Origin of the sequence: Kitasatospora sp. LaBMicrA B282 (assembly GCF_050325825.1) — a bacterium.
GTDB lineage: Bacteria > Actinomycetota > Actinomycetes > Streptomycetales > Streptomycetaceae > Kitasatospora.
This window is the reverse complement of record NZ_JBNQTI010000058.1, coordinates 1-45,880: the sequence shown is the minus strand read 5'-3', so window position 1 is coordinate 45,880 and position 45,880 is coordinate 1. Positions and strand designations below refer to the sequence as shown.

Annotated in this window: 38 protein-coding genes and 1 tRNA gene; 21 read left to right on the top strand and 18 right to left on the bottom strand. The window is 74.2% G+C overall.

Annotated elements, in window-relative coordinates; genetic code table 11:
• Both ACQRUO_RS18235 and ACQRUO_RS18230 read left to right on the top strand, forming a co-directional pair.
• Positions 1 to 2,701, top strand: a 2,701-nt coding sequence (locus tag ACQRUO_RS18235) for a BTAD domain-containing putative transcriptional regulator (RefSeq protein ID WP_428317005.1), incomplete at its 5' end; no start/stop codon positions are given.
• Between the two features lie 149 nt (positions 2,702 to 2,850).
• Positions 2,851 to 3,231, top strand: a complete 381-nt coding sequence (locus ACQRUO_RS18230; RefSeq protein WP_428317004.1) for a hypothetical protein — start codon at positions 2,851 to 2,853, stop codon at positions 3,229 to 3,231.
• A gap of 136 nt (positions 3,232 to 3,367) precedes the next feature.
• Here ACQRUO_RS18230 and ACQRUO_RS18225 read toward each other — a convergent pair whose 3' ends face one another.
• Positions 3,368 to 5,743 carry an ATP-binding protein gene (locus tag ACQRUO_RS18225; RefSeq protein ID WP_428317003.1) on the bottom strand — a complete coding sequence of 792 codons (2,376 nt, stop codon included), beginning with the start codon at positions 5,741 to 5,743 and terminating at the stop codon, positions 3,368 to 3,370.
• A 385-nt stretch (positions 5,744 to 6,128) separates the two neighbouring features.
• Between ACQRUO_RS18225 and ACQRUO_RS18220 the strand changes: the two genes are divergently transcribed.
• Positions 6,129 to 6,584: a hypothetical protein gene (locus ACQRUO_RS18220; protein ID WP_428317002.1), complete on the top strand. Its 456-nt coding sequence runs from the start codon at positions 6,129 to 6,131 to the stop codon at positions 6,582 to 6,584.
• A gap of 148 nt (positions 6,585 to 6,732) precedes the next feature.
• A complete protein-coding gene (locus tag ACQRUO_RS18215) occupies positions 6,733 to 7,200 on the top strand; it encodes a nuclear transport factor 2 family protein (protein ID WP_428317001.1) in 468 nt (155 codons plus the stop codon).
• A gap of 43 nt (positions 7,201 to 7,243) precedes the next feature.
• On the opposite strand, the gene ACQRUO_RS18210 is transcribed toward ACQRUO_RS18215, so the two are convergent.
• The 3 genes from ACQRUO_RS18210 to ACQRUO_RS18200 all read right to left on the bottom strand — a co-directional run bounded on the left by ACQRUO_RS18210 (position 7,244) and on the right by ACQRUO_RS18200 (position 10,150).
• On the bottom strand, positions 7,244 to 8,044 hold the full coding sequence (locus ACQRUO_RS18210; protein ID WP_428317000.1) for an AfsR/SARP family transcriptional regulator: 801 nt from the start codon (positions 8,042 to 8,044) through the stop codon (positions 7,244 to 7,246).
• A 209-nt stretch (positions 8,045 to 8,253) separates the two neighbouring features.
• Entirely contained in the window at positions 8,254 to 9,213 is a 960-nt protein-coding gene (locus tag ACQRUO_RS18205) for an AEC family transporter (protein ID WP_428316999.1), read from the bottom strand.
• 145 nt (positions 9,214 to 9,358) lie between these two features.
• Positions 9,359 to 10,150 carry a hypothetical protein gene (locus ACQRUO_RS18200; RefSeq protein ID WP_428316998.1) on the bottom strand — a complete coding sequence of 264 codons (792 nt, stop codon included), beginning with the start codon at positions 10,148 to 10,150 and terminating at the stop codon, positions 9,359 to 9,361.
• A 200-nt stretch (positions 10,151 to 10,350) separates the two neighbouring features.
• On the opposite strand from ACQRUO_RS18200, the gene ACQRUO_RS18195 reads away from it, so the two are divergent.
• Positions 10,351 to 12,612: a hypothetical protein gene (locus tag ACQRUO_RS18195; RefSeq protein ID WP_428316997.1), complete on the top strand. Its 2,262-nt coding sequence runs from the start codon at positions 10,351 to 10,353 to the stop codon at positions 12,610 to 12,612.
• Positions 12,613 to 12,748: 136 nt separating this feature from the next.
• Here the strand turns inward: ACQRUO_RS18195 and ACQRUO_RS18190 are convergent, their stop codons facing one another.
• Positions 12,749 to 14,137, bottom strand: coding sequence for a S53 family peptidase (locus tag ACQRUO_RS18190; RefSeq protein ID WP_428316996.1), 1,389 nt, complete (start codon positions 14,135 to 14,137; stop codon positions 12,749 to 12,751).
• Positions 14,138 to 14,637: 500 nt separating this feature from the next.
• On the opposite strand from ACQRUO_RS18190, the gene ACQRUO_RS18185 reads away from it, so the two are divergent.
• Complete coding sequence (locus ACQRUO_RS18185) at positions 14,638 to 16,722, top strand: hypothetical protein (protein WP_428316995.1); 2,085 nt, start codon at positions 14,638 to 14,640, stop codon at positions 16,720 to 16,722.
• Positions 16,723 to 17,101: 379 nt separating this feature from the next.
• Here ACQRUO_RS18185 and fabG read toward each other — a convergent pair whose 3' ends face one another.
• From fabG to ACQRUO_RS18170, 3 genes are all read right to left on the bottom strand, one after another.
• On the bottom strand, positions 17,102 to 17,860 hold the full coding sequence (gene fabG / locus ACQRUO_RS18180; RefSeq protein ID WP_428316994.1) for a 3-oxoacyl-ACP reductase FabG: 759 nt from the start codon (positions 17,858 to 17,860) through the stop codon (positions 17,102 to 17,104).
• Positions 17,861 to 17,928: 68 nt separating this feature from the next.
• Entirely contained in the window at positions 17,929 to 19,116 is a 1,188-nt protein-coding gene (locus tag ACQRUO_RS18175; RefSeq protein ID WP_428316993.1) for a thiolase family protein, read from the bottom strand.
• 84 nt (positions 19,117 to 19,200) lie between these two features.
• Entirely contained in the window at positions 19,201 to 20,397 is a 1,197-nt protein-coding gene (locus ACQRUO_RS18170) for an acyl-CoA dehydrogenase family protein (RefSeq protein ID WP_428316992.1), read from the bottom strand.
• 155 nt (positions 20,398 to 20,552) lie between these two features.
• On the opposite strand from ACQRUO_RS18170, the gene ACQRUO_RS18165 reads away from it, so the two are divergent.
• Positions 20,553 to 21,203: a TetR/AcrR family transcriptional regulator gene (locus tag ACQRUO_RS18165; protein WP_428316991.1), complete on the top strand. Its 651-nt coding sequence runs from the start codon at positions 20,553 to 20,555 to the stop codon at positions 21,201 to 21,203.
• A gap of 76 nt (positions 21,204 to 21,279) precedes the next feature.
• Here ACQRUO_RS18165 and ACQRUO_RS18160 read toward each other — a convergent pair whose 3' ends face one another.
• Together ACQRUO_RS18160 and ACQRUO_RS18155 are read right to left on the bottom strand one after the other, a co-directional pair.
• A complete protein-coding gene (locus ACQRUO_RS18160; protein WP_428317008.1) occupies positions 21,280 to 22,377 on the bottom strand; it encodes a nitric oxide synthase oxygenase in 1,098 nt (365 codons plus the stop codon).
• Positions 22,378 to 22,713: 336 nt separating this feature from the next.
• The gene (locus ACQRUO_RS18155) at positions 22,714 to 24,204 is read right to left on the bottom strand and encodes an APC family permease (RefSeq protein ID WP_428316990.1); all 1,491 of its coding nucleotides are present in this window, start codon (positions 24,202 to 24,204) and stop codon (positions 22,714 to 22,716) included.
• Between the two features lie 133 nt (positions 24,205 to 24,337).
• On the opposite strand from ACQRUO_RS18155, the gene ACQRUO_RS18150 reads away from it, so the two are divergent.
• On the top strand, positions 24,338 to 24,991 hold the full coding sequence (locus tag ACQRUO_RS18150; RefSeq protein WP_428316989.1) for a TetR/AcrR family transcriptional regulator C-terminal domain-containing protein: 654 nt from the start codon (positions 24,338 to 24,340) through the stop codon (positions 24,989 to 24,991).
• A 71-nt stretch (positions 24,992 to 25,062) separates the two neighbouring features.
• Entirely contained in the window at positions 25,063 to 25,866 is an 804-nt protein-coding gene (locus tag ACQRUO_RS18145) for a heavy metal-binding domain-containing protein (RefSeq protein ID WP_428316988.1), read from the top strand.
• Positions 25,867 to 25,909: 43 nt separating this feature from the next.
• Here the strand turns inward: ACQRUO_RS18145 and ACQRUO_RS18140 are convergent, their stop codons facing one another.
• The 5 genes from ACQRUO_RS18140 to ACQRUO_RS18120 form a co-directional block, all read right to left on the bottom strand.
• The gene (locus ACQRUO_RS18140) at positions 25,910 to 26,728 is read right to left on the bottom strand and encodes a TIGR03084 family metal-binding protein (protein WP_428316987.1); all 819 of its coding nucleotides are present in this window, start codon (positions 26,726 to 26,728) and stop codon (positions 25,910 to 25,912) included.
• A 48-nt stretch (positions 26,729 to 26,776) separates the two neighbouring features.
• The gene (locus ACQRUO_RS18135) at positions 26,777 to 28,309 is read right to left on the bottom strand and encodes an AMP-binding protein (RefSeq protein WP_428316986.1); all 1,533 of its coding nucleotides are present in this window, start codon (positions 28,307 to 28,309) and stop codon (positions 26,777 to 26,779) included.
• 71 nt (positions 28,310 to 28,380) lie between these two features.
• Entirely contained in the window at positions 28,381 to 29,448 is a 1,068-nt protein-coding gene (locus ACQRUO_RS18130) for a hypothetical protein (RefSeq protein ID WP_428316985.1), read from the bottom strand.
• A 161-nt stretch (positions 29,449 to 29,609) separates the two neighbouring features.
• Positions 29,610 to 29,813: a DUF397 domain-containing protein gene (locus ACQRUO_RS18125; RefSeq protein ID WP_428316984.1), complete on the bottom strand. Its 204-nt coding sequence runs from the start codon at positions 29,811 to 29,813 to the stop codon at positions 29,610 to 29,612.
• A complete protein-coding gene (locus tag ACQRUO_RS18120) occupies positions 29,806 to 30,669 on the bottom strand; it encodes a helix-turn-helix domain-containing protein (protein ID WP_428316983.1) in 864 nt (287 codons plus the stop codon). The genes ACQRUO_RS18125 and ACQRUO_RS18120 overlap by 8 nt, the downstream gene beginning before the upstream one ends.
• Before the next feature lie 213 nt (positions 30,670 to 30,882).
• On the opposite strand from ACQRUO_RS18120, the gene ACQRUO_RS18115 reads away from it, so the two are divergent.
• A complete protein-coding gene (locus ACQRUO_RS18115) occupies positions 30,883 to 31,302 on the top strand; it encodes an ATP-binding protein (RefSeq protein ID WP_428316982.1) in 420 nt (139 codons plus the stop codon).
• Positions 31,290 to 31,541 (top strand): hypothetical protein, encoded by a 252-nt coding sequence (locus ACQRUO_RS18110; protein WP_428316981.1) that lies wholly within the window; start codon positions 31,290 to 31,292, stop codon positions 31,539 to 31,541. Before ACQRUO_RS18115 ends, ACQRUO_RS18110 begins: the two co-directional genes overlap by 13 nt.
• 32 nt (positions 31,542 to 31,573) lie before the next feature.
• Here the strand turns inward: ACQRUO_RS18110 and ACQRUO_RS18105 are convergent, their stop codons facing one another.
• A complete protein-coding gene (locus ACQRUO_RS18105) occupies positions 31,574 to 31,942 on the bottom strand; it encodes a hypothetical protein (RefSeq protein WP_428316980.1) in 369 nt (122 codons plus the stop codon).
• Positions 31,943 to 32,171: 229 nt separating this feature from the next.
• Between ACQRUO_RS18105 and ACQRUO_RS18100 the strand changes: the two genes are divergently transcribed.
• From ACQRUO_RS18100 to ACQRUO_RS18090, 3 genes are all read left to right on the top strand, one after another.
• Entirely contained in the window at positions 32,172 to 32,684 is a 513-nt protein-coding gene (locus ACQRUO_RS18100; RefSeq protein WP_428316979.1) for a MarR family transcriptional regulator, read from the top strand.
• Between the two features lie 72 nt (positions 32,685 to 32,756).
• The gene (locus tag ACQRUO_RS18095; RefSeq protein ID WP_428316978.1) at positions 32,757 to 33,575 is read left to right on the top strand and encodes an SDR family oxidoreductase; all 819 of its coding nucleotides are present in this window, start codon (positions 32,757 to 32,759) and stop codon (positions 33,573 to 33,575) included.
• A 4-nt stretch (positions 33,576 to 33,579) separates the two neighbouring features.
• A complete protein-coding gene (locus ACQRUO_RS18090; protein ID WP_428316977.1) occupies positions 33,580 to 34,707 on the top strand; it encodes an S-adenosylmethionine:tRNA ribosyltransferase-isomerase in 1,128 nt (375 codons plus the stop codon).
• A gap of 11 nt (positions 34,708 to 34,718) precedes the next feature.
• Here the strand turns inward: ACQRUO_RS18090 and ACQRUO_RS18085 are convergent, their stop codons facing one another.
• Positions 34,719 to 35,831 carry a serine hydrolase domain-containing protein gene (locus tag ACQRUO_RS18085; protein ID WP_428316976.1) on the bottom strand — a complete coding sequence of 371 codons (1,113 nt, stop codon included), beginning with the start codon at positions 35,829 to 35,831 and terminating at the stop codon, positions 34,719 to 34,721.
• 293 nt (positions 35,832 to 36,124) lie between these two features.
• On the opposite strand from ACQRUO_RS18085, the gene ACQRUO_RS18080 reads away from it, so the two are divergent.
• The 7 genes from ACQRUO_RS18080 (at position 36,125) to ACQRUO_RS18050 (ending at position 44,286) form a co-directional block, all read left to right on the top strand.
• The gene (locus ACQRUO_RS18080) at positions 36,125 to 37,333 is read left to right on the top strand and encodes a methyltransferase (protein ID WP_428316975.1); all 1,209 of its coding nucleotides are present in this window, start codon (positions 36,125 to 36,127) and stop codon (positions 37,331 to 37,333) included.
• 65 nt (positions 37,334 to 37,398) lie between these two features.
• A complete protein-coding gene (locus ACQRUO_RS18075; RefSeq protein ID WP_428316974.1) occupies positions 37,399 to 38,049 on the top strand; it encodes a tetratricopeptide repeat protein in 651 nt (216 codons plus the stop codon).
• Positions 38,050 to 38,136: 87 nt separating this feature from the next.
• A complete protein-coding gene (locus ACQRUO_RS18070) occupies positions 38,137 to 39,300 on the top strand; it encodes an SUKH-4 family immunity protein (protein ID WP_428316973.1) in 1,164 nt (387 codons plus the stop codon).
• A 344-nt stretch (positions 39,301 to 39,644) separates the two neighbouring features.
• Complete coding sequence (locus ACQRUO_RS18065) at positions 39,645 to 40,811, top strand: alanine--tRNA ligase-related protein (protein WP_428317007.1); 1,167 nt, start codon at positions 39,645 to 39,647, stop codon at positions 40,809 to 40,811.
• Positions 40,812 to 40,919: 108 nt separating this feature from the next.
• Positions 40,920 to 40,991 (top strand) — tRNA-Arg (locus ACQRUO_RS18060).
• Between the two features lie 3 nt (positions 40,992 to 40,994).
• Positions 40,995 to 43,361 carry a hypothetical protein gene (locus tag ACQRUO_RS18055; protein WP_428316972.1) on the top strand — a complete coding sequence of 789 codons (2,367 nt, stop codon included), beginning with the start codon at positions 40,995 to 40,997 and terminating at the stop codon, positions 43,359 to 43,361.
• Between the two features lie 205 nt (positions 43,362 to 43,566).
• Positions 43,567 to 44,286, top strand: a complete 720-nt coding sequence (locus ACQRUO_RS18050) for an alpha/beta hydrolase (RefSeq protein ID WP_428317006.1) — start codon at positions 43,567 to 43,569, stop codon at positions 44,284 to 44,286.
• 150 nt (positions 44,287 to 44,436) lie between these two features.
• Here ACQRUO_RS18050 and ACQRUO_RS18045 read toward each other — a convergent pair whose 3' ends face one another.
• Positions 44,437 to 45,462, bottom strand: coding sequence for a hypothetical protein (locus ACQRUO_RS18045; protein WP_428316971.1), 1,026 nt, complete (start codon positions 45,460 to 45,462; stop codon positions 44,437 to 44,439).
• Positions 45,463 to 45,880: the final 418 nt, after the last annotated feature.

Below are 45,880 nucleotides of genomic sequence, written 5' to 3'. Positions count from 1 at the left end.
CCCCTCCGCCAAGCCGTCCGCCGCCCCCGACCCGGCCCCCTCCGCCGACGCCGCGCCGCACCCGGGCGCCGCCGCCGGGGCCGGTCACCAGGACGGCGGCAGCACCGGCCAGGAGAGCGCGCACCAGGCCGACACCGCCGCCGAGGAGCCGGCCGGCGACTACACCGGCGCGCTCGCCGCCGCGGGCGCCGGGGTGCTGCTCGCCGCCGTGCTGATCGGCTCGGTCGCCCACCGGCGCGGCGCCCAGCAGCGGGCCCGCCGCCCCCGGCACCGGATCCCGCTGCCCACCCCGCCGGCCGCCGACTTCGAGGCCGAGCTGCGCACCCGGCAGGACACCTCCGGCCTGGACCTGCTGAACCGCTCGCTGCGCTCGATGGCCCGCAACGTCAGCCGGAGCGGCAAGCGCCTGCCGGCCCTGGCCGCCGTCCGGGTCACCCCGGGCGGCACCGTCGAGCTGCACCTGGCCGCCGCGGCGGTGCCGATCACGCCGTTCCGCGCCGCGCACGCGCCCAACGTCTGGTGGTGCTCGGCCGACTCGCCCGACCTGCTCTCCGCCCAGCAGGCCGCCAAGGTGCCCGCGCCCTACCCCGCACTGGTCACCCTGGGCAGCGCCGGCGACGGCGCCACGGTGCTGGCCGACCTGGAGACGGCCCGGCTGCTGCACCTGTCCGGCCACCCGGACGACGCGCGGGCGGTGCTGCGCACCATCGCCCTGGAGCTGGCGCACAGCCCGCTGGCCGACCGGCTCAGCCTGCACCTGGTCGGCTTCTCCGAGGACCTGCCGGTCTCCGCCACCGTCGCCGACCGGGTGCACCGCTACCCGTCGCTGGAGACCGCGCTGGCCGCCCTGGAACCCCGGCTCGCCAAGGCCCGCACCGCGCTGACCGCGGTCGGCGCGGCCCACCCGCGCGACGCCCGCAGCCGGGCCCACGCGGACGACGCGCTGATCCCGGAGATCGTGCTCTCCGCCCAGCCGCCGATCGGTGACGTGCCCTCGGAGCTCGGCCGGCTGCTGGACGGCCGCCCGCGCACCTGCCTGGCCGTGGTAGCCCGGGCGCCGGAGCGCGGCACCGGCCCGGTGGCCCGTTGGACGCTGCCGAGCACCGGTCAGGTGACCCTGCCCGGCCTGCACCTCTCCTTCGAGCTCCAGCGGCTGACCGACGAGCAGTTCGGCCACTGGAGCGAGCTGCTGACCACCGCCGCCTCCACCGAGCAGCGTCCCGCGCCGTCCTGGACCTTCGACGGCGAGGAGTTGGAACCCGCCGACCTGCCGAAGCCGGTGCCGGTGCTGGCGGGTGTGGCGAACGGCACCGCGCCGTTCGTCGGCGACTCGCTGCCCGAGGGCCCGCCGGAGAGCGGAACGCGGCTGATCGCGCGGGTGATCGGGACCGGCAACAGCCCGTTCGCCAGCGCGGACCCGGCGGGCGCACCGGCGGGCGCGTTGGGCGCGGTGAGTCCGGTCAGTCCCGTGAGCCCGGTGATTCCGGTCGGCCCGGTCAGCCAGGTCGGCCTGGTCAGTCCGGTGGGTCCGGCCATCCCGTCCGGCTCGCGGGTGCTGCCCCGGCACAGCAGCAACGGCCGCGGGCTGCGGGCGAGCAACGGACAGCCGGTCGCGGCGCTCACCCCGGCGGCTGTGCCGCCCCCGGCGATCGAGCCGCCCGCCGTCGAACCCCCGGCCGTCGAGCCCGTGTCCGTCGAGCCGGTCCCCGTCGAGCCCCCCGCGGTCGAGCCCCCCGTCGCCGAGACGCTGACGACCCAGAGCCCCACGACCCAGACCCCCGCCCCCGAACCCCTCCCCACCCACGACGTCGCCCCCGCGACCACCGCGCCCGACCCGCGCACCCCGCTGCGCCCCGACCCGGTGCCGGCCACCCCGCCGGGTGGCACCTCCACCACGTCCGTCAAGGCCCGGACCGACGCCGACGACCTGCTCGCCATCCTCCGCTCGCCCGAGGCGCACGCGATCCGCACCACTCCCCGGGTGCGCCTGCTCGGCCCGGTGGACCTGCTCGGCGCCTGCGGCGAGGCCGACCCCGCCCGGGTGCCCGCCCTCACCGAGCTGGCCGCCTACCTGGCGCTGCACCCGGGGACCGACCCCGAGGCCGCCGACCGGGCCCTGCACCCGGGTGACCACGCCCGCCCCGACCAGCTGCCGCCGGCCGGCTGCGCGGCGCTGGCGGCCTGGGTCGGCGGTGACGCCGACGGTCGCGCCTACCTGCGCCAGGACGCCGGCGCCCACTCCTTCGCCCCGACCGTGACCTGCGACTGGGACGAGTTCCGCAGCCTCTACCGCCGCGGCATGCGCAGCACCAGCACCACCGCCGACGCCGCACTCGCCCACGCGCTGGCCCTGGTCCGCGGCGCCCCGTTCGCGGAGACCCCGAACACCGCCTACGGCTGGGCGGAGGCGCCCCGGCAGGACATGCTGGCGGCGATCGTCGACACGGCCCACGAACTCGCCGCCCGCCGCCTCCAGTACGGCGACCACCGCAGCGCCGAGGCGGCGGTCTTCCGCGGCCTCGCGGTCGCCCCGGACGTGGAGCTGCTGCACCGCGACCTGTTCTACGCCTACGCCTCCGCCGGCGCCCGCGACCAGTTGCTCAAGGCCGTCAACCGCCTGGACGCCCTGAGTCGCCGCACCGGCCGCAGCCTGGACCCGGACACCGTCGCCCTGCTCCGCGACCTGCTCTCCAGCCCCTGACCGTCCAAGGGCGTCCGGAGGGTGTCCGGGAGCGTCCGGGACTGTCCGGGGTGGTGCTCGACCCGTTGTCTTCCGTTCCTCCGGTTGGTGAGCTTCGGGGTGTCCCCGGCGCCAACTCCGGGGCGGAGTCGACTCCTTGGAGGAGCACCATGCGATTCACCAGGACCAGGAAGCGCCTCGCCGCCGCCGCGATCGCCGCGGTGGCGATGGGCGGCATCGGGCTCGGGACCGCGTCCTCGGCCCAGGCCGCCAACGAGGGCGACCATCCGTTCGGCTACGGGCCCTGTGCGGCGATCGAGAAGATCCAGCTCGGGAGCGACGGCCACGACTACATGGCGATCGACCCGACCGCCACCGACGGCAACTGTCTGTTCGGCATCTTCAACCGCAACAGCTGGAGCTGGATCTACGGCGCGACCACCAGCGGGGCCGAGTCACCGTACTACTACGACGGCCCGGGCATGAGCCTGGAGGCGTGTCTGATCGACCAGACCGACAGCAACACCTGGGCGTGCGGCCCGATCAACTGAGCAAGTCGCGGTGCGTGAGGTGGGAGCGGGCCCGTGCGGGTCCGCTTCCACTTGTGGCCCCCGATCCTCCTGGGCCCGAACGTGAGGCTGATCGGCTGCGTCTGGGGCGCGACCTCCCCTCAGGTGTGCGACCCGCTCAACTGAGCGAGTCCAGCAGCGCCCGCGCCTCGGCCGCCTCGGGGATGCCCAGCGCGGTGTGGATCTCGAGGGCCTGTTCGGCGTGCTGCCGGGCGGCGTCGGGTTCGCCCAGGCGCTGGTGCGTGCGCGCCAGCCCGTGGTGGATGCGGCCGAGGTTGTACCGCTCGCCGGTGTGCGGCAGGTACTCGAGCGCGGCCCGGTAGTGCTCGAGGGCGCTCGCCGGCGCGTCCATGGCCAGCAGGGCGTCACCGAGCAGGGTGTGCGCCTCGGCCTGACCGAAGGTGTCGCGGAGGTCCCGGTGCAGGTCCAGCGCCTCCTGGTACAGGTCGAGGGCCTCCGGGTGGCGTTGCAGCTTCTGCTGGTGCTCGCCGAACTGTTGGAGCACGATGGCCTGGCCGAGGCGGTTGCCGCTGCGGCGGTGGAACTCCAGCGCCTCGCGGTGGTAGGCCAGGGCCTCTTCCAGTAGTCCGAGCCTGGTCAGCGTGGGTCCCAGATTGGTCAGGACGATCGCCTCGACCGCCGGCTCGGGGATGTCCCGGCTGAGCCGGAGCGCCCGCCGCTGGTGGGCCAGGGCCTCCGCCGGCCGGCCCATCCGGGTCAGGGTGAGGCCCAGGTTGGCCAGGACGTGGGCCTCACCGTTGCGGTTGCCGGTCCGCTGCTGGATCTCCAGGGACTGGTGGAGGAGGTCGAGCGCCTGCGGGAAGTCGCCGAGCTGGTACTGGACTCCGCCGAGGTGCCGCAGCGCGGCGGCCTCGCCGGCCGGATCGCCGAGCCGGCGGGTGGCCTGCAGGGCGCGGACCCCCAGCACGTGCGCCTCGTGGGCGGGCATGTGGCGCTTGAGGTGGCGCCAGAGGATCGCCGGCAGGTCCGCCGTGTACTGCGGGAGGTCGGCGTCGGCGGCGTGGCGGGTGAGGGCCAGCAGGTTGGCCTGCTCCCGGGTCAGCCAGTGCGTGGCGTCCGCCTGGTCGGCGAAGACCAGGGGGGTACCGCCGGGCGCCGGCGGCTGTGGTCGGTGTCGCCGTTCCAGGGGGAACAGGACGTTCATCGCCGCGGCGGCGGTGTGCCGGTAGTGGTCGAACAGCCGGATCAGCGCGGCTCGTTGGAGGGGCGCGGAGTCCTGCCGGGCGAGCAGTTCACCGGCGAAGGCGCGCAGCAGGTCGTGGAAGGTGTACCGGAAGGCCGTGTGTTCGATCAGCAGGTGGTGGTCGTGCAGCGACTCCAGCAGTTCCTCGGTCTCGTCCACCGGTGCGTCGACCAGGGCGGCGAGGGCGTGCGGCGTGACGTCCTGGCCGGGATGCAGCACGGCCAGCCGGAACGCGCGCTGCTGTGCCGGGGCGAGGGCGTGGTAGGAGTCCACGAAGGCCGCCGCGACGCTCTGGTCGTGGTCGGAGAGCTCGGTGAATAACTTCTGCGGACGCCGGATCCGTTGCAGCAACTCGACCGGCGTCCAGGCGGGATGATGGGCCAGCCGGGCCGCGGCGATCCGCAGCGCCAGCGGCAGCCTGCCGCACAGCGCGACGATCTCGTCCACGGTGCCGGCGTGGCCCGCGACCCGGTCGGGGCCGGCGATCCGGGTGAACAGCTCGACGGCCTCGTCATGGCTCAGCACGTCCAGGGGCACGCTGACCGCCCCCTCCAGCGCGGGCATCCGCTGCCGGGACGTCACCAGCACCAGGCAGCGCGGGCCGCCGGGGATCAACGGGCGGACCTGCTCGGCGTCGAGGGCGTTGTCCAGCACGACCAGGTAGCGACTGCCCGCCGCCCGGCTGCGCCACAACCGGGCGCGCTCCTCGGTGTGCAACGGCAGGGCGGCCTCGCTGACACCGACCGCCCGGAGCAGGCTCGCCAGCGCCGCGCCCGGGTCGAGCGGCTGCTGGCCCGGAGTGAAGCCGCGCAGGTCCACGAAGAGTTGCCCGTCGGGGAACCGGTCGGCGAGGGCGTGCCCGACGTGGACGGCCAACGCGGTCTTGCCGACCCCGGCCATGCCGTCGATGGCCGAGAGCACCAGCGGACGGGACTGGGCGCCGCCCGGTCCGCCGGCCAGGGCCAGCAACCGCTCCACCTCGGCATGCCGGCCGGTGAAGTCCGGGACGGCGTACGGCAGCAGCCGGGGCACCACGCGTTCGACCGGAGCCTCGTCGGGCGGCGGCTCCGAGGCCCCACGGGCCGCGGAGAGCAGCCGGTCGCGGTCGGCCGGGTCCAGCCCCAGGGCGGTGGCCAGCCGCGCCACCGACGACAGGCGAGGCCGCCGCCGCCCTGACTCCAGCACGCTGATCGCGTGCGTCGACATGCCCGACCGTTCCGCGAGCTCCTCCTGCGTCCAGCCGGTCGAGTACCGGTGCTGTCGCAGCAGCGTTCCGAAATCCCTCGGCATGCTCGCCTCCGATGGTGGTCATCCACGGGAACGACGACGGCAGGTATGACGACGGCAGGAACGACCCGGCGCCGGAATCGCGTCCCCCCGTCGGTGACTCCTGGCCTGCGCCCCTGAAGGGCTCCTGACAACAGATCAATCATAGAACGCCAAGCGAACGCCATGGAGTGGTCACCTGGTGTTGGCCAGGATGGTCCACGGCGCACGGCGCACCGTGCACGACGCACCGCGCACGACGCACGTGCTGCGATCGGCCGATCGAGCCGATCACTCGACGGGGGATCAGATGACCGAGCGAGACATGGGCAGGAATCCGGACCGGTTACCGGAGCAGACTCCGGCGACGAGGCCCGACCCGGGTGGAGCGACCACACCACAGGAGTTCGTGTGCCGGCTCCGGGCACTCAAGGCGTGGTCCGGCAACCCGTCGCTGCGCGAACTCGAGCGCCGCACCGGCCTGCCGCGCAGCACCCTCTCGGGGGACCTCAGCCCGCAGCGGAGCAGTCTCCCGCCGCTGGACCGGGTGCTGACGCTCGCCACCGCCTCCGGCGTCCCCGCCGGGGAGCTCGCGTGCTGGCAGTCCGCCTGGCAGCGCATCCAAGTGCGGCAGCAGTCGGCCGAGCCACCGGCTCCGGCACGGGTGCCGGTGCCGGCACCGCACGCCGCCGTCGGGCTTCCCGCGCCCGCGGTGGCACCGCCGGCGTTCCGCGGACCGGACCGGACGGGAGGCCACCGCTCCGCCCGGCGGCGCCTCGGCTGGCCCGTGCTGTCGGTCAGCGGTCTGCTCGCCGCCCTGCTGGCGCTGCGCCGGCAGGCCCATGCGCACGGCGGCCGCGAGTAGAGCCCAGGGGCCCTGACGGCGGGGGCAGCGATCACGATTGCTGATCGCCGCCCCCGCCGATTGCGTCTGGGTCGCCGTCCCGCCCTCCGGTTGACTGGAGCCACGGACGGACGGGCCGCCCGGAACACCGCAGCAGAGGGGACCTCCCATGACCACGGCCACCGCCATGACCGGCACCGGCACCGGCACCAAGACCGCCACCCACCCCAAGGCCGTGGTGCGCCGCTACTTCGCCGCCCTGGCCGCCGGCGACCAGCAGGTGATCCACGACTCCTGGGCCGAGGACGGCAGCTGCTGGTACGCCGGGCGGCTGCCGATCTCCGGCACCTGGCAGGGCCGGGACCAGGTGATCGACGGGTTCCTGGCCACCGCCTTCGCCCACCTCGACCCGGCGGCGGAGATCGGCCTGCGGGTCACCAACCTGTTCGGCGAGGGCGAGCAGGTCTTCGTCGAGTGGGACTCCTGGGCGACCGGCCGCACCGGCCGGGCCTACCGGCAGAAGAACAGCGGCGTCTTCACCGTCCGGGACGGCCGGATCGCCACCATGCGCGAGTACGCCGACACCCAGCACTGGCACGACGCGCTGGTGGCCGACGAGGCGGCTCCCGCCAAGTAGCGCCCTGCGCGGTGACCCCGCCGCCGGCCACCCACCGGGCGGCTCAGCGCCCTACGCGCTGGGCTGCGACCGGGCGGGCGCTGCGAGGGGCCGGGATGCGGGCGCTCAGCGGGCGCTCCGGGCAGAGCAGACGGTGGTGGAGGTCGAGGAGTTCCGGGCCGGGGCGGACGCCGAGTTCCTCGTTCAGCAGCTGCCGGACCCGGGTGTAGGCGTCGAGCGCCTCGGCGCGCCGGCCCTCGCGGGCGAGGGCGGTCATCAGCTGTACCCAGAACCGTTCGCGGCCCGGGTGCGCGGCGGTCAGGGCGCGCAGCTCGGGGACCACCGAGCGGCGGCCGAGCTGGAGCTCGCCGTCGAGCCGGGCCTCGACGGTGTAGAGGCGCTCGTCCGCGAGGCGGTCGGCCTCCTCGCGGTGCAGGGCGTCGGAGGGGACGTCCAGCAGGGCCTCGCCGCGCCAGACCTCGAGGGCCGCGTCGAGCAGCCCGACGGCCAGCTCGGACTCGCCGTCGCGCAGCGCCGCCGTGCCGCGGGAGCGCAGCGCGGCGAACCGGTCGACGTCGAACTCGCCCGGGTGCACGGTGAGCCGGTACCCGCCCGCGCAGGTCTCCAGCCGCTCGCCCGCCGCACCGAGGCAGCGCCGCAGCCGGAGCACCGCGTTCTGCAGGGCGGCCGTGGCGCTGCGGGGCGGGCAGCCGTCCCACAGGTGCTCGGCCAGCAGGCGCGGCGAGCAGACCTGCCCGCGGCGCAGCAGCAGGGTGGCCAGCAGCACCCGCTGCTTGGGTGCCGGCACCGCGTACTCCTGCCCCGCGTCCCGCACCAGCAGTGGCCCGAGGATCCCGAACTCCATCCGTACGCCCTTTCCCGACTTTCTTCGCCGGTTCCGCCGACCGGCTCCTCAGTTCTAGTCGGGCCCCCGGTTGTCCACGACCCGCGCGACCGCCGGTCAATCAACTTCGGACAATGTCCGCAGGCCAGTGGGGGTGCGGACGACCCGGGCGGGGGCCGGGCGGGGCCGTCGCGGAGCCGGCTGCGGGCGCATTCCCCGCCCTCGAGGGCTCAGTGCGGGGAGGGGGCTAGGGTCCAGTCGATCGCCGAGAGGGTGACCATGGACAGCAGCGTGGACCAGAGCACCGAGTCGCGCGGCAGCGCGGTGTTCAGTCCGTACTGGCGGGCGTAGATGAAGACGTTCTGCGCGGTCGGCAGGGCCGAGCAGAGCACCACCGCGAGCAGCTGGTGGGCGGTCAGGTGCAGCAGCAGGCTGCCGACGGCGAACGCGACCAGCGGCTGGACCAGGTTCTTGCTGACCACCGCCAGGCCGACCTCGGCGCGCAGTGCGCTGCCCGCCGCGGCGGGGCGGCCGTGCAGCGACATGCCCAGGGTGACCAGCGCGGTCGGCACCCCGGCGTTGCCGAGCAGCTGGCAGGACTGGCCGAGCGCGGCCGGCGGGTGCCAGCCGATCGCCGAGCAGCAGGCGCCGAGGGCCGAGGCCAGGATGATCGGGTTGCGCAGCGGCAGCCGCAGCAGCCGGCCGAGCCGCGCGGCGCGGGTGTCGTCCGCCCGCCCGCTGCTGCCGGCATCCAGCGCGCCGAGGATCACCGGTGTCACCAGCAGCACCTGGAAGAGCAGCACCGGCCCGACGAAGGAGGCGTCGCCCAGCACCTGCACCGCCACCGGGATGCCCAGGTTGGCCGAGTTCACGTAGCCCGCCGCCATGCCGCTGATCGCCCGGTCGGCCGGGCCGCGGCCGAAGAGCCAGCGGGCGCCGCCCCAGCCCAGCAGCGAGGCCACCAGGGTGCCGGCGGCGAAGGCGAGCATCGAGGGGTTGGCGAAACTGCCCAGGGGGGCCTTGGCCAGCATCATGAAGAGCGCGGCCGGCATCGCGACGTGGAAGACGAAGCGGCCGAGCACCAGCTCGGCCTGGTCGCCGAGCAGGCCGGTGCGGCTCACCAGGTAGCCGACGGCGGTCAGGGCCCAGATCGGTACGAAGCTGGCGAGCAGGGGTTGCAGCGCGTGCATGGTTCCTCGGAGGGTGCGTCAAGCCCCGGTTGCGCGGGGCCCGGAGGGTGTGGGGGACCGCACTCGGCCCGGCTGGTGGCCGGGCCGGGGACAGTCAACCAGCCCGGTGGAAGCGGCCGTTCCGCACCCCCGCCCGAGGGCCCGCTCAGCCGTCGCCGTGGCCCGGGGCGAGCAGCGGTGCCGGCCCCGCCGCGGCGGTCACCGGCAGGCGCAGCTCGGCCGTGCAGTCCGCTGCGCCGCACTCGCAGGCGAAGGCGGCCACGGCCTGCCGCAGTCCGTCCGGGGCCCAGGGGCGGGCGAAGTACCCCCGGTACTGGTCGAGCACGTCGCGGTTGCCCTCGCGCAGCAGCGCGCGCCGCTCCGCTCGGGTGCGGGCGGCGGGCGCGTCCCGCAGCGAGTCGGCGAACACCTCCTCGACCAGGGCCAGGGTGGCCGCCGGGTCCCGCTCGCCGTCCACCGGCAGGGTGCGGGCACCGGCCGCGGCCACCGCGGCGGCGATCTCCTCGGTCAGCGCGAGGTAGAGCCGGCGGGCTCCCTCGGACAGGCCGCGCTCGGCGAGCCGTGCCTGCTGCAGCCGGGCGGTGGGGAGCAGCCAGAGCGCGTGCCCGGCGGACGCGACGGCCGGGGTGATCGGGGTGCCCTCGGCGATGGTGGAGCAGCCGGCCGGCAGCGCCCGCACGTCCGCGGCCACCATCGCGCCGCGCTCGTGGTGCAGCGACATCGCGACCAGCTCGGCGGTCGGCGCGGCCCAGCGCTCGGCCACGGGGAGCGCCTCCCAGCGGATCGCCGCCGGGTGCCCGGCGGCGATCGCCCGGTCACGGTGCACCCAGGTGCGGGTGTCGGCGCCGTACCAGCGGAACCCGTGGCGGCGGGCGAGCAGCCGGGCCACCGTGGTCTTCCCGGCCCCGGGGGCACCGCCGATCCACCAGACCGTCATCCCGGCCGCCCTCCTGCCCTGTCGCACCCGTTCCGTCGGGCGCCCCGGTCTCGGCAACGGTACCGGCGCCGGGGCGGCGGCCCCGTCTGGATGGGTGGGGCGGACAACCCGTAAGGTGGCGCGGGAGGGGGAGTGGCCGAGCCTGCCGCGACCCGCGGACCGAGAACGCCCACGGTGGCGGGGCGGGGTGGTGACCGGCGTTGGCGGACAGTGCATCGATCTCCGGGGCTGCGGTGCCGCCCGGCCAGGGCCCGCACGACGGCGAACGGACCGCGCCGATGCCGCTGCCGGCGGACGCCGTCCCCGACGGGTACTGGCCGGTGCCGCCGCCGGTGGACGCCGTCCCCGACGGGTACTGGCAGGCGCCGGGTCAGCCCGGGATGCCGCCGGCCGGTCCGGGGCGCCCGCCCGGGCTGCCGGCCGAGCTGGTCGAGACCCGGGCGCTGCCGGTGATCGAGGACGGGATCCCCAGGAGCTTCCAGCGCGGTGGCGGTGAAGGCACGGCCGTGCTGCGGGCGGTGACGCCGAGTCCGGCAACCGCGGTGCTGCGCGCCGTGCCGCAACGGCAGGTCGCCGGTGCCGGGGCGGCGGCGGGTGCCGTCGAGCCGGAGCTGCCGCCGGGGCCGGCCGACCAGGGGGGCCAGGCCGTTCCGCCGCGGGTCTCCACCGGCTGGACCGCGACCATCCCGCTGCCCGACCCGCACGCCGGTGCCACGGACGGGGCCGGCCAGGCCCGGGTCTCCACCGGCTGGACCGGGACCGTGCCGCTGCCCGACCCGAACCAGCTCGCCGCGCCCGCCACCGGCGGGGTGTACGTCGGCAGCGGGTTGCGCGGGCGGATCCTGGCGATCGAGGGCGGTTACGGCGCTGCCGGGCGCCGCGGCTGGGGCCGGGGCGGCTCGGGCCAGCCGCAGGTGCTCTCGGCGATGCTCGCCGCGGTGGCGCCGCAGACCCTGCTGGCCGCCGAGTCGGTGGACGCGGTGCACCTGCCCGCGGCCGCCGACCCGCAGACCGTGCTGGCCCACCTGCGCGCGGCCGCCCGGCACCCCGGACCGCTGCTGGTCCACGTCGGCGGCCAGCTGGTCGCCGACAAGCGCGGCGGTGGGCTGCACCTGACGCTGCGTGACTCCAAGGCCGGCACCGTGCGCCAGGACGGGGTGGCCTGGTCGGCGATCGTCGGCGAGCTGCGGGCCCGGCCGGCCGACTGGGACACCCTGGTGATCGCCGACCTCAGCGCCGACCAGGGCGCCTGGCCGATGCTGCAGGGCGGCGGCGGTCCGGCGCTGCAGAGCGAGGAGATCCCGCTCTGGGCGGTGGTCGGGCCCGACGCCGAGCAGATCGGCATCTTCACCCGGGCGCTGATCGAGACGCTGCACCACGGCCGACCCGGCGCCGGGCCGCTGCTGACGCCGGAGGAGCTGCGCGGGCAGGTGCACTCGGTGCTCCGGCCGACCGCGCTGATCTTCAACTCGTACGGGCCGGACCGCGCGGTGTTCCGCAACAACGCGCGCCGGCAGGCCGCCGTGGTGCCGGAGACCCCGGCGGCGCCGCAGGTCGCGGCGGAGCCTGCCGTCGTGCCCGCCGCCGCCCCGGGCGCGGCGCCGGAGCCGGTGCCGGACGGGGCCACCGCGGCCACCGTCCCGCTGCCGCGCCCGCCGGCCGAGCGCGGTCCGGTGTCGCTGCTCAAGCCGGGCGTGCCGTTGACGGTGCGTCCGATCCACCCGGTCTCGCTGGCGAAGGCCGGGGTCGGTGCGGAGCAGGTGGTGGTGGAGCAGGTCGAGGCGGTGGCGGTGGAGCTCGCGGACGTGGTGCCGGCACCGGTGAGCGAGCCAGCTGTCGCAGCGCCCGTGGCTGCGCCGCCCGTCGACGCAGCACCTGTCGACATGTCGCCCGTCGACGCAGTACCCGTCGACACACCGCCCGCCGAGGCAGCACCCGTCGACGCAGTACCCGCCGACACACCACCCGCCCAGGCGGCCCCCGAGCCGGCCGCCCCGACCCCCGTCACCCCGCCCGAGGACTACCGCGAGGCGCTCGGCCTGATCGTCCGCACCGCCGACGCCGGCGAGCACGACGCGGCCGCCGAGCTCGCCCTCGCCCTGGAGGAGCAGGTGGTGGTGGCGCACGGCGCCATCGCCCCGCCGGTCCTGATGGTCCGCCAGGTCCGAGCCCACGTGGCCCGGCTGGCCGGCGACCCCGTCCTGGCCGCCGAGCTCTACCGGCAGGTGGCGCTGGTGCTGCTGGCGGTGGAGGGGCCGGAGGATCCGGAGGCGCAGCGCGTGGCGACCAACGCCGAGGCGTGCTGGCGGGCCATCCCGGATGCCCGCCGGGCCCGCCAGATCGGCCCGCTGATCCTGGAGCTGCGGGCCCAGCTGCCGGGCGAGGACGGCCGCAAGCTCCGCTCGGCCGAGCGCTACCTGGCCAAGCTCACGGCGGCCGTCGGGCAGCCGCCCACCGCCTGACCCGCGCACCGCTGCCCCGAACGCGAACGGGGCACCCGCCACCGGCGAGTGCCCCGTCCTGCGATCAGTCAGCCACGCTCAGCGCTTCGACACCTCAGCGCCTCAGCACCTCAGTACCTCAACGCCGAACCGCTGCTCAGCGACCGGCGAGCGCGTGCACGAAGGTGTAACCGTCGATCGTGCCCAGGCCCGAGGCGAGGTCGTAGCCCTCGGCGGCCTGGTAGCCCGTCACGTTGTTCCAGCTGTTGTTGCCGGTGGTGACATCGGTGATGCCGCTCCACTCGGCGGGCAGCATCGACAGGCCGTACAGGCGCCAGTTGAGCTGGCCGAGGCGGTGGCCCGCAGCCTGGTCGGCGAGCGCGACGACGCCGGAGAAGAGCGGCGACGCCTCGCTGGTGCCACCGGTCAGGTGCCAGCCGACCGCGGTCGGGTCGTAGGAGTCGTAGGTCCAGGCCGCGCCGTCGACCGCCGCGCTCATGCTGATGTCCGGGGTGCCGCGGTGGTCGCCCACCACGTTCGCCACGCCGGTCTGGTACCACGGGCGGTCGAAGATGGCGGACGTGCCACCGCCGCCGGCGCCGTACGCGTCGTTCCAGACCTTGTCGGCCGCGGTGCGGTTGCCGTTGTTGTCCAGGGTCAGCTCGGTGCCGCCGACGCTGGTGACCAGCGGGTCGGAGGACGGCCAGGAGTTGACCTTGTACGGGTACAGGTTGTTGTTCAGGTCCGAGTCGGTCACGCCGTTGTCGCCGGAGGAGGCGAGCACGGTGACGTTGTGCTCGGCCGCCGTCTTGAAGGCGAAGCGCAGGTCGGTGAGCGACTTGTAGTCGCCCTTGTCGAAGCCCGGGAAGGTGTTCTCGGTGGCGCCGAAGCTCTGCGTGATGACGTCGCCCTTGCCCTGCTTGATCAGGGACTGCTCGGCGGCCATCATCTCCGGCAGGCCGGTGACGCCCTCGGTCTCCGAGACGGCGGTCTCGACCAGCACGATGTGGGCGTCGGGCGCGATCGAGTGCGCGTACTCGACGTCCAGCGTGGTCTCACCGGCCCAGCTGACCTGGTCGGCGTTCTTGGGGTCGAAGGCGGGGACGTTGCCCCACTTGACCACCTCGACGTTGGTGTCCTGGATGCCCCACTGCTTGTCGAAGGTCTCCAGGTCGTGCTGGATGGTCGGCGAGCCGTAGGAGTCGACGATGACGATCGTCCGGCCCTTGCCGGTGATGCCCTCCTGGTACAGGGGGTTCAGGTCGTACGCGGCGCGGTACTGGAGCGGCGAGTAGCAGTGGATGCCGATCTGGCTCACGCAGTCGCTGGTGCTCAGCGGCGCGGTGCGGCCGACCGCGTCGATGTGCCCCTGGGAGGCCGGGTGCAGCTTGAACGCGGCCTGGGCGGGAGCGCCGGCGGCGAAGGCCACGGTGCTCTGCGCGGTGACCGTGCCGGCGGTCAGGGCGGTGGCCCCGACGGCGAGGAAGGCCAACGCCCGAGCGGTCGCGGAGCGGCGGGGACCCGCGGTGGCGGGGGAGGTTCCCATGGGACTCCTTGTGAATGGGAGATGGGTCGTGCCGAAAGGGGGGTCGGCCCGGACATCCCATCGTGTGGAGAGCCGATGGATCTATAGTCATTTCGGACCCTTGACATGGCCGGTGAACATGCCGAGAAAATCCGCGCAGGCGTTCGGCTGAACCCGAATGGCGCAGGTCAGCAGGGTAGCCGTGGCAGGCCCTCGGCGGCCGGTGGATGCGACGGACCGTCAAGTACCGGTCAAGAACAGCCGACTTGAGCCAGCACCCGATCGGTACCGGCCGGATCGTGCCCCGCGGAGCGGACGCGGGCGTCTCCTCCGCGGTACACCGGGACCACGGCGGGGCCGGGCGGCGGCCCGGCGGGGAACGCCCGGTGAACTCTCCTTCGATGCCCTCCCGCCCCGGCCGGGCCGCCCGGCAGGATCTCGGCTGACCCGTGCAGCTCCCGCACGGCCGCCTCGCCCAGGGCCGACTTCCCAGGCTCGGGCGCTATCGGGAGGAAGACTTGATGCCACGTCGCCGCCTCGCGACCACCGCCGCCATTGCGGTCACCACGGTCGCCGCGCTCACCGCCACCGCCGCCCCCGCGCTGGCCGACGCCGACGGCTCCGCCGGTCTCGGCCCCTGGGGCTGGGGGCACCACCACCGCGGCACCCTGTCCTACAGCGTCGGCTCGCCGGTGGTCGACAAGGTCAAGGGCGGTCCGTGGACCCTCGGCCAGGGCGACCTGACCGCCGGTCCGTCCTACGGCAGCAGCCTGCCGGTCTTCGCGGGCGGCGGCAGCGGCACCGTCACGGTCGGCGGGGTGAGCTACCCGAACCTGGCCGTCGACCCGGCGGGGTCCGGCAGCGTCCCGGCGGCCAGCGGGGTCACCGGCACGCCCGGCCCGCTGGACGGCTACTGCGCGAGCGGCGGCGCCACCCCGGAGACCGGCGCCGTGGTGCGCCAGCCGGCGGGCAGCGTGCTGCCGATGCAGCCCTACTACTTCCCCTTCGTCACCAGCCAGGACGGCGGCGACACGCTGACCGGGCTGTTCGACTACCGGCCCAAGGACGGTGACGAGGCGGTGGTCGCGGCCACCTCCACCGACCACGGCAGGACCTGGAAGTACAAGGGCGAGGCGCTGGAGCAGAACCAGGGCCTGTGCCCGGACGGCAACACCAACGACGACGGCCAGGGCCACGCCTTCGTGCTGACCGTGCCCGACTACGCCGGCACCGGCCACCGCGGCCAGGTCCTCTACACCCTCTCCCGGCCGTCCGGCGACACCCTCGGCACCAACCTGATCGTGCACCACCTCACCCCCGAGGGCGGCAACCCGCTGGCCGGCCTGCCCGCCGCGGAGCCGGTCGGCATGGGCGGCGGCACCAGCGCGACCGCCGCGGTGGCCGTCCCGGCCGGGCCGGGCGGCGCGGGCGTCACCATCAACGTCGGCAGCACCGCGAAGTTCGAGCAGCCGGGCCACTTCACGGTCGACGGCGTCACCGTGGACTGCAACGACAACGACGCCACCGCCACCGCCTTCACCGGCTGCACCACCCGCACCCCGGGCGGCGTGAGCGTCAAGGCCGGCGACGCGGTCACCGCCGACGCCGTGATCCCGGCCACCGCGCAGCAGACCAGCGGCCTGATCGCCCCCGACGGCATCATCAGCACCCTGCCGCACTACCCGGGTGCGCCCAAGGGCAGCGTCGCGGTGCTCTACACCGAGAAGATCGTCGACTACTTCACCCCGACCACCACCACGGCCGCGGTCACCCTGCCCGCCGCCACCATCCCGGTGGCCGACAGCAGCGCGCTGAAGCCGGCCGCCGGCGGCAGCGTCACGGTGAGCCTGGGCACGGCCGCCGGCATCGTCCAGGTCAGCTGCACCGGTGCCGACGCCACCCACCTGACCGGCTGCACCGGCGGTACCGGCGCGGTGGCCAAGGGCAGCGACGTGGGTGCGCCGGGTGCGGCGGTGGCGCCGTACGCGCAGCTCAAGCAGATCGGCGAGGGCAAGAACAAGCCCAAGTCGCTGTTCGGCAACAACGAGGACTACACCGTGGTCCGCGCCGCCTACACCACCGACGGGCTGCACTTCACCGACCTCGGCCAGGTCTCCGGGCTGGGCGACCCGACCGCCAACAGCGACTCGGTGCTGCGCTGGATCGGCTCGCGCGGCACGGTGATCACCAACCCGGACGGCACCCTGGGCCTCTTCCTGTCCGGCGCCTACGCCTCGGACGGCGACAGCGACGCCTTCAACCAGATCTTCTACTCCTCCTCCAAGGACGGGAAGAGCTGGTCGGCTCCGCAGAAGCTGCTCTCCACCGACTACGGCTTCTCGGCGCTGGCGAAGCAGGCGGCCACCGGCGGCGCGCTCGGCGTCTCCGGCTACTACAGCGGCCGGGTCTACGACCCGACCGTGGTGCAGAACGACAACGGCAGCCTGACCATGGTGTTCGCCGGCTACTCGACGCCCAAGCCGCTGCCCGGCACCGGCAGCACCTACGGCACCGACCCGACCGCGCCGTTCACCGTCCCGGCGGTCGAGCCGGCCGAGTACCGCACCATCCTGAGCGTCACCCTGAAGCCGCGCTGGACCAAGTGATCGACCGGTGCGCCGAACTGACGCCCGATCGGGTCGGTCCGGCGCACTGGACCAATGGGCTGCTGTAAGCCAGAATGAATGTATCGAGCGCGAGTTCAACGGGTGTGAATCCCGGGGGTCCGTACGACCGGTTCCCGGTGCGTGCGGCGGCTGCCGTGCTGCTGGGCGCGGCCGTGTCCGCCGCCCCGGGATCTGTGGCGCACCCGGCGGACGCCGCGCCCGAGCGGAAGGCGCGCGGCGGCGCGATGACAGCTCACGCCGCCGGCGCGCCGGCCCGCCCGAGGACCGATCCGCCCTGTCCGCGGCCCTGACCCGGACAGGGCGGATCTCACCGGGCGGAGGTCACCGAGTGGCTGTCACCGGGCGGATCTCACCGGCCTCAGCGCGCCCCGCCGTTGACGTACAGCGTCTGGCCGCTGACGTACGACGCCGCGTCACTGGCCAGGAACGCCACCACCGAGGCGATCTCCTCCGGCCGGCCGGCACGCCGCAGCGGGGTGCGGGCGGCCACCTCGGCCTGGTGCTCCGCGGGGGTCGAGCCGACCCGCTCGGCGGTCGCCTCGGTCATCGCGGTCACGACGTAGCCGGGGGCCACCGCGTTGACGTTGATGTTGAACGGGCCCAGCTCGATCGCCAGGGTGGCGGTCAGGCCCTGGATGCCGGCCTTGGCGGCGGCGTAGTTGGCCTGGCCCCGGTTGCCCAGCGCGGAGCGCGAGCTGAGCGAGACGATCTTGCCGTACTTCTGTGCCACCAGGTACTTCTGTGCCACGTGGCTGCAGTTGTAGGCGCTGGTCAGGTTGACCGTCAGGACGGCGTCCCAGTCGGCCTTGGGCATCTTGAAGAAGAGGTTGTCGCGGGTGATCCCGGCGTTGTTGACCAGGATGTGCAGGCCGCCCAGCTCCTCGACCAGCCAGCCGAAGACCCGCTCCACCTCGTCGTAGTCGCTGACGTCGCAGGCGTAGGCGTGCGCGATGCCGCCCTTGGCGGTGATCTCGTCCACCGTCTGCTGGGCGCGCTCGGCGGAGAGGTCGAGCACGGCGACGGTGGCGCCCTCCTCGGCCAGCAGGCGGGCGGTGGCCGCGCCGATGCCCTGGGCGGCCCCGGTGACCACCGCGACCTTGCCGTTGAAACGTGACATCGTGTCGATGCTCCTCTGGTGCTCGTGCTTCGGTGTGTCCGCGTACGTCTCAGGCTCGCCGGTCCGGCTCAGGCCCGCTCGACCAGCACCGCGGTGCCCTGGCCGACCCCCACGCACATGGTGGCCAGCCCGCGCCGCGCCCCGGTGCGGCGCATCCGGTGCAGCAGGGTGGTCAGGATCCGGGCGCCGGATCCGCCCAGCGGGTGGCCCAGCGCGATCGCGCCGCCGCTCGGGTTGACCAGCTCCGGGTCGAGGCCGAGCAGGTCGGTGCTGGCCAGCGCCTGGGCGGCGAAGGCCTCGTTCAGCTCGGCCGTGTCCAGGTCGGCGAGCTGCCAGCCGGCCCGGCCCAGCGCCTTCCGGGTGGCCGGCACCGGGCCGATGCCCATCACGTCCGGGTGCACCCCGGCCGAGGCGCCCGCGACGTAGCGGCCCAGCGGCTCCAGGCCCAGCTCGCCCAGCGCCTGCTCGCTGACCAGCAGCAGGCCGGCCGCGCCGTCGTTCATCGGGGAGGCGTTGCCCGCGGTGACCGTGCCGCCGGCGCGGAAGGCGGGCTTCAGCTTGGCCAGCCGCTCCAGGCTGGTGTCCTCGCGGATGCCCTCGTCCTGGCCGACCGTCACCCCGTCGGGGCGGGTGACCGGCAGCAGCTCCGCGTCGAAGTGGCCGTCCTTGCGGGCGGCGGCGGCCCGCTGGTGGCTGCGCAGCGCGAAGGCGTCCTGCCGCTCCCGGGTGATCCCGTGCCGGGCGGCCACCTCCTCGGCGGTCTCGCCCATGCTGAGCACGCCGTGCAGCTCGGGCATCCGCGGGTTGGTCAGCCGCCAGCCGAGCCGGGTGTCGTAGGTCTGCATGGTGTGCGGCAGCGCCTCGTCGGGGCGGGGCAGCACGAAGGGGGCCCGGCTCATCGACTCGCAGCCGCCGGCCACCACCACGTCGGCCTCGCCGGCGGCGATGGTGCGGGCGGCCATGGCGACCGCCTCCAGGCCGGAGGCGCAGAGCCGGTTCACGGTCGCGCCGGGGACGCTGTCCGGCAGACCGGCGAGCAGGACCGCCATCCGGGCGGCGTTGCGGTTGTCCTCGCCGGCCTGGTTGGCGGCGCCCCAGTAGACGTCGTCGATCCGGGCCGGGTCGAGCGCGGGGACCTCGGCGAGCAGGCCGCGCAGCACGTCGGCGGACAGGTCGTCGGGGCGGACGGTGGACAGTGCGCCGCGCAGCCGCCCGATCGGGGTGCGGCGAGCGGCGGCGAAGTAGACGGGACGCACGTCGTCGGGCTCCTCAGTCTCTCTTGTGGTCGGTGGTCGGTGGTGGTCGTCGGTTGCTGGTGGTCGTCGGTGGGTCGATGCTCGTCAGAACGCGTTGACGCCGGTGAGTGCCCGGCCGATGAGCAGCTTGTGGATCTGGCTGGTGCCCTCGTACAGGGTCATCACCCGCGCGTCGCGCAGCAGCTTGCCGACCGGGTACTCGTCGATGAACCCGTACCCGCCGAAGACCTGCAGCGCGTTGTTGGCGGCCCGCACCGCTGCCTCGCTCGCGAACAGCTTGGCGGTCGAGGACTCGGTGGCGAACGGCAGGCCGCGCTCGATCAGGTCGGCCACCCGCCAGGTGAGCAGCCGGGCGGCGTCCAGGTCCACCGAGATGTCGGCGATCAGTTCCTGCACCAGCTGGTGGGCCGCGATCGGCTTGCCGAACTGCTCGCGCTCGCCGGCGTAGCGGACGGCGGCGTCCAGCGCGGCCTGGATGATCCCCACGCAGCCGGCTGCCACCGACATCCGGCCCTTGGCCAGCGCGGCCATCGCCACTGAGAAGCCCTTGCCCTCGGCGCCGAGCCGGGCGCTGTCCGGCACCCGGACCCGGTCCAGGACGAGTTCGGCGGTGGCCTGGCCGCGCAGGCCGAGCTTGCCGTGGATCTCGCGGCGGGTCAGTCCGGGCGTGTCGGTGGGCACCAGGAAGGCGGTCACCCCGCGGTGGCCGGGCTCGCCGGTGCGGGCGAAGACCAGCGCCAGGTCGGCCCAGGTGCCGTTGGTGATGAACATCTTGGCGCCGGAGATCAGCCAGTCGGTCGGGTCCCCGCCGGTGTCCGCGTCCGCGTCACCGCCCGTGTCCCCGTCGCCGGCCCGCACGGCCCGGGTGGTCAGGTTGGCCGCGTCCGAGCCGGTGCCGGGTTCGGTGAGGGCGAAACAGGCCAGCGCCTCGCCGGCGCAGAGCCGGGGCAGCCAGCTGCGCTTCTGCTCCTCGGTGCCGTAGCCGTTGATCGACTTGGCGACCAGGCCGAGCGAGACCGAGACGATCCCGCGCACCGCCGAGTCGCCGCGGCCCAGCTCCTCCAGCACCAGGCAGTACGCCAGGTGGTCGCCGCCGCTGCCGCCGTACTCCTCGGGGATGGTCAGGCCGAGGAAGCCGAGCTTGCCGAGCCGGCCGATGACCGCGCGGTCCACCGACTCGGCGCGGTCCCAGGCGGCCGCGTGCGGGGCGATCTCCCGGTTGGTGAACTCGGCGGCGAGCGCGCGGACCGCGGCCTGTTCCTCGGAGAGCTGCAAGTCCATGCGCCAGGTCCCTTCGTCGGGTCGCTGCGGCCGAGGCCCGTGGCCTTAAACTAGCGGTGCAAGTTTTTTCGGACTCTAGCCCGCCCGCACCCCCGCTGGGAAGGGGGCCCTGCGAGAATGGGCGCCCCCACCACCCGACCGGAGGAGCCCACCCCATGGCCCGGCCCCGCACCCCGCTGCTCAGCCGCGAGCGGATCGTCGGGGCAGCCCTGCACCTGGTCGACACCGAGGGGCTGGAGGCGCTCTCCACCCGGCGGCTGGCCACCGAACTCTCGGTCAGCGGTCCTTCGCTCTACAACCACTTCGCCACCAAGGACGACCTGCTCGACGCGGTGGTGGACAGCGTGATGGGCGAGGTCGACCTGGGGATGTTCGAACCCGGCGCGCGGGCCGACTGGTGCACCGCGCTGCGCGACTGGGCCCGCTCCTACCGCGCCGCGCTCGCCGCCCACCCGCACGTCGTGCCGGTGCTGGCCCAGGGCCCCGGGCGGCGGCCGAACGCGCTGCGGCTCGCCGACGCGGTCTACGGCTGCCTGGTGGCGGCCGGCTGGCCGCGCGGCCAGGCGACCCGGATCGGTGCGCTGATGCGCTACTTCATCACCGGCTCGGCACTCGGCTCGTTCGCCGCCGGGTTCCCCGAGGACGCCCAGCTGTACGCCGCCGACTACCCGCACCTGGGGGAGGCGCACCGGCTGGCCGAGCACCGCGACGCGGTGGACGAGGGCGCGTTCGAGACCGGGCTGCAGGCGCTGCTGGACGGGCTGGAACTGCGCTTCGCCCGGCTCCAGCGCCCGGCCCAGGGCTGACTCGCCTACCGGGTGCGGGAGTTCGCCACGGCACACCGGGTGCCGGAGTTCACCACGGCACACCGGGTGCCGGAGTTCACCACGGCACCCGGGCCACGAAGGCCGGCCGGGTCCGCGGGTCCACCGGGTCGTAGTAGCGGTGGAAGACCGGGGTCGCCCCGCCCGAGATCGGCGGCACGATCCAGCTCCAGTCGGCCGGCGTCGAGCGGCCCAGCCGCTGCTCCTGGGCGACGTGCCTGAGGAAGCGCTCCGACTCGGTGTGGTGGTCGGTCATGGTCACCCCCGCCTCCTGGTAGGAGTGCAGCACCGCGCGGTTGAGCTCGACCAGCGCGCGGTCCTTCCAGAGCGTGCGGCTGCTGGAGGTGTCCAGGCCGAGCTCCTCGGCCACCAGGCCCAGCAGGTCGTAGCGGTCGGCGTCGGCCAGGTTGCGGGCGCCGATCTCGGTGCCCATGTACCAGCCGTTGAACGGTGCCGCCGGGTAGCGGATGCCGCCGATCTCCAGGGTCTGGTCGCTGATCGCCGGGACCGCGTACCAGCGCAGGCCCAGTTCGGCGAACCACGGGTACTCGGGGTGGCTCAGCGGCACCTCCAGCGTGGTGTCGTCGGGCAGTTCGTACCACCGCGGCCGCTCGCCGGGCCGCTCCTGCACCAGCAGCGGCAGCACGTCGAACCAGCCCTCGCCCGGCTTCCAGCCCAGGTCGGCGGCGCGGGTCGCGAGCCGCCCGCCGGCCGGGTCGCCGATCCAGCCGCCGGCCCCGTCGGGGTAGCCGGCGTAGCGGACCAGCTGCGAGTTGAGGATCCGCGGGGCCGGGCGGCCGGGCCGGTCCGGCGCGAAGACGGTGATCACCGGGCGGATCCGGCCCGCGTTGCCGGCCAGCCGCAGGTGCTCGAAGCACTGGGTGGCCAGCTCGTCGGCCGAGCCGACCTCGCGCAGGTCGCGCACCACCAGGCTGCGCCAGTAGAGCCGGCCGATGCACCGCGCCGAGTTGCGCCAGGCGAGCCGGGCGCCGTAGGCGAGCTCCTCGCCGGTGTGCCGGTAGGTCCCGGTGCGGGAGATCTCGTCCAGCACCTCGGCGACCCGCGGCTCGGGGTCGCCGGTGCCCGGCAGCTCGGCGTGGTACTGCCGGATGAACGCCTCGGCCTGCTCGGGGTCGGTGAACGGCGGGTTGAACAGGCTGGCGGGCAGTCGGCGGGCCTGCTCGGGGACCGACCGGACCGGGTGGGCGGCAGGTCCCCCGGCCCCCGGCCGGGTGTGGCCCAGCGGGCAGCCGGACTCGGCCACCGGGTGGCCCGCGGCGGCGGGGCCGGTGGCGGGGCCGGTGGCGGGGCCGCGCGGCGGTTCGGTGGTGAGGGGCTTGCGGGTACGTATCCGGCTGAAGATCACGAAGACGTCCTTTCCGCCCCTAGGGATACCGGAACCGGCAGCTCAGCGGCCGAATGTGACGGATTCCCGCACAGACTCCCCCCGCGACCCGCTAGGCTGCGCCCCCTCCGACGGATCTTGTGATGATCAGGTCAGAGCACCCTCGGGCTGCTCCGTGGTCGCCCGGTCCGCGGCCGCCATCCGGTCCTGCGGGCGCTTCACCAGCAGGTACCCGACGCCGATCAGGGTCACCGTCCCCACTCCGAGCAGCGCCGCCCAGACCTGGTACCAGGGCGCCCCGGGCGGTGCCAGCAGGGTCCGCGGCCAGCAGATGTTGATCACCTCGCCGCCGGTCCAGAGCACCGCGAGCGCGTTCAGCGCGGTGCCCCAGCGGCCGTAGTCCACCTGCCCGGCCGGGCGCCAGCTGCCGCGCACCCGGGCGACCAGGGCGGCCAGGGTGAGCAGGAAGAACGGCAGGAAGGTGGCCGCGCTGCCGAAGGTGATCAGGCTGCCCATGGCCGCGCTCTTCAGGCCCAGCGGCAGCGCGGCGCAGCTGATCAGGGTGGCCGCGACCAGCCCGCCGATCGGCGCCTGGTGCCGGTTGACCTTCCGTACCTGGGCCGAGCACGGGAAGACCCCGTCGCGGGCCAGCGAGTAGAGGCCGCGGGCCGCGCCGCCCTGCGAGGCCATCAGGCAGGCGGTGAAGCTGACCAGCACCACCACCACGAACGGCTTGGCCGACCAGTCGCCGAACGAGCTGGTCACCGCGGTGGTCACCGGGTCGAGGTCGCGCCCGGCGACCACCGCCGCCGGGTCGGGGTGCGCCAGCGCCACGCCGACCGCGTTGAGGATCACCGCGGCCCCCACGCTGAGCAGCGCGTACCACATCGCGCGCGGCACCTGGCGGCCCGCGTCCCTGGTCTCCTCGGCGGTCGACACGCAGGCGTCGAAGCCGATGAACGCCCAGCCGCCGACCGCGACCACCGCCAGGAAGGCGAGCGCGCCGCCGGTGCCGGTCACCTTGCCGGCGCCCAGGGTGTCGGTCAGCAGCCCGAACCCGTGCTTGCGGCAGAAGAGCAGCAGCGAGACGCCGACCAGCACCGAGGCGACCGCCTCCGCGCCGATGCCGAGCGAGACGAACCAGCGCAGGATGGTGATGCCGTAGGCGTTCACCAGGGCGCAGAGCAGCGTGAAGGCGGCCGAGACCAGCACCAGTTGGGTGGCCGTCGGGGTGACGTCGAGGAGCGCGAAGACCCAGGGCGAGGCCAGGTAGGCGACCGTGGTGTTGGCGAACATCACCGCGAACTGCCAGAGCCAGCCGCTCAGCCAGGCGAACGAGGGGTTGGCCAGCCGCCGGGTCCACTGGTAGGCGCCGCCGGCCAGCGGCCACTGGCTGGCCAGTTCGGCGTAGACGCAGACCACCAGCGCCTGGCCGAGCAGGCAGATCGGCAGCGCCCAGACCCAGGCGCCGCCGTCGATGCTCATCCCGACCTGCGCGACCGCGTAGAGGCCGACCACGGGGGAGACCACCGCGAAGCCCATCGCGATGTTGCCGAGGATGCCGAGGCTGCGGCGCAGCTCCTGCCGGTAGCCGAGGGCGGCCAGGCGCTCGCTGTCGCTCGGGGGAAGTTCAGTCATGGGTCCGCCTGAGGGTCACGGGGGAAAACTAACTTAGTTAGTCGGGGACCGTAGACCACCACCCCGGCCCGGCGGAAGCCCCCGACACCGGGCTGTAACCTGGGCGGCAGCCGGACCGAGGAGAGGGCGGGGCGTGGGGCGACCGGAAAGAGCACTGCTCAGCAGGGAGATCATCGCCCGGGCGGCGCTCGCGCTGGTCGATGAGCACGGCCCGGACGGTCTCACCATGCGAGCGCTGGCCGAGCGGCTCGGCGTGAAGGCCGCCTCGCTCTACAACCACGTGGCCGGCAAGGACGAGCTGCTCGACGCGCTGGCCGAACTGGTCAACGCGGAGATCGACCACGCCCCGCTCCGCCCCGCAGCCGCCGGCGAGGGGACCCGGGCGGACTGGCGGACCGGGGTGGCCGAGTACGCCCGCGGCTACCGCCGGGTCTTCCTCCGCCACCCCAACACCATCGCGCTCTTCGCCCGCCGCCGGGTCGAGGCGGAGCGCCAGCTGGTCGGCTACGACGCCCTGCTCGCTGCGCTGCGCCGGGCCGGCCTGCCGCCGGCCGACGCCGCCGAGGCCGCCGCCGCGCTGGACTACCTGGTGCTCGGCTCGGCGCTGGAGACCTTCACCGAGGGCTTCACCCGCCCGGCCGAGGAGTACCGCCCGCGCTACCCCGACCTGGCCGACGCCCTGAGCGCCTCGGCCACCCGGGGCGGCGGCCCGGGCGGCCTGGACGAGCGCGGCTTCGAACTGGCGCTGCGCCTGCTGCTGGGCGGGCTCGTCGTCGAACCGGACTGAGCACCCTCAGCCACAGGCCCTAGGATCGGCGGCCTCCGCAGACACCGTCCGCGCACCGAAAGGCCGTCGCCATGACCACCCCTCCCACGCCCCACGTGTCGGACGTCGCCCGCGGGCGGCTGGACGCCTCCCGTCAGGGGCGCCCGTGCTTCACCTCGGACCTGTCGGTCAACGAGTTCGTGCTGCTGGGCGAGGCCGGGTTCGAGCCGCTCGGCATGGTGCTCGGCACCAGCGTCTACCACGTGGGGCTGCAGAGCGTGGGCTGGAAGGTGAGCCAGGAACTCGGCACCCAGACCCAGGCCATGTACAACGTCCGCGAACTGGCGATGAGCCGGATGGAGGCCGAGGCGGCCCAGCTGGGCGCCGACGGCGTCGTCGGCGTCTCGCTGCGGCCGATGAACTACGCCTTCTTCAGCGACGTCATCGAGTTCATCGCGGTCGGCACCGCCGTCCGCGCGCGGGACGGGAAGAACTACCGCTCCCCGAGCGGTGCGCCGTTCACCACCCCGCTCTCCGGCCAGGACTTCTGGACGCTCTGGCAGCACGGCTGGTTGCCGCGCCGCCTGGTGCTCGGCAACTGCGTCTACCACGTCGCCCACCAGTCGCTGCGGCAGACGCTCTCGCAGGTCGGGCAGAACACCGAGCTGCCGCAGTTCACCCAGGCGCTCTACGACGCGCGGGAACTGGCGATGGCCCGGATGCAGTACGAGGGCCAGCAGCTGGGCGCGGACGGGATCGTGGGCAGCGTGGTGAACGACCACCGCTACTGGGGCGAGCACGCGGTCGAGTTCGTCGCCGTCGGGACGGCCGTCAGCCGGATCCGCCCCGACACGGTGCCGGTGAAGCCCAGCCTCACCCTGCCCCTGGGCGGCTGACCCCAGGCCACGCTCCCACTCCCCGCGCCCGCCCAGCTCGCAGCTACCCCCGCGGCGCCCGGCCCGCTCCCGGCGGGCCGGCGAAGACCTGGGCGATCGGCAGCCAGGCGACCGCGACCGGCCCGGTCACCTTCAGCGCCAGGTCGTCCGGGTGCCGTCGCTGGGTGACCAGCAGGCAGAAGTCCAGCACCGGCCCGGTGATCCGGTCCGTCGCCTCCGCCGCCCCCCAGCTCCACTCCTCGCCGTCCGGCCCGGTCAGCTCCACCCGGACCGGCCCGGCCGGCACCGGCAGCCCGTGCGCGGCGAACGCGAAACCCATGGTGCGCACGCCCAGGTGGGCGATGTGCCGCAGCCGTGCGGTGGGCTCGCGGGTCACCCCGAGGGCCTCAGCCACGTCCTCGGCGTGCGCCCAGGTCTCCATCAGCCGGGCGGTGGCCATCGAGGCGGCCTTCATCGGCGGGCCGAACCAGGGCAGCTTCGCCCCGGGCGGCGCCGCGGCCAGCTCGGCCCGCACCGCGGCGCAGCCCGTCCGCCAGCGGTCCAGCAGCTCGGCGGGCGGCAGCTGCGCGCCGGCCGTCGCACCGGCGTCCACGATCCCGTCGAACTCGTCCGCCCCGACCAGCAGTTCGGCGGCGGCGGGGTGGAAGCCGGCCGGGTCGCGGACCGAGCGCAGGGTCCAGTCGTCGGTCCAGGCCAGGTGGGCGACCTGGTGCGCGATGGTCCAGCCGGGGGCCGGTGTCGGAAGCTGCCAGTGGGCCTCGTGGAGCGGCGCGAGCAGGCCGTCCAGCTCGGCGTTCTCGGCCGCCAGGTCGGTGAGCACGTCGGCCAGCAGGTCGGTGGTGGGGTCGGTGGGGTCGGACATCTGATCCTCCATCGGTCGGGGGCTAGCAGGGCTGCTCTCGGGCCCGCCTCAGTTGACGCCGCGCTCGTGTCCCGCCCAGTACGGCTCGCGCAGCACGAACTTCTGCAGCTTGCCGGTGCTGGTGCGCGGCAGCTCGGCGCGGAACTCCACGCTGGTGGGCGCCTTGTAGCCGGCCACCCGGCTCTTGCAGTGGGCGATCAGCTCGGCCTCCGCGGCCGCCGCGCCGGGCTTGAGCACCACCAGCGCCTTGACCGTCTCGCCCCACTTCTGGTCCGGCACGCCGATCACGGCCACCTCGGCCACCGCCGGATGGTCGTAGAGCACGTCCTCCACCTCGATCGAGCTGACGTTCTCGCCGCCGGTGATGATCACGTCCTTCTTCCGGTCCGAGATGGTCAGGTAGCCGTCGGTCAGCGCGCCGCCGTCGCCGGTGTGGAACCAGCCGTCGCGCAGCGCCGCCGCGGTCTCGTCCGGGCGCTCCCAGTAGCCGTCGAGCACGGTGTTGGAGCGCACCAGCACCTCGCCGGCCGCATTCACCTCGACCTTGGTGCCGAGCGCCGGTGCGCCGGCCCGGACCAGCTTCTCGGCCCGTTCGGCGGGCGGCAGTTCGTCCCACTCGGCCCGGGTGCGGTTCACCGTGACCAGCGGGGCGGTCTCGGTCAGGCCGTAGATCTGCAGGAACTCCCAGCCCAGCTCCCGCTCCACGCGCAGGATCACCGAGGTGGGCGGGGGAGCGCCGGCCACGATGATCCGCACCCGCTCCCGCCCGGGGACCGGTCCGTCCCAGTCGGCCGCCGCGTCCAGCACCGCGGCCACCACCGCCGGTGCGCCGCACAGGATGGTCACCCCGTGGCGCTCGACCCGGCGCAGGATCTCCGCGCCGTCCACCTTGCGCAGCACGACGTGCCGGCCGCCGAGCCCGGTGATCCCGAACGGCATGCCCCAGCCGTTCGCGTGGAACATCGGCAGCGTGTGCAGGTAGACGTCGCGGTCGCTCACCCCCGCATGCAGCGCCATCAGCGTGGCGTTGAGCCAGTTGTTCCGGTGGGTGAGGCGGACTCCCTTGGGCCGGGCGGTGGTTCCGCTGGTGAAGTTGACGGTCGCGGTGTCGTCCTCGGCCACCGGGTGGCGCACCGGCTCCCGGTCGAAGGCGTACAGCTCGGCGTCGCTCCCGGCGCCCAGGACCAGGCGGCGCGGGCACGGCACCCCGGCCAGCGCCGCCTCCAGCTCCGGGTCCACCAACAGCAGGCTCGCCCCGCTGTGTTCGACGATGTAGCGGACCTCCTCGGCCTTCAGCCGGAAGTTGACCGGGACCAGGATCCGCCCGAAGCCGCTGACCCCGAAGAACGAGGTCAGCAGCCGGGCCGAGTTCTGCGAGACGATCGCCACCCGCTCGCCGGGACCCACGCCCAGCCGGTCCAGCCCGGCGGCCTGCGCCCGGGCCAGCTCGGCCACTCTGCGGTAGGTCAACTCACCCCAGGACTCCGCGGGTTGGTCCGGCTCGTCGACGATGCCGATCCGGTCCCCGTACACCAGCTCGGCCCGGTCCAGGAAGTCCATGACGGACAGTGGAGTCTGCATCCCGCCACTCTGGCCCGATGATCGCCCGCGCGCCAGACCCCCGACCGCCGCGCCGCGCGCCCGACCGACGGTCAGCCGTGGTAGGCGGGCAGGCCGGGGGTGCTGGAGACCAGGGTCGGCGCGGCGGAGCCGTCGGCGGGCAGGGTGACCACGCCGTCCGGCGTGCGCACCGCGAGGGTCTTGCCGTCCGGGGACCAGGCGGGCTCGGTGTAGTCGGTGGTGGCCTTAGGGGTCAGGTCCTTGGCGACGAACTTGCCGTTGCTGGGGTCCTGCGTCGCGACGAACAGGTGGTCGTGCCCGCCGGTGGAGCGGACGAAGGCCACCTCGGAGGTGTCGCCGCGGACCGGGTCGAGGGCCGGTTCGGTGCCCTGGCCGACCGGGCTGTCGGACGGGCGGATGTAGTCGTCGTAGATGTAGACCTGCCCGGTGCCCGTGTTGGCGTAGGCGAAGGCACCCTGCTGGCCGGCCGCGACGGGCCACCGGTTGGCGGTCTGCGGCGGCTGGTTCTGCCCGTCCATGCCGCCGTCGGACTGCGACAGGTTCTGCAGGGTCGGCGTGCCGCGCACGGCACTGGCCGGGACGGTGAGGAGCGTCTCGACGCCCTGGTGGCTCGCGGTGAAGACCAGGTTGGCCTGGTCGGGCCGCTGGCCGCTGGGGGAGGCGGGCACCTGCCAGGTCGGGTGCGACCAGGTGTCCCCGCTCGGGGCCACCGCGACGGTGACCCGGCCGCTGCCGTCCGGGGCGGCGATGTCCAGGTTGCCCGAGCCGTCGATGAAGACGGCCTTCTTGCCGTCCGGCGACCAGGCCAGGTCGCGCACCACGGTGCCGAAGTCCACGGAGGTGCCGTTCATCAGGACCTGCTGGGTGCCGGTGCTGATGGTCAGGCCGTGGCCGGTCTTGTTGACCACGGGGGCGGCCGAGCTGCTCGGCTTGCCGCCGGGGCTCGGGGCGGTGGACTGTCCGCTGCTGCCGCCGCCCTGGCCGGGGGAGGCCGGCGCCTTGCCACTGGGCGTGGCGGAGGAGGAGGCGGAGGAGCTGGAGACGGTGTCGTCCGGGCCGCAGCCGGTGAGCAGTGCGCCGGCGCCGGCGGTGAGGACGAGCGTGAGAGCGATGGCGGAAGCGTGGTGCCGAGCGGACATCTGTGGTTCTCCCCCTGGGACTGCCGAACTGATAAGGGAAAGGTTCCCAGCGCCAGGTCCTGGTTGGGTGCGGTAAGTGTCACGGATGTGGAACAGCACGCCGCCCGCCCCTCGCTCCCGGGGAGCAAGGGGCGGGCGGGGTGGGTGGGCGTTGGGGTGGGTCAGTCGGTGAAGTCGGCGTGGTGGTCGAACTCGCCGGCCTTGACGCCCTGGAGGAACTTGGCGAACTTGGTGGGGGTGGTGCGGACGATGATGTCGCCGTCGTCGGACTCGCGGAGTTCGACGAGGTCGCCCATCGTCCGCACCTCGACGCATTCGTTGGATGCTCCGCTGTAGCTGGATTTCTGCCACCCGGACTTACTCATACCTGTTCCTCAGCTCATCCCTGATCGACCGAATAAACTTGCGCGACTCGTCGTCCGGCAGGGCGAGCGACCCCAAGCGGCTGAATGTTGCCCGGTGGCTGGCCAGGTCAGCTGGTGCGTCGAAGAACAGGACTCCCAGTGCGGTGTCCATTTGCAGCGTTGCGAGCTCCGACACCGAGGCCTCGGCGAACATCAGATTCTCGCCCGCGCCCGGAAAAGTGTCCAGGTCGAACGGCACCACCCGGACCGACACGGCCTGCTTCTCCGAGTCCTCGGCCAGGCTGTCGAGTTGGTCCGCGAGTACCTTGGGACCGCCGAACTGCATGCGCAGGGCGGCTTCGTGGATGAATGACACGTACGGTATTCCGTTGCCGCGGACGGCGTGCTGGCGCTGGATCCGGAAGGCGGTCCTGACCTCAAGGTCGTGCTGGGGAACGGGCGGTGTGATCCGCGAGAACACCGCCGAAGCGTAGGCCTCGGTCTGCTGCAGGCCGGGAATGTACGTGGTCGCCCACGTGTAGAGCCTGTCGGCGTGGGCCTCCATTTCGGCGACTTCCAGGAAGTCGGTCGGCAGGACTTCTCGGTACTCCTCCCACCAGCTCTTCCCGCGTGAAGTGATGAAGTCGGCAAGGGCATCGATGAGTGGTTCGTTGGTGCACTTGCAGGCTGCGGCGATGGTGCGGAGCCGGTCGGCGCTGACGCTGGACTTCCCGTTCTCCAGTTGGGTCACCTGGGCGGGGCTCACACCGAGTGCGCGGGCGAGCTCACTGCCGCCCAGGCCGGCTTGCTCCCGCATCCTCCGCAGCTCGGCGCCCAGGCGGCGCTGGCGGAGCGTTGGGTTGTGGCGACCGGGCATGGCGTCCTCTCGGCATCTCGTTGGGTCAGTCTGCCGTGCCTGTCACGGTCGGGCCAACCGTCACACGGAAGAGGGAACTTCGTGGCATCCACTTAAAGTTAAGTGCCGGTGCGCTATGGTCGTCCCACTTCGATCCGACGGATCGTCAGCTCCCCTTGCCACCAGGGCACTAGCTCATCCTGCGCTCATCCTGCCCCACCCGGAGGTCCCCTCATGTGCACCTTCACCCTGCCCAAAACGCCCCAGCCCCCCGACTGGTCCGCCGCCCGTGAGGAACTCCGTGACCTCATGACCGCCGCCGGCTGGCCCGCGGACCTGATCTGCGATGCGGAGCTCGCCCTCCACGAGCTCTTCGTCAACGCGTGGAAGCACGGCGGCAGCCCTGCGCCCGTCGTCGTGGTCGTGCTCCTCTCCGACCGTGCCCTCCGCACCCTGCGGGTGTCCGTCGCCGACGACAGCCCCACCCTCCCCGAGCAGCGCACCTCCGCTGACCCCTACGAGCTCTCCGGGCGCGGCCTGCGCCTGGTCCGCTCGCTCACCCACCGCTTCGGCACCGACCCGCGCAAGCACGGGGGCAAAGCGGTCTGGTTCGAGTTGGACGCCGCCGAAGGGCCGGCGGCATGGGCATCGTGATCCCCTTCACCACGCACCCCCTCCACTCGGCACCGCACACCGAGCGCACCACCGTCTCCCACCTGGGCGTCGAGGCCGCGCCCGACACGAGCCTCCAGCTCCGCGCGACCGTCGACCTCGACCTGCACGTCGGCCCGGGCGAGCACCTCGCCTACGCCCTCACGCACGCCCAGGCCGAGGACCTGCTGCACGCCCTCGCGGCCCACCTCGGTTACCGCGCCTTCGGCCTCCGCCGCTGAACGTCGGCCCGGCCGACCTCCAGATCGCCCGATCAGCACGCGGTCATCCGACCACCGGAGAGACGCCGGCGCCACCAGAGCTCGGCCGCGTACTGACGCTCGTCGGCGAACGGATCCGGCAGCGTTCGACGCAGGTACGCGGCGTCCAGCAGAGCCACCCGACGCCCCAACTCGCCGCGAGCCCGGGCCGGCAACTGCCGCAGGACGTCGTCCAGCACATCCCGCGCGTGCCGCACGTCATCGAAGGAGCACCCGCGGCACGTGCACTCCTCGTTCTGCGGGTACAGGGGGCGGCGCCCGGGTGCGAGCGCGAAGGCCTGGTACCGCCGCAGCGCGTACGCCGTGGCACCGAGGAAGAGGTAGTAGTCGGTCGAGACCAGTTCGACCCGGTGGATCGCCACGCTGGTGCGCGTCGAAAGCCAGGGGATCCGGTCCGACAGCGGGTGTTCCCAGGTGCGCGGGCCGGGGCGTGGGTCGGCGGCGCGAAGCCGGCCGGGCCGGCTACGCGGCATGGGCCTTTCGGTCAGCAGTCATGGGCGTGATGATGCCACGTCCGGTCCGGCGGCGGGCAGCGAATTCGGCGCCCGCAGTCGATGCGGACGTGAGCCGGCGCGAGGTAGCGTCGCGATCATGAACGAACCGACTGGTACTACCACGGACCAGGCGCCGGCCGACCCGGCCGCGGCCGACGACATGCTGGCCACCCAACCCATCGGCTACTGGAGCGGTCTGGTCCATGCGGTCGTCACCCGTCAGCTGCGGGACGCGATGGCCAAGGTCGACGCGACGCAGCCGCAGTACTGGGTGCTCAACCGCGTGAACGGCGCAGCGACGGCGCCCACCCGCGCGCAGGTCGTCGCAGATTTGACGCCCCTCGCCGACGGGGAGCACGAGATCGCCCGGGTCGTCGACCAGTTGCTCCACCGGGGCTGGCTCCGGGCCGACGCCGAGCAGCAACTCCACCTGACCGATCTCGGCGAGACCGCCAGGGCGCGGCTGCGCCGGATGGTGACCGAGCTGCGGGCCGTGGTCCATCAGGGCATCAGCGACGAGGAGTACGTGGCCGCGCTCAAGGTGCTCCGCGCCATGGTCGCCAACGTCGAGGCCGCCGCGTCGCCCTCGGCGGTGCGTCCCGCTCCCTAGGACCATCGAACCAGCCCCACCCGGGCCCCGGGGCTGATCCACGTCCCGGTGGCGCGGAGCGACAGTTCAAGCATGAACGCCACCTCGCACCCCACCCCTACCCCCACCCACCGCCCGCCGGTCGCCGTGATCACCGGTGCCTCGCGCGGGCTCGGGCTCGCGCTCGCCCGTGCGCTGGTCGCCGACGGGTGGCGGCTGGTGATCACCGCCCGGACCGCCACCGAGCTCGCCGCCGCCGAGGCCGAGCTGGCGGCCAGGAGCAGCCCCGGCACCGTCGTCGCGCTCGCCGGCACCGTGGTGGACGACGACCACCGCGCCGAGCTGGCCGCGGCCGCCTCCGCCCTCGGCGGTGCGGCGCTGCTGGTCAACAACGCCTCCACGCTCAACGGCGCCGCCGACGAGCAGGCCGAGCCGCTGCCCGCCCTCGCCGCCATCCCGCTGCCCGACCTGCTGGAGACCTTCGAGGTCAACGTGCTGGCGCCGATCGCCCTCACCCAGCTGCTGCTGCCGCAGCTGCGGCTGCACTCCGGTGCGGTGCTCAACATCAGCTCGGACGCGGCGGTCGAGGCCTACCCGGGCTGGGGCGGTTACGGGGCGGCGAAGGCCGCGCTCGACCACGCCTCGGCGGTGCTGGCCGCGGAGGAGCCGGAGCTGCGGGTCTGGGCGGTGGACCCGGGCGACCTGCGGACCCGGCTGCACCAGCAGGCCTTCCCCGACGCGGACCTCACCGAGCTGCCGCCGCCGAGCCGCGTGGTCCCCGCCTTCCGCACCCTCTGGCGTGACCGCCCGGCCTCCGGGCGGTACCGCGCCGCCGAGCTGGTCGCCGAGCCGGCCGCCGAGCTCGTCGCCGAGCCGGCCGCCGACCGCGGTGCGGCCCCGATCGGCGGGTGACCCGATGGGCGTGACCACCCGACTCGACTTCACCGTCCCGCCCGAGCTCTCCGCCGCCGCCCCCGCCGAGGCCCGTGGCCTGCGGCGGGACGACGTGCGGCTGCTGGTCGGCCGCGGCGGCCGGACGCACGCCGACGCAAGCGCCGCCCTGAGCCCCGCCCCGGACGCCACCCCGAGCATCAACCCCAGCGTCGAGCACCGCCGCTTCAGCGAGCTGCCCGAGGTGCTGCGCCCGGGCGACCTGCTGGTGGTCAACAACTCCGCCACCCTGCCCGCCGCCCTCCCGGCCCGCCTCCCCGACGGAACCGGCCTCGCGCTGCACCTCTCCACCGCGCACCCGGACCCGCGCGGCGGCCACCTGGTCGAGCTGCGCCGGCCCGGGCGCGGGACGGGCGCCGCACCCGAGTACCTGCCCCCGGCCGAGAACCCGGCCCGTCCCGGACTGCGGCTCACCCTCCCCGGCGGCGGCAGTGCCGTGCTGACCGCGGCGTTCACCTCCCGGCTCTGGTACGCGCGGCTGCGCCTGCCGGTGCCGCTGCCCGCCTACCTGGCGGCCCACGGCAAGGCGATCCGGTACGGCTACGTCGACCGGGACTGGCCGCTCAGCGCCTACCAGACGGTGTTCGCCGCCGAGCCGGGCAGCAGCGAGATGCCCAGCGCGGCCCGCCCGTTCACCGCCGAGCTGGTCGCGGCGCTGGTGGCCCGCGGCATCCTGATCGCCCCGGTCACCCTGCACGCCGGCGTCGCCTCACCCGAACTGCACGAGGCACCCCAGCCCGAGCCCTACCGGGTGCCCGCCGCCACCGCCGCCCTGGTGGGGCACGTGCGCGCCACCGGGGGCCGGGTGATCGCGGTCGGCACCACCGTGGTGCGCGCCCTGGAGTCCGCCACCACCGCGGACGGCCGCACCCACCCGGCCGAGGGCTGGACCGACCTGGTGATCACCCCGGGCCGCGGCGTCCGCGCGGTCGACGGACTGCTCACCGGCTGGCACGAACCGCGTGCCTCGCACCTGCTGATGCTGGAGGCGGTCGCCGGCCGCCCGCTGCTCGCGGCCTGCTACCGGGAGGCGCTGGCCGCCGGCTACCTCTGGCACGAGTTCGGCGACGTCAACCTGCTGCTGCCGTGGTGAGGTGCGCGGACTCAGTCCGCCAGGGCCTGGTACGCCGAGGTCCAGAAGTCCTGCACCACCGGCGGCGGCACCGGCGAGGTGAACGCCCGGTTGGTCAGGATGATGCCGATCACCCGGTTCACCGGATCGATCGCCCAGGCTGCCCCGAGGCCGCCGTTCCACCCGTACTGGTGCACCGGGTGCCCGAGCTCGGTCTGCCGGGTGACCACCCGGACGCCGAAGCCCCAGCCGTGGGAGGCGAAGAAGTCGGGGGAGAGGCCGGCGCCCGCCTTCTGCTCGGCGGTCAGCTGGTCGCTGCTCAGCAGCTCCACCGCGGACCGGGAGAGGATCCGCTCCCCGTCGAACCGGCCGCCGTCCAGCAGCATCCGGCTGAACGCCAGGAAGTCGTCCGCGGTGGAGACCAGGCCGGCCGCGCCGGACGGGAAGGCCGGTGGAGTGGCCCAGTCGCCGCCCGCCGCCTCGTCGAACACCGCCTGCCCGCCGGTCCGCGGGTCGGTCCAGTAACAGGTGGTGAACCGGCCCAGCCGGTCCGCGGGGACCGCGAACCCGGTGTCGGCCATGCCCAGCGGGTCGAACAGGCGCTCGCGCAGGAACTGCTCGAACGGCCGGCCGCTCGCCCGCGCGACCAGCACCCCGAGCACGTCCGAGCCGGTGTTGTAGAGCCAGCGCTCGCCGGGCTGGTGCATCAGCGGCAGGCTGCCCAGCCGGGGCAGCCAGTCGTCCGGCGCGGGCGGGACGCTGGGCCGCGGGATCCCCTGGTTGAGGTCGAGCACCGTCATCGCCTGGAGGATCGGGTGGCTGTCCGGCGGGACCAGCAGCAGGCCGCTGCCCATGGTGAAGCCGAGCAGATCGCGGACCGTGATCGGGCGGCGGGCCGGCACGGTGTCGTCGAGCGGGCCGTCGACCCGGCGCAGCACCCGTCGGTTGGCCAGCTCCGGCAGCAGCTCGTCGACCGGGTCGTCGAGGCGCAGCCGGCACTCCTCGACCAGCATCAGGGTGGCCACCGCGGTGACCGCCTTGGTCATCGAGGCGACCCGGAAGACGGTGTCCCGGGTCATCTGCGCACCCCCGACCGCCCGGTGGCCGAGCACCTCGACGTGCGTCTCCTCGCCGCGGGCGACCAATGCGACCAGGCCCGCACGGTGTCCGGCCCGACGTGGCGGGCCAGGGCGGCGTGCAGGCGGTCGAGGCGGTGGCCGAGGAAGCCCTTGCTGTGGCCGGTGGGAATCATCTGGTCCTTCCCGCAGTACTGGTGACGGTCCGTCGGGCCGGTCGACGGAGCGCCGGCCCTCCGATCCTCGCAGCCGCCCCGGGCGATCCCCGGCAGCCACGCACCGGATCCCCCGCGGGGACGCACCCCGGCCGGTGGCGGAGCCGTGCGCCGGGCGCCGCACCGAACGGTTAGCCTGGGCGCACAATGAACCGTTTCACCACGTCATGGGGCGACCACCGGCTCACCCGCTTCCCCGAGGACCCCCGCGAGCAGCTGCGCGCCTGGGACGCCGCCGACGAGTACCTGCTGCAGTACCTGCACGGCGAGGTGCCGCACCCCACCAAGGACCCGGCCGATGCCCCCGCCGCGCCCGCCGGCCCGGCCGGGCTGCGCGGCACCGTGGTGATCCTCGGCGACCGCTGGGGTGCGCTCGCCACCGTGCTGGCCGCCGCCCGGCCGGCCGCCGACCTGGTCCAGCTCGGCGACTCCTACCTCGCGCAGCAGGCCACCCGGGCCAACCTGGCCCACGCCGGCCTGGCCCCCGAGGCGGTGCGGCTGCTCGCCGGCACCGAGGCGCCCCCGGAGCGGATCGACACCCTGCTGGTCCGGGTGCCGAAGAGCCTGGCCCTGCTGGAGGACCAGCTGCACCGGCTGGCGCCCGCGCTGCACCCGGGCACCCGGGTGCTCGGCACCGGCATGGTGACCGAGATCCACACCTCCACCCTGGAGCTCTTCGAGCGGATCATCGGCCCGACCCGCACCTCGCTCGCGGCGAAGAAGGCCCGGCTGATCTTCTGCACCCCGGACCCGGCGGTGGCCCGCCCGGCCAACCCGTGGCCGCACCGCTACGCCCTGCCCGGCGACCTCGGGCCGCTCGCCGGCCGAACCGTGGTCAACCACGGCGGCATCTTCTGCCCCGACCGCCTCGACATCGGCACCCGCTTCCTCCTCGGCCACCTGCCGCAGCGCCGCGGCCCCGAGCAGGTGGTCGACCTCGGCTGCGGCAACGGCATCCTCGGCACGGCGGCCGCGCTGGCCAACCCGGAGGCCGAAGTCACCTTCATCGACGAGTCGTTCGCCGCGGTGGCCTCGGCCGAGGAGACCTTCCGGGCCAACACCCCGCCCGGCGCGGTCGGCCACTTCCGGGCCGGGGACGCGCTGGCCGCGGTGCCCGCCGGCTCGGTGGACCTGGTCCTCAACAACCCGCCGTTCCACTCGCACCAGGCCACCACCGACGCCACGGCCTGGCGGATGTTCACCGGCGCCCGCCGCGCGCTGCGCCCCGGTGGCGAGCTCTGGGTGGTCGGCAACCGCCACCTCGGCTACCACGTGAAGCTGCGCCGCCTCTTCGGCAACTGCCAGACGGTGGCCGGGAATCCGAAGTTCGTGATCCTCCGGGCCGTCAAGAAGTAATGGCCGCCGGGCGATCCGGCCCCTGACTGTCCGTCAGGATGGCCCTGCTCGATATGATCACCGCCATGACTGCGGATGAGCGCATAGCGGCGGCCTGTCACCTCTACGAGCAGGCCGTCTTCGGCGGCGAGAGCAGTGGACTCACCGAGGCCGACCGGCACCTCGACGCGGTCGAGGCCGACCTGACCCTGGCCCGCGGCAAGGTGATCCACGCCCGCTTCCTGGAGCAGCGCACAGCGGATCTGCGGGAGTTGGAGCTCTTCGAGCGGGCGTCCGAGCTGTACGGGCAGCTCGGCGACGTCCGCGGCGAGGGCGAGGCGGTGTTCTGGATCGGCGCCTTCCACCAGGTGGTGCGGGACGACGAGGAGGCCGCCCGCCCGGCCTTCGAGCGCGCCCTGGCCTTGGCCGCCGAGGCGGGCGACCGGCTCACCAGCTCCTACGCGCTGCGCCACCTCGGCTTCGCCGACCACCAGGCCGGACGGCTGGACGCGGCCCGGGAACGCCTGGAGGAGTCCACCCGGCTCCGCCGCGAACTGGGCTTTTTGCCCGGCGTGGCGGCCAACCTGATCGGCCTCGCGCACCTCGCCCATCAGCAGGACCGCATGGCGGACGCTGCGGCCCTGCTGGATGAGGCCACCGCCCTCGCGGAGCGGAGCGCGGCCCACGGTGTGCTCCGCTGGATCGCCGCCGCCCGCGCGGAGCTCGACCCGGCCTGAGCGCGGCCGCCCCTGCCCCCGACCTCGCGGATAAGATCACCGCGCATCGCCGTAACCGCACATCGCCGTAACCCGGGGGAAGTTCACGTGACCACGACCACGACCGCCATCACCATCACCGCGCCTCAGCCCTTCCCCGAGTCCGCGCTGCCGCCCGAGCTGACCCACCAGCCGACCCGCCGCCGCCTGCTCGACCACGGCCTGCCCGCAGCCGGCGCGGACATCACCTTCCGCCCGACCACCGAGCCGCTCGCCCCGCTCGCTCCCGGGCAGCCCCAGCACCTGGTGATCGGCGAGACCTGGAGCAACGGCCCGGTGGTGCTGGACGGCGCGACCGGCCGGCTGTACCTCGCCGAGTGGACCGGCAGCACGCTCGAGCGCGACCTGCTGGCCACCGACCTGCCCGCGCTGGCCCGGCTGATCGAGGTGGTGGAGGGCGTGGACCAGGAGGCCGCCCGGCCCGAGGCCCGCGACGGGCGGCGCGGCGGGGCGGTCTTCGCCGAGGAACTGGCCGCCGCCACCGAGCGGCTGCGCGCCGCCGACCCGGAGCTGCACCGCGCCGCCGAGCCGCCGGCGTACTGGGGGAGCGTGCTGCTGCTGAACGCGCTCAGCTGGGGTGCCCGCCCGGGCGGGCCGGGGGAGCTTGCCTACTGCTTCGAGGCCGACCTGGTCAGCGACCTCGCCGACCTGATCGAGGGGGACGGGCCCGGCGAGGTCCTCCGCTACCGGCCGGAGCTGCTGCCCGCCGGCCTCACCCACGAGCCCACCCGGCGCCTGCTGACCGAGTGCGGACTGCCGGCCGACGCCGGGCTGTTCGCCGCCCGGCCCGAGCCCTTGCCCACGCTGCTCGAGGAGTTCGGCGACGACGCCGTGGCGGACCGGCCGTACCAGGCCGGCTTCCTGGCGATCGGCGACTGGCCGCACGACCTGGAGGTCGCCCTCGACGGTGCCACCGGCCGCCTCGAACTGCCCGCCTGGTACGACGACGACAGTCCCGCGCCCTACCTGCACCGCGACCTGTCCGCCCTGCTCTACGCCTGCTGGCGCTACGAACGCCTGCGCGCGGACTGGGACCGCTGGGGCGAGGCCGACGCGCCCGGCGACTGGGCGGTCTTCGACCCGCGGCAGGTGCTGCTCGACGCCGTCGACGAGCTGGTCGAGGAGGTCGACCCGGAGTCCTTCGCCACCGAGGAGCGCTCCTGGTACCAGCTCGCCAACGACGCCCACACCGGCGGCCTGCTCTCCAACTGACCGACCTGCACCGGTAAAGCTCCGCACCCGTAAAGCCCGGCAGCCGCAAAACCGCGTGCACGTCGAGGACCGGGCGCGCTACCCTCGGCACCATGAACGTCACCGGCCGAACCACCACCGCGACCGCGCGAGCGACCAGCTCGCCGGTTGCCGCCGCCTGACGTACCCCGTCCTCACCACCGGCGACCGGAAACGGTCCGCCGGTGGTTTTTTCGTGTCGCCCCCATCGGCTGCTGCCCCCACCGGGGGCCCGCCGCCCCCGTGGACCGTTCTCCGGCGCCTCCCCGCTGCACCCGCGAAGGAGCGCCACCGTGAACACCCAGCCCACCACCACCCCGCCCCACCTGACCACCGACCGGATCGTCCGCACCTTCGTCGAGTACTTCGAGGACCGCGGCCACCGCCGGATCACCGGCTCGACCCTGCTGCCGCCACCCGGCGACCCCGTGCTCTTCACCACCTCCGGCATGCACCCGCTCACCCCCTACCTGGAGGGCCGTCCGCACCCGCTCGGCCGCCGGCTGGTCAACGTGCAGCGCTGCCTGCGCACCACGGACCTCGACGAGGTCGGCGACCGGACCCATCTGACCGTCTTCGAGATGCTCGGCAGCTGGTCGCTCGGCGACTACGAGGGTCCGCAGAGCCTGGACTGGGGATACGGGCTGCTCACCGAGGGGTTCGGCATCGATCCGGGGCGGCTGCACGTCACCGTCTTCGGCGGCGACGACCGGACCGGTCCGGACACCGGCTCGCTGGACCTCTGGCAGCAACGCGGGCTGCCCGTGGAGCTCACCGTCGAGGACAACTGGTGGTCCAACGGACCGACCGGCCCGTGCGGCCCCGACTCGGAGATCTTCCTGTGGACCGGCGACACCCCGCCGGAGTCGACGCCGACCCGGGACGGCCGCTGGGTGGAGATCTGGAACCACGTGATGATGCGTCACCGGCGCCTCGACGACGGTTCGCTGGTGCCCCTCCCGCAGCGCAACGTCGACACCGGACTCGGCCTGGAACGGCTGGCCTCGCTGCTGCAGGGCGGTCGGTCGGTCTTCGAGTGCGACGTCTTCGACCCCTGGCGGCGGCTGCTGCCGCCGCTGTGGCCGCTGGACGAGCCGTCGCTGCGCCTGGTCTGCGACCACCTGCGCTCGGCCGTGGTGGTGATCGGCGACGGGGTCCGCCCGTCCAACACCGGCCGGGGGTACGTGCTGCGCCGGCTGGTGCGGCGGGTGCTGACCGTGCTGCGGCGCGACGACCCGTCCCGCGGACTCGGCGACCTGCCCGGGGAGTTGGTCCGCCACACCCTCGACCGCTTCCGCCAGGACGTGGACCCGGAGCTGGTGCGCCAGGTGCTGCTGGAGGAGGAGCGCGGCTTCGTCCGGCTGCTGGAGCGCGGCCGGCAGGTGCTGTCCCGCCCCCGGTTCCGCGGGCCGTTGGGCGAGGAGGACTTCCGCTACCTGCACGACACCCACGGCCTGCCCCGCGACCTGGTCCGCGGGCTGCGGCTCGAGTGAACCCACGGCTCGAGTGCACCCACGGCCCGAGTGAACCCACGGCCGCAGCCGCCCCGGTGCGAAAGCCGGTTGTCCGCCTTCGCACCGGGGCACTAGTCTCCCGTCCATCGACGTGTAGCTCAGCAGCAGAGCACCGGGCTCCGGACCCGGAGGGCGCAGGGGCGGAACCTGCCACGTCGGCCTATGGACGATGACGCTGATCAGCAGCACGCCACCGGAGCCGTCGGCGACGCCGGCAGCCTGCCGCAGGAGGCCTCGACGGCCTACCCGCACCGGCAGTTGGCCCAGGCCTTCCTGACCTCGCTGACCCACGCGGACGAGGAGACCCGCCGCGCTGCCGACCTCAGGGTGGACCGCTGGCGTGCGGTGCTCGCCGGAATGGCCGAGGGGCGGCTGACCATCGGCTCGCGGACCCCGGTGGCCGGGCTGCCCGCCTGGGTGACCCCGGAGGTCGTGCGCGGCGGCTTCGCCACCTCCGCCGCCGGTGCGGCCGGCCCGCTCCGGTCGTACGAGCGGGCGGCCGCGGCGCAGGCCGGGGTGCCCGCCGAGCGCGCGGCGCTCTTCGCGCACTGCCTCACCGAGCCGGGCCTGGCCCGGCTGCACGCGCTGCTCGACAGCGGCCGCTACGAACTCGCGCTGCCCGAGGAGGCGGCGCTGCTGACCGTGGCCTGGCTGGTCCGGGCCGGGGACGTGGGCGGCGCGCTGGAGCTGGTCGAGGAGCTGGCGCCGTTCGCCGACCGGCTGCGCTTCACGCCCCGGCCGTCCGCGCTGCCCGCGCCGGACGTCACCGCGGTGCACCGGAACTCGGTCGGCGACACGACCGACTCGCTGGCCCGCCGGCGGCCGAACGACGCCGTGGCGGTGCAGCGCGAGGCGCTCGCCGTCTGGCAGCCGTTCGGTGACGAACTGCTCGCCCACTGGCTGGAGACCGCCGGGCCCGGCCGGGTCCTGGACCGCGTCCCCGACCCTGCCTGGCACTGGCGTGGCGCGGAACTGCTGCGCCGGTACCGCGAGTTGGCGGTGGCCAACCCGCGCTGCAGCAAGCACCGCAACCCGAAGGAGAACCTGGGCATCCTGCGCGGCGCCCTGGAGGAGACCGTGGCCGGGCGGCCGCTGGACGCGCGCCGGCTCGGCCTGCTGCGGCACGCGGTGGACGCCATGGTCCGGCGCCGCGGGCTGCCCGGCTCCGACCGGCACGCGCAGCTGCGCACCCGGCAGGCGGCGCAGGCGGCCCTGCCGCTGCACCACGAGCTGGCCCAGCTGGTCATGCGGCGCCTGGCGGCGCTCCCCCGGGAGACCGGCGTGGCCGAACCGGCGGCGCTGCTCACCGAGGTCTCGCCGCAGGAGGCGGCGGCCTTCGGGCTGCCCGTCGGCGCCGCCGTGCCGGTGGCGATCCGTCAGGTGGTCGAGGCCGCGCTGAGCGCCCCGATCGAGACCCTGGTGGCGCGCGGGGTGGTGCCCTCGGCCGAGGTGCTGGCCGAGCTGGTGCCGCAACTCGTCGCCGTGACCAGCGCCCAGGCCTACCCGGACGAGGCGCTGCGCACCCTGATGGCGGCCAACTACCGGGCCTTCCGCAACCGGCGCTCGCTGCTGCTGCTGAACCTCGCCGGGCAGGTCCGGGTCGAGGAGCTGCCCTGGGTCCGGGCGCTCGCCGCGCACCGCGACGGCCAGGACGGCCTGCAGCCGGCCCGGCTCGCGCTGCGCCGGCTCGGCGAGCTGGCCGTGCAGGCGTTCCCCGGCACGCTGCTGCCCAACCCGCTGGTCCGCGAACTCGGCGTGCTCGCCCGGCAGGCCGAGCTGGACGCGCCGCTGGTGGAGGAGCTGGCGGCGGACATCTTCATGGGCACCTTCTCGCCCAAGTTCCTCGCGGCCGCCGAGGTTGCGGCGGACCTGCTCGAAGGCACCCTGTACGAGCGCTACTACGAGCTCGACTACGCGGCCGTCCGCGAGCTCGCGCGCGGCGAGCTCGTGCCCGCCGAGGCGGAGCGGAACGAGGCGGAGCGGACCGGCACGGCCGGCGACGCCGCGACCGCCGGGCGGCGCCCGCGCAGCGCCGCCGGTTTCGCCGAGCTCTGCCGGCAGCGCGCCGACGTGACCGGGCAGCGCTGGTCGGTCGCGGCCAACGGCAAGGTCATCGAGCAGGCCCAGATCCTCACCACCCACAACCTGGCCACCCTGGTCGCCCGGGTCGGCATCGCCCCCGCATCCGGCTGGGACGACCTGGCCCGGCGCAGCTTCGGCACGGTCTGCCAGGCCGTCGCCAGGATCCGCCACAACCCGCGGCCGCTGAGCACCATCAAGGACGCCGCCTACGCCTGGCGCCACCTGGTCTTCCAGCTGTCGCTCTGCGACCCCGCGACGCAGGCCCGGGTGATCGCCGAGCTGGGGGCGGAGCTCACCCGCCAACCCGTCCACGTCGCCGCCCGCCTGGCCCCGGCCCTGGTCGGCCTGCGCCGGGCCGCGGCCGGCAGCCCGGGGGACGCCACCCCCGCCCGCCCCTTCCTGGGCTGGACCACCGGCCCGCACTGGCTCCGCGCGGACCCCTGGTGAGCGCCGGCGAGCCGAAACCGCCTGGCGGAGCACGGCGACCACTGCTATGTTTCCGGAGGCCGTGCGAGAGAACGAGGAGGTGGTACCCGTGAACACAGTAACGACATGGGTGCTCTCCTCCGGGGTCACGGTCGGGCGATAGGTCGTCCGGGAGCGCCGTTTCAGTGCACTCCCGAAAGGCACGACCATGCAGTCCAGCACGACCATGCAGTTCACTTCCGAGCGCCGCCTCGACGACGGCGTCCTCGAGCGCGAGTTCGTCCTCGGCGAGATCCCCGGCACCCTGTGGACGCCCGCAGCCGCACCGGTCCCGCTCATCCTGATGGCCCACAACAACGGCCTGCCCAAGGCGGAGCCCCGCCTGGTGGCCCGGGCCCGGTACACCGCCGCGCAGGGTTACGCGGTGGCCACCATCGACGCGGCCGGGTGCGGTGACCGGCCCCGTTCCGCCCACGACCAGCAGGCCCGAGCCGAGCTGCGCCGGGCGATGCAGGCCGGCGAGCCGGTCGACGGGATCTTCGAGTCCTTCGTCGGCCCGCTGGTCGAGAACGCGGTCCCGGAGTGGCGGGCCGCCCTCGACGCCCTCCTCGCACTGCCCGGGATCAACGGTCCGGTCGGGTACTCGGGGTGGACCGCCGTCGGCATCCGGCTGGCGGCGCTCGAGCCCCGGATCGCGGCCGCCGGTTTCTTCGCCGGCGGTTACGTGCCCCTGGCCCAGCGCGCGGAGGCCCGGCAGGTCACCGTTCCGCTGCGGTTCCTGCTGCAGTGGGACGACGAGGGGAACCCCCGGCAGCACGCCCTGGACCTCTTCGACGCCTTCGGCAGCAGGGAGAAGACGCTGCACGCCAACCTGGGCGGGCACGTCGGCACTCCGCATTTCGAGCTGGAGGACAGCGGCCGGTTCTTCGACCGCCACCTGAAGTAGGCCCGGGCCCGACCCGCACACCCCTCTCACACCCCGCGAGCCCCTGCCGACCCGGCAGGGGCTCGCGTGTGACTGAGCGCTCCAGTTGGCGAGTGAGCGTGACGGACCCTCACTACGGTGCGAGTCGCCATTCGGCGTGTTCGGCCTGGGCTACTGCATGATCGTGCGCGGCAGGTGCGAGGGCGTGCTTACGCAGCTGTAGACCTGCAGGGTGTAGCCCCGCCCGATGGTCATCATGGTGGGATTGTGCAGGCTCCGGTAGGGATCCCCAACGAGCTTCGCCATTTCCGAGGCCGTCTCGGCCGGCCGCCAGCTGCCGCTGTCCCCGTCCCACTCACTGCTGTCGATAGTGAGCAGCGCCTCCAGGGGCCCGCTGCACTCGCCGCATTGCCGTTCCTCGTCGGAGTCGGCCGGGTCGCGGAAGGTGAAGGGGGCCGGCCACCCGCCCGCCTTCCAGCCGGGAGCGACGGACAGATCGCTCTGGTAGCTCACCGACTTCTGTGCGCACCAGTCGTACACGCGCTCGTCCAGGGCCTGGTCAAGCAGATGGCCAGGTGGGAACTCCTGCACTGATTCAGGCTGGAGCAGGCATGGCTCCGGTACGTGGTCGCCGCACTCGACATAGGCGGGCTCGGGAGGAGTGCGTAGGACCTCCTGAACGTCCGAGGCCCGGCGCCATCGCAGTTGCACGTTGGCCGAGCACCCTTCGATGCCATAGCCCGGTGCCCACAGCACCTGCAGCAGATCCGCGCCTTCCGGGAAGGTCAGCGTGGGCGCGTCGCGGGCGTAGAGCTGCGCGAGCGGGATCAGCGGCTGCGGGCCCGTGGGCAGCAGCGCGGGATCGTGCCCCGCACGCAACCGCTCCACCGTCTCGCTCTCCTGCGCGGACAACAGGTTCTCCCGCGGGCCGCGCGGTCGCGCCCACGCCTGGGTCAGCAGGGCCCGCATCTGGTGAACGTCTGCCAGCGTCTGCACGGGCCTGACCGGCGGGTAGCCCGGCTCATCCTCTGGCCAGGGTTCGTCCGCCGGCCAGAGCAGCGGCCCGCCCACCGAACTGTCGTGGACGGTCGGCGTTCCAGGACCCGGGTGCAGACGGGTGGTCATCCTGGCCAGGCTGGCCAGTTCCGGAAACACTGCAGTGATGTCCAGCGGCCGCGGTGGTGTCGTGCGCGTCATGTCCTCTTCCTCCCGCCAGTGGGGGCAACGCCGCATCCAAGCACGGCGCGCCGACAGCCCTGGCGGCGCGGTCGTTCCTGAGCTGGCCGCATGCGGCTTGTCTAACTCGTCGCCCGACAACTACTGCGAAGCCGCAGCGGAGGGGCGATCCAGGGCAACACGGCAGTCCCGCCCAGCGAACACGGGGCGGAATGCACGCCGGATTGGCGAAGCCAAACGGTTCATCGGCGTGTCGCACGGGTTGCGCCAACCGGCCGGCCAGGTGCCAACCACTGTCTCCCAGCCCGCCAGCCGCCTGTGCCGGGACACGATAGATGGAACCAGCGTGGTGTGGTGACCTGGCGGTTTCGACCCTGCGGGACACGCTTGTTGGAACCATCTGGTCACGCTTCTTGCAACCTGCGGCGGTCTGTTCGGC

Bases quoted from the DNA above. Each gene is read 5' to 3' on its own strand.
- ACQRUO_RS18165 (WP_428316991.1), top strand. From the start codon at position 20,553: ATGGCCCGGCCCCGCACCCCGCTGCTCAGCCGCGAGCGGATCGTCGGG.
- ACQRUO_RS18230 (WP_428317004.1), top strand. From the start codon at position 2,851: ATGCGATTCACCAGGACCAGGAAGCGCCTCGCCGCCGCCGCGATCGCC.
- ACQRUO_RS18055 (WP_428316972.1), top strand. From the start codon at position 40,995: ATGGACGATGACGCTGATCAGCAGCACGCCACCGGAGCCGTCGGCGAC.
- ACQRUO_RS18050 (WP_428317006.1), top strand. From the start codon at position 43,567: ATGCAGTTCACTTCCGAGCGCCGCCTCGACGACGGCGTCCTCGAGCGC.
- ACQRUO_RS18200 (WP_428316998.1), bottom strand. From the start codon at position 10,150: ATGACGGTCTGGTGGATCGGCGGTGCCCCCGGGGCCGGGAAGACCACG.
- ACQRUO_RS18145 (WP_428316988.1), top strand. From the start codon at position 25,063: ATGACCACCCCTCCCACGCCCCACGTGTCGGACGTCGCCCGCGGGCGG.
- fabG (WP_428316994.1), bottom strand. From the start codon at position 17,860: ATGTCACGTTTCAACGGCAAGGTCGCGGTGGTCACCGGGGCCGCCCAG.
- ACQRUO_RS18130 (WP_428316985.1), bottom strand. From the start codon at position 29,448: ATGTCCGCTCGGCACCACGCTTCCGCCATCGCTCTCACGCTCGTCCTC.
- ACQRUO_RS18110 (WP_428316981.1), top strand. From the start codon at position 31,290: ATGGGCATCGTGATCCCCTTCACCACGCACCCCCTCCACTCGGCACCG.
- ACQRUO_RS18095 (WP_428316978.1), top strand. From the start codon at position 32,757: ATGAACGCCACCTCGCACCCCACCCCTACCCCCACCCACCGCCCGCCG.
- ACQRUO_RS18210 (WP_428317000.1), bottom strand. From the start codon at position 8,044: ATGGAGTTCGGGATCCTCGGGCCACTGCTGGTGCGGGACGCGGGGCAG.
- ACQRUO_RS18205 (WP_428316999.1), bottom strand. From the start codon at position 9,213: ATGCACGCGCTGCAACCCCTGCTCGCCAGCTTCGTACCGATCTGGGCC.
- ACQRUO_RS18190 (WP_428316996.1), bottom strand. From the start codon at position 14,137: ATGGGAACCTCCCCCGCCACCGCGGGTCCCCGCCGCTCCGCGACCGCT.
- ACQRUO_RS18170 (WP_428316992.1), bottom strand. From the start codon at position 20,397: ATGGACTTGCAGCTCTCCGAGGAACAGGCCGCGGTCCGCGCGCTCGCC.
- ACQRUO_RS18215 (WP_428317001.1), top strand. From the start codon at position 6,733: ATGACCACGGCCACCGCCATGACCGGCACCGGCACCGGCACCAAGACC.
- ACQRUO_RS18225 (WP_428317003.1), bottom strand. From the start codon at position 5,743: ATGCCGAGGGATTTCGGAACGCTGCTGCGACAGCACCGGTACTCGACC.
- ACQRUO_RS18120 (WP_428316983.1), bottom strand. From the start codon at position 30,669: ATGCCCGGTCGCCACAACCCAACGCTCCGCCAGCGCCGCCTGGGCGCC.
- ACQRUO_RS18100 (WP_428316979.1), top strand. From the start codon at position 32,172: ATGAACGAACCGACTGGTACTACCACGGACCAGGCGCCGGCCGACCCG.
- ACQRUO_RS18155 (WP_428316990.1), bottom strand. From the start codon at position 24,204: ATGACTGAACTTCCCCCGAGCGACAGCGAGCGCCTGGCCGCCCTCGGC.
- ACQRUO_RS18185 (WP_428316995.1), top strand. From the start codon at position 14,638: ATGCCACGTCGCCGCCTCGCGACCACCGCCGCCATTGCGGTCACCACG.
- ACQRUO_RS18135 (WP_428316986.1), bottom strand. From the start codon at position 28,309: ATGCAGACTCCACTGTCCGTCATGGACTTCCTGGACCGGGCCGAGCTG.
- ACQRUO_RS18125 (WP_428316984.1), bottom strand. From the start codon at position 29,813: ATGAGTAAGTCCGGGTGGCAGAAATCCAGCTACAGCGGAGCATCCAAC.
- ACQRUO_RS18075 (WP_428316974.1), top strand. From the start codon at position 37,399: ATGACTGCGGATGAGCGCATAGCGGCGGCCTGTCACCTCTACGAGCAG.
- ACQRUO_RS18080 (WP_428316975.1), top strand. From the start codon at position 36,125: ATGAACCGTTTCACCACGTCATGGGGCGACCACCGGCTCACCCGCTTC.
- ACQRUO_RS18115 (WP_428316982.1), top strand. From the start codon at position 30,883: ATGTGCACCTTCACCCTGCCCAAAACGCCCCAGCCCCCCGACTGGTCC.
- ACQRUO_RS18045 (WP_428316971.1), bottom strand. From the start codon at position 45,462: ATGACGCGCACGACACCACCGCGGCCGCTGGACATCACTGCAGTGTTT.
- ACQRUO_RS18140 (WP_428316987.1), bottom strand. From the start codon at position 26,728: ATGTCCGACCCCACCGACCCCACCACCGACCTGCTGGCCGACGTGCTC.
- ACQRUO_RS18090 (WP_428316977.1), top strand. From the start codon at position 33,580: ATGGGCGTGACCACCCGACTCGACTTCACCGTCCCGCCCGAGCTCTCC.